At 67.3% G+C, this 57671-nt stretch carries 48 protein-coding genes and 1 pseudogene (1 of these 49 running past the window's edge); 19 read left to right on the top strand and 30 right to left on the bottom strand.

The annotated features are described in order from the left end of the window. The 3 genes from AADI75_RS03735 to AADI75_RS03725 all read right to left on the bottom strand — a co-directional run. Positions 1 to 198 carry the beginning of an SDR family oxidoreductase gene (locus tag AADI75_RS03735; protein ID WP_341207704.1) on the bottom strand. Its footprint begins 555 nt before the window's first position, so 198 of the gene's 753 nt are visible here — the first part of the coding sequence; it begins with the start codon at positions 196 to 198; its stop codon lies beyond the left edge, outside the window. Continuing rightward, positions 195 to 1328: a fumarylacetoacetate hydrolase family protein gene (locus tag AADI75_RS03730; RefSeq protein WP_341207703.1), complete on the bottom strand. Its 1134-nt coding sequence runs from the start codon at positions 1326 to 1328 to the stop codon at positions 195 to 197. The genes AADI75_RS03735 and AADI75_RS03730 overlap by 4 nt, the downstream gene beginning before the upstream one ends. Positions 1329 to 1510: 182 nt before the next feature. After that, positions 1511 to 3577, bottom strand: coding sequence for an EAL domain-containing protein (locus tag AADI75_RS03725; RefSeq protein ID WP_341207702.1), 2067 nt, complete (start codon positions 3575 to 3577; stop codon positions 1511 to 1513). A gap of 101 nt (positions 3578 to 3678) precedes the next feature. On the opposite strand from AADI75_RS03725, the gene AADI75_RS03720 reads away from it, so the two are divergent. Both AADI75_RS03720 and AADI75_RS03715 read left to right on the top strand, forming a co-directional pair. Then, positions 3679 to 4332: a GAF domain-containing protein gene (locus AADI75_RS03720; protein WP_341207701.1), complete on the top strand. Its 654-nt coding sequence runs from the start codon at positions 3679 to 3681 to the stop codon at positions 4330 to 4332. A 130-nt stretch (positions 4333 to 4462) separates the two neighbouring features. Then, positions 4463 to 4813: a response regulator gene (locus tag AADI75_RS03715; RefSeq protein ID WP_341207700.1), complete on the top strand. Its 351-nt coding sequence runs from the start codon at positions 4463 to 4465 to the stop codon at positions 4811 to 4813. Positions 4814 to 4867: 54 nt separating this feature from the next. Here the strand turns inward: AADI75_RS03715 and AADI75_RS03710 are convergent, their stop codons facing one another. Further along, positions 4868 to 5677: a D-alanyl-D-alanine carboxypeptidase family protein gene (locus tag AADI75_RS03710; protein WP_341207699.1), complete on the bottom strand. Its 810-nt coding sequence runs from the start codon at positions 5675 to 5677 to the stop codon at positions 4868 to 4870. A 95-nt stretch (positions 5678 to 5772) separates the two neighbouring features. On the opposite strand from AADI75_RS03710, the gene AADI75_RS03705 reads away from it, so the two are divergent. After that, complete coding sequence (locus AADI75_RS03705) at positions 5773 to 6354, top strand: DNA-3-methyladenine glycosylase (RefSeq protein ID WP_341207698.1); 582 nt, start codon at positions 5773 to 5775, stop codon at positions 6352 to 6354. Between the two features lie 54 nt (positions 6355 to 6408). Here AADI75_RS03705 and AADI75_RS03700 read toward each other — a convergent pair whose 3' ends face one another. The 5 genes from AADI75_RS03700 to AADI75_RS03680 all read right to left on the bottom strand — a co-directional run bounded on the left by AADI75_RS03700 (position 6409) and on the right by AADI75_RS03680 (position 13949). Continuing rightward, positions 6409 to 7185 carry a DUF1080 domain-containing protein gene (locus AADI75_RS03700; RefSeq protein ID WP_341207697.1) on the bottom strand — a complete coding sequence of 259 codons (777 nt, stop codon included), beginning with the start codon at positions 7183 to 7185 and terminating at the stop codon, positions 6409 to 6411. Continuing rightward, on the bottom strand, positions 7182 to 8552 hold the full coding sequence (locus AADI75_RS03695; protein ID WP_341207696.1) for a Gfo/Idh/MocA family oxidoreductase: 1371 nt from the start codon (positions 8550 to 8552) through the stop codon (positions 7182 to 7184). The genes AADI75_RS03700 and AADI75_RS03695 overlap by 4 nt, the downstream gene beginning before the upstream one ends. A gap of 245 nt (positions 8553 to 8797) precedes the next feature. Next, complete coding sequence (locus AADI75_RS03690; protein WP_341207695.1) at positions 8798 to 10564, bottom strand: DUF885 family protein; 1767 nt, start codon at positions 10562 to 10564, stop codon at positions 8798 to 8800. Beyond that, complete coding sequence (locus tag AADI75_RS03685) at positions 10561 to 11586, bottom strand: Ldh family oxidoreductase (RefSeq protein ID WP_341207694.1); 1026 nt, start codon at positions 11584 to 11586, stop codon at positions 10561 to 10563. The genes AADI75_RS03690 and AADI75_RS03685 overlap by 4 nt, the downstream gene beginning before the upstream one ends. Next, positions 11583 to 13949 (bottom strand): beta-L-arabinofuranosidase domain-containing protein, encoded by a 2367-nt coding sequence (locus tag AADI75_RS03680; protein ID WP_341207693.1) that lies wholly within the window; start codon positions 13947 to 13949, stop codon positions 11583 to 11585. Before AADI75_RS03680 ends, AADI75_RS03685 begins: the two co-directional genes overlap by 4 nt. Positions 13950 to 14030: 81 nt before the next feature. Here AADI75_RS03680 and AADI75_RS03675 point away from each other — a divergent pair, with 81 nt between their 5' ends. Further along, on the top strand, positions 14031 to 16697 hold the full coding sequence (locus AADI75_RS03675) for a DUF5695 domain-containing protein (protein WP_341207692.1): 2667 nt from the start codon (positions 14031 to 14033) through the stop codon (positions 16695 to 16697). Between the two features lie 241 nt (positions 16698 to 16938). Here the strand turns inward: AADI75_RS03675 and AADI75_RS03670 are convergent, their stop codons facing one another. The 15 genes from AADI75_RS03670 to fabD all read right to left on the bottom strand — a co-directional run bounded on the left by AADI75_RS03670 (position 16939) and on the right by fabD (position 37467). Continuing rightward, on the bottom strand, positions 16939 to 19188 hold the full coding sequence (locus AADI75_RS03670) for a DPP IV N-terminal domain-containing protein (RefSeq protein WP_341207691.1): 2250 nt from the start codon (positions 19186 to 19188) through the stop codon (positions 16939 to 16941). Beyond that, positions 19185 to 22277, bottom strand: a complete 3093-nt coding sequence (locus AADI75_RS03665; protein WP_341207690.1) for a glycoside hydrolase family 2 TIM barrel-domain containing protein — start codon at positions 22275 to 22277, stop codon at positions 19185 to 19187. The genes AADI75_RS03670 and AADI75_RS03665 overlap by 4 nt, the downstream gene beginning before the upstream one ends. Positions 22278 to 22338: 61 nt before the next feature. Further along, positions 22339 to 25257: a TonB-dependent receptor gene (locus AADI75_RS03660; protein WP_341207689.1), complete on the bottom strand. Its 2919-nt coding sequence runs from the start codon at positions 25255 to 25257 to the stop codon at positions 22339 to 22341. Positions 25258 to 25438: 181 nt separating this feature from the next. Then, the gene (locus tag AADI75_RS03655; protein ID WP_341207688.1) at positions 25439 to 26104 is read right to left on the bottom strand and encodes a GntR family transcriptional regulator; all 666 of its coding nucleotides are present in this window, start codon (positions 26102 to 26104) and stop codon (positions 25439 to 25441) included. A gap of 196 nt (positions 26105 to 26300) precedes the next feature. Beyond that, entirely contained in the window at positions 26301 to 27533 is a 1233-nt protein-coding gene (locus tag AADI75_RS03650; protein WP_341207687.1) for an FAD-dependent oxidoreductase, read from the bottom strand. Then, complete coding sequence (locus AADI75_RS03645; protein ID WP_341207686.1) at positions 27530 to 28945, bottom strand: amino acid permease; 1416 nt, start codon at positions 28943 to 28945, stop codon at positions 27530 to 27532. The genes AADI75_RS03650 and AADI75_RS03645 overlap by 4 nt, the downstream gene beginning before the upstream one ends. 148 nt (positions 28946 to 29093) lie before the next feature. After that, positions 29094 to 30089 (bottom strand): 4-hydroxyproline epimerase, encoded by a 996-nt coding sequence (locus AADI75_RS03640; protein ID WP_341207685.1) that lies wholly within the window; start codon positions 30087 to 30089, stop codon positions 29094 to 29096. Beyond that, entirely contained in the window at positions 30089 to 31006 is a 918-nt protein-coding gene (locus AADI75_RS03635) for a dihydrodipicolinate synthase family protein (protein WP_341207722.1), read from the bottom strand. Before AADI75_RS03635 ends, AADI75_RS03640 begins: the two co-directional genes overlap by 1 nt. A 72-nt stretch (positions 31007 to 31078) precedes the next feature. Next, positions 31079 to 32350 (bottom strand): chloride channel protein, encoded by a 1272-nt coding sequence (locus AADI75_RS03630; protein ID WP_341207721.1) that lies wholly within the window; start codon positions 32348 to 32350, stop codon positions 31079 to 31081. A gap of 207 nt (positions 32351 to 32557) precedes the next feature. Continuing rightward, the gene (gene mltG, locus AADI75_RS03625; RefSeq protein ID WP_341207684.1) at positions 32558 to 33526 is read right to left on the bottom strand and encodes an endolytic transglycosylase MltG; all 969 of its coding nucleotides are present in this window, start codon (positions 33524 to 33526) and stop codon (positions 32558 to 32560) included. Positions 33527 to 33533: 7 nt separating this feature from the next. Next, on the bottom strand, positions 33534 to 34790 hold the full coding sequence (gene fabF, locus AADI75_RS03620) for a beta-ketoacyl-ACP synthase II (RefSeq protein WP_341207683.1): 1257 nt from the start codon (positions 34788 to 34790) through the stop codon (positions 33534 to 33536). A 164-nt stretch (positions 34791 to 34954) separates the two neighbouring features. Then, the gene (locus AADI75_RS03615; protein ID WP_028056834.1) at positions 34955 to 35191 is read right to left on the bottom strand and encodes an acyl carrier protein; all 237 of its coding nucleotides are present in this window, start codon (positions 35189 to 35191) and stop codon (positions 34955 to 34957) included. 109 nt (positions 35192 to 35300) lie between these two features. Further along, on the bottom strand, positions 35301 to 36044 hold the full coding sequence (gene fabG, locus AADI75_RS03610; protein ID WP_341207682.1) for a 3-oxoacyl-[acyl-carrier-protein] reductase: 744 nt from the start codon (positions 36042 to 36044) through the stop codon (positions 35301 to 35303). A gap of 3 nt (positions 36045 to 36047) precedes the next feature. Beyond that, positions 36048 to 36473 carry a GxxExxY protein gene (locus AADI75_RS03605; RefSeq protein WP_341207681.1) on the bottom strand — a complete coding sequence of 142 codons (426 nt, stop codon included), beginning with the start codon at positions 36471 to 36473 and terminating at the stop codon, positions 36048 to 36050. Between the two features lie 34 nt (positions 36474 to 36507). Further along, positions 36508 to 37467, bottom strand: coding sequence for an ACP S-malonyltransferase (gene fabD, locus AADI75_RS03600; RefSeq protein ID WP_341207680.1), 960 nt, complete (start codon positions 37465 to 37467; stop codon positions 36508 to 36510). Between the two features lie 311 nt (positions 37468 to 37778). On the opposite strand from fabD, the gene rpsF reads away from it, so the two are divergent. The 5 genes from rpsF (at position 37779) to AADI75_RS03575 (ending at position 39623) form a co-directional block, all read left to right on the top strand. Then, a complete protein-coding gene (gene rpsF / locus AADI75_RS03595) occupies positions 37779 to 38216 on the top strand; it encodes a 30S ribosomal protein S6 (RefSeq protein ID WP_341207679.1) in 438 nt (145 codons plus the stop codon). After that, positions 38216 to 38440 carry a 30S ribosomal protein S18 gene (gene rpsR / locus AADI75_RS03590; protein WP_007403456.1) on the top strand — a complete coding sequence of 75 codons (225 nt, stop codon included), beginning with the start codon at positions 38216 to 38218 and terminating at the stop codon, positions 38438 to 38440. Before rpsF ends, rpsR begins: the two co-directional genes overlap by 1 nt. Positions 38441 to 38452: 12 nt before the next feature. Beyond that, positions 38453 to 39046, top strand: a complete 594-nt coding sequence (rplI, locus tag AADI75_RS03585) for a 50S ribosomal protein L9 (protein ID WP_341207678.1) — start codon at positions 38453 to 38455, stop codon at positions 39044 to 39046. A gap of 188 nt (positions 39047 to 39234) precedes the next feature. Further along, entirely contained in the window at positions 39235 to 39441 is a 207-nt protein-coding gene (locus AADI75_RS03580; protein WP_341207677.1) for a hypothetical protein, read from the top strand. After that, entirely contained in the window at positions 39441 to 39623 is a 183-nt protein-coding gene (locus AADI75_RS03575) for a hypothetical protein (protein ID WP_341207676.1), read from the top strand. The genes AADI75_RS03580 and AADI75_RS03575 overlap by 1 nt, the downstream gene beginning before the upstream one ends. Positions 39624 to 39626: 3 nt before the next feature. Here AADI75_RS03575 and AADI75_RS03570 read toward each other — a convergent pair whose 3' ends face one another. After that, positions 39627 to 40700, bottom strand: coding sequence for an FAD-dependent oxidoreductase (locus AADI75_RS03570; RefSeq protein ID WP_341207675.1), 1074 nt, complete (start codon positions 40698 to 40700; stop codon positions 39627 to 39629). Continuing rightward, positions 40697 to 41635 (bottom strand): alpha/beta hydrolase, encoded by a 939-nt coding sequence (locus AADI75_RS03565; protein WP_341207674.1) that lies wholly within the window; start codon positions 41633 to 41635, stop codon positions 40697 to 40699. The genes AADI75_RS03570 and AADI75_RS03565 overlap by 4 nt, the downstream gene beginning before the upstream one ends. Positions 41636 to 41684: 49 nt before the next feature. On the opposite strand from AADI75_RS03565, the gene AADI75_RS03560 reads away from it, so the two are divergent. The 8 genes from AADI75_RS03560 to AADI75_RS03525 are packed head-to-tail and all read left to right on the top strand — an operon-like array spanning position 41685 to position 49161. Further along, complete coding sequence (locus tag AADI75_RS03560) at positions 41685 to 42161, top strand: prepilin peptidase (protein WP_341207673.1); 477 nt, start codon at positions 41685 to 41687, stop codon at positions 42159 to 42161. A gap of 48 nt (positions 42162 to 42209) precedes the next feature. Continuing rightward, the gene (cpaB, locus tag AADI75_RS03555; protein ID WP_341207672.1) at positions 42210 to 43220 is read left to right on the top strand and encodes a Flp pilus assembly protein CpaB; all 1011 of its coding nucleotides are present in this window, start codon (positions 42210 to 42212) and stop codon (positions 43218 to 43220) included. A gap of 1 nt (position 43221) precedes the next feature. Next, positions 43222 to 44757 carry a type II and III secretion system protein family protein gene (locus AADI75_RS03550; RefSeq protein ID WP_341207671.1) on the top strand — a complete coding sequence of 512 codons (1536 nt, stop codon included), beginning with the start codon at positions 43222 to 43224 and terminating at the stop codon, positions 44755 to 44757. Positions 44758 to 44768: 11 nt separating this feature from the next. Further along, a complete protein-coding gene (locus tag AADI75_RS03545) occupies positions 44769 to 45401 on the top strand; it encodes a CpaD family pilus assembly lipoprotein (RefSeq protein ID WP_341207670.1) in 633 nt (210 codons plus the stop codon). 1 nt (position 45402) lies between these two features. After that, positions 45403 to 46674 carry a P-loop NTPase gene (locus AADI75_RS03540; protein WP_341207669.1) on the top strand — a complete coding sequence of 424 codons (1272 nt, stop codon included), beginning with the start codon at positions 45403 to 45405 and terminating at the stop codon, positions 46672 to 46674. Between the two features lie 31 nt (positions 46675 to 46705). Continuing rightward, complete coding sequence (locus AADI75_RS03535) at positions 46706 to 47674, top strand: type II secretion system F family protein (protein WP_341207668.1); 969 nt, start codon at positions 46706 to 46708, stop codon at positions 47672 to 47674. A gap of 1 nt (position 47675) precedes the next feature. Next, on the top strand, positions 47676 to 48659 hold the full coding sequence (locus tag AADI75_RS03530; RefSeq protein WP_341207667.1) for a type II secretion system F family protein: 984 nt from the start codon (positions 47676 to 47678) through the stop codon (positions 48657 to 48659). A 52-nt stretch (positions 48660 to 48711) separates the two neighbouring features. Beyond that, positions 48712 to 49161: a hypothetical protein gene (locus AADI75_RS03525; RefSeq protein ID WP_341207666.1), complete on the top strand. Its 450-nt coding sequence runs from the start codon at positions 48712 to 48714 to the stop codon at positions 49159 to 49161. Between the two features lie 240 nt (positions 49162 to 49401). On the opposite strand, the gene AADI75_RS03520 is transcribed toward AADI75_RS03525, so the two are convergent. The 4 genes from AADI75_RS03520 to AADI75_RS03505 form a co-directional block, all read right to left on the bottom strand. After that, positions 49402 to 50142 (bottom strand): PEPxxWA-CTERM sorting domain-containing protein, encoded by a 741-nt coding sequence (locus AADI75_RS03520; protein WP_341207665.1) that lies wholly within the window; start codon positions 50140 to 50142, stop codon positions 49402 to 49404. Further along, a complete protein-coding gene (gene ppdK, locus AADI75_RS03515; protein WP_341207664.1) occupies positions 50139 to 52808 on the bottom strand; it encodes a pyruvate, phosphate dikinase in 2670 nt (889 codons plus the stop codon). Before ppdK ends, AADI75_RS03520 begins: the two co-directional genes overlap by 4 nt. A 73-nt stretch (positions 52809 to 52881) precedes the next feature. Beyond that, the gene (gene glyS / locus AADI75_RS03510; protein WP_341207663.1) at positions 52882 to 55185 is read right to left on the bottom strand and encodes a glycine--tRNA ligase subunit beta; all 2304 of its coding nucleotides are present in this window, start codon (positions 55183 to 55185) and stop codon (positions 52882 to 52884) included. A gap of 244 nt (positions 55186 to 55429) precedes the next feature. After that, a complete protein-coding gene (locus AADI75_RS03505; RefSeq protein WP_341207720.1) occupies positions 55430 to 56269 on the bottom strand; it encodes a glycine--tRNA ligase subunit alpha in 840 nt (279 codons plus the stop codon). Positions 56270 to 56399: 130 nt separating this feature from the next. Between AADI75_RS03505 and AADI75_RS03500 the strand changes: the two genes are divergently transcribed. Together AADI75_RS03500 and AADI75_RS03495 are read left to right on the top strand one after the other, a co-directional pair. Then, the gene (locus tag AADI75_RS03500) at positions 56400 to 57269 is read left to right on the top strand and encodes a TraB/GumN family protein (protein ID WP_341207662.1); all 870 of its coding nucleotides are present in this window, start codon (positions 56400 to 56402) and stop codon (positions 57267 to 57269) included. A gap of 244 nt (positions 57270 to 57513) precedes the next feature. Then, positions 57514 to 57671 (top strand): annotated as a pseudogene (locus tag AADI75_RS03495) (50S ribosomal protein L25); the annotation flags it as partial.

Raw genomic sequence — 57671 nt, 5'->3', positions numbered from 1 at the left:
GTCGCAGCGCTGGAAATGCGTCTGTGCGCCCAGCCGCTCGGCAAGCGCCTGCCCCGCTTCCTCCGCCACATCGACGAACGCGACGTGCGATCCTTGCGCGGCGAATGCCTCCACCAGCCCGGCACCGATCCCGGTCGCGCCGCCGGTGATGAGGACGCGCTTGCCCGCCAGCGACGGATAGGTCGCGCGCGCGCTCACTTGGCGTTCTCCAGCAGCCCGCGTGCGGCGAGGTTGCGGAACAACGCACCGATCCCGTCGGTCCACGGCGCGGCGTCCTTCGACGTCACGACGCGGTTGGTGAGGCGCCCCAGCTTCGCGCTCTCGATCGTCACGACGTCGCCGACCTTGTGCGTGAAACCGCGGCCCGGCTCGTCGCGATCCTGCACGGGTGCGAACAATGTGCCCAGGAACAGCACGAAGCCGTCCGGATACTGGTGTTCCGACAACGTCTGGCGCACCAGGTCGAGCGGATCGCGGCTAATTTCGGCCATGTTGCTGACCCCGTCGAGGTCATAACCGTCCTCGCCGTGGATATTCAGCCGCACCTCGGCGTGCCGCACGTCGTCGATCGTGAACCCGTCGTCAAACAACCGCACCAGCGGCCCCAGCGAGCAGGACGCATTATTGTCCTTGGCCTTGCCGAGCAGCAGCGCCGAGCGACCCTCGAAATCACGCAGATTCACGTCGTTACCTAGCGTGGCGCCGATCGCCTCGCCGCGGCTGTCCACCAGCAACGCCACCTCGGGCTCCGGATTGTTCCAATGCGAGTCGGACCGGATGCCAATCTCCGCCCCCGCCCCGACCGTCGCCAAAACGGGTGCCTTGGTGAAGACTTCGGCGTCAGGACCGACCGCAACCTCCAGATATTGCGACCAAAGTCCGTCCTCGATCAGTGCGCGCTTCAACTCGGCCGCCTCGGGCGTGCCGGGCACCACCGAGCGGATCGACCCGCCCATGCGCGCCTCGAGCCGCCCGCGGATCTCCGCCGCCGCCGACCAATCGCCGCGCGCACGCTCCTCGATCACGCGTTCGATTGCCGAAACCGCAAATGTCACGCCGCACGCCTTGACGCACTGAAGGTCGACCGGACTCAGCAGTTCGAGCCCCGCCTCGTCGAGCGCGCCGAGCGAACGCCCGCCACCGCCGGACAAATCGCCGGCCTCGACCAGCATCGACACCGTCGGCGCTACGGCCGACATATCAAGGGCTTCGCCGTCGATCACCAACAGCGGGATCGGACCGGCCGGCGTGATCGCACGCCCCAGAAATCGCCCCGAACGCCAATCCTGCGGCAAGCCCGACGCGATCGCGTCGTGAAGCTGCGCCATCATCCCCTCCACCTTCTTAGCCTGATAGCGCTAACAACACCGCATCGCGGCGCGAGTCAAGCGGCCGCCGCAACAGCACGGCGCGCGGACGCTATGGGTAGCGCCGCCCCCCAGCGCGTCAACCGTGGTGACATGGTGCCGCATCGATTCGCCGCAGCGGCTTTTTCAGGTCGGCAATGACGCTAGGATCGCGCGACCCACTGCGGCGCGATCGTGCGCGCGGACAATTTGGCGGCAGGGTCGGCGCAATGGACCGCCTCGCGCGAGGGACGACCGATCAGGAAACCCTGCACCTGCGGAATGCCCCACTCCCGTAGCCGCGCCAGTTGCGCAGCCTCTTCGACACCCTCGGCGACGATCGGGATACCCAGGCTCGCACCCAGCGCCGCGATGCTGCGCACGATCGAACCGGACGGCGCATGATCCAGCATCGTCGCCACAAAACTGCGATCGACCTTCAGCTTGTCGAACCGGAAATCGCGCAAATTGCCGAGCGAGGAATAGCCGGTACCGAAATCGTCCATGACGATCGCCGCGCCGTGATGCTGAAGCGTGCGCAGGACGGTCAGCACCGGCTGACGACGCTTGTCGAGCAGCGTCGCGCTTTCGGTGACCTCGAACTCCAGCCGCGTCGGCGCGAGCCGGTGGCGTCGCGCCAGTGCGAGAAGCTCGTGCGCAAGGGCCGGCTGCCGGAACTGGATCGCCGACAGATTGAGCGCCAGCGTGATATGATCAGGCCAGCGGCTGGCAGCGGCCATCGCCTGATCGGCCATCCACAGTCCGATCGTGTCGATCCGTCCACTCGCTTCGGCCAGCGGGATGAACTGATCCGGCTTGATCTCGCCCAATTCGGGATGCGCCCAGCGCAGCAGCGCCTCTTGCCCGACCACCTGCAGGGTATCGGCATCGGCGATTGGCTGGAAGGCGAGGTAAAGTTCGCCGCGCTCCGCTGCGCCTTCCAGATCGCGCGACAGCCGCCAGCGCAGCCGCACTTCTTCCTTGAACTGATCGTCGAAGAAGCGCGCGGTATGCCGCCCCTCCGCCTTGGCGCGATACATCGCCATGTCGGCAAGGTTGTAAAGCTCCTCGCCCTCCTGCTCGACGCCGGACAGTGCGACGCCGATGCTCATCTGCACCGGCACCGTATCGCCCGCAGTCGCCTCGCATGCACGCAGGATCCGCTGGACCAGCAGTTCGGCATGAGTGGGCTGGTCGCTGCTGACCTGCACGATCGCGAATTCGTCCCCGCCGAGCCGCGCGACCATATCGCTGGCCCGGACGCAAGCGCTCAGCAATTGTGCCGCCGCGCGCAACGCCTCGTCGCCGCCGGCATGCCCGAAGCGATCGTTGATCGATTTGAAATCGTCGAGATCGATCGCGAACACCGCCACCCGCTCGCCGGTGCGCGGCGCGCGCAGCAGTTCCTGCGCCAGCCGTTCCTCGAACAGCACACGGTTGGGCAGCCCGGTCAGCATGTCGTGATGCGCGAGGAATTCGATATGCTGTTCGGCGCGGCGGCGTTCCTCCACCGCACTGCGATAGGCGGCGATCCCGCGCGCCAGATCGCCCAGTTCGTCGCCGCGCCCGGCGCCGGGCAGGTCGACTGCGGCATCCTCGCCGCGGCTCAGTCGGCGGACACCGTCAGCGATCGCGACGATCGGACGGATCACCCTTCGCCGCAACCAGGCCATGCACAACAGCACGACCACGAGCACCGCGATAGCCCCGATCAGCGCGCGATTGAGGTTTGAGGCCAATCCGCTGGCGCTGCGCGTCAATTCGGCATCGATCCGCTCGATCAGTATCCGTCGCACCGCCGAACGCGACGTCTCCAGCGTACGCAGGGCGGCAAGGAAGGCCGGCATCTGGCTCGGGATCGTCTCCGGGGCATTGCGCGCGCCCTGCAACAGACGCAGGCTGAGCGTCGCGAATTCGGCCTCCGCCGCCCGCTGCGCCGCTACCGGGCCCTGAAGGTCGGCGGGTACGGAAAGGCGGGGCGTGAGATGCGCATTGCCACGGTGAAATTTCATCAGCGCGATCCCGACCGATCGCCACTTCGACTCAGGTACAGCGCCGCCCTGCTCGGCCATCCGTGTCACTTCGCCGACACCCAGACGCAATTGGCGCTGTAAGCGGTCTTGCCGCTCCTCCAGTTGCAGCAATGCGGTTAGCTGCCCAAGCGTGACGTTCTCGGCATAGATCGCGCGTCCCAGCACCAGCCCGCCGCCGAGCAACGCCAACCCCAGCACCAAAACGGCGCCAAAGGCAGCAGCGACTCGAGTTGATAGGGATGTCGGTAGCACACAACCTCCGCGGTCGCCTGGCGTACCCGACGAAGTCTTACCGTTTAATGAGCGATATCAAAGGCAGTACAAGCAACTTGCATCAGGAATTTCGTACGTCGCTGTACCTAAATGTACGTGGCGTTAACGGGATTGTAACATTACCCTCGCTTCCTGACCCTATCTCGACTCGCAAGAAGGTCGTACAAACAAGGACTTGCCGAGGAATGTTCATGGGAGGCCAGATGATGATCGCCGACGAAGCCGCGCGCCAAGCCGCGGTGGACCGGCTCGATCTTCCGGCCAAGCGTTGGGATGAACGCTTGCAACAGATCGCCGAGCGGGCGGCCGACCTCGCCGAAACGCCGATCGGGGCCATCTCCGTGGTCGATCGCAATCGGCAGTGGATGATCGCGAAGCGCGGCGCGGTTGAGGACGAAGTGCCGCGTGCGCTGTCGTTTTGCGCACTGGCAATCCACCGCCCCGGTGAGGCGATGATCGTGCCGGACGCCGCGCATGATCCGCGCTTCGCCTCGAACCCGTTCGTCTCCGGCTCGCCGGCAATCCGCTTCTATGTCGGCATTCCGCTGGTCGATCGTGCCGGCTACCCGCTCGGCGCCTTGTGCGTGATCGATCACAAGCCGCGCGACCGAATGCCCGATCTCTACGAACTTGGCGCACTGGCCCGTCAGGCCGAGCGGATCTTCACCCACCCGAATTGATTCATCCACCGCGAAATTGGTCTTTTTCTCGCTTGCGGCGCGTTGGCGGGGCAGGCAGCTAGCGCGTAGCTCGGCGCGCAAGGCTTCACGGACGGGCATCGGAGGACGGGTGCCGCAACGAAAACGCATCATGCTGGTGGAAGACACGGCCAGTCATCGTAAATTGTATGCATCGTGGCTAAGGATCGGCGGCTACGATCCGCATGTGCTCGCCGATGAACGCACCGTCCAGCAAACGGTCGAGGACGTTCGCCCAGCTGCGATCATCGTTGATATCCGCCTGCCCAACGTCAGCGGGCTCGACGTGATCGAGAGCCTGAAAAGCGATGAGCGTACGCGGGCGATCCCGGTCATGGCGCTGACCGTGCTCGACAGCCAGACCGACCGTCAGGCGTGCCTGGATGCCGGTGCCGACGTGTTCGTGACGAAGCCCGACCGGATCGCCACCTTCCTCGACCGGATCGCGACGCTGCTCGCCTGAACCCTGCCTCTCCGGGTTCGATCGCCCTTCGCCGGTCTGACGAAGGGCCTCCGATCATCGCCTCGGTCGGCGCAGGCGCGGCTCGGTGAAGCCCGCCTCCATCAGATTGGCGACCAGCAGATCGCGCTCGGCACTGGTCGGCGCGCCCATCACCACCACGATCATCCGCTTGCTTCCGCGCCGCGCCGACGCCGCGAGATTGAAGCCGGCCTCCACGGTATAGCCGGTCTTCAGTCCGTCCATCCCCTCCACCTTGCCCAGCAACTTGTTGTGATTGGGACGCACTCGCCGCTCCCAGGTGATCGAGCGTGTCTTGAACAGCCCGTAATGCTTCGCCTCGGCGCGGATCAGGTGCCGTGCCAGCGTCGCCATGTCGCGCGCGGTGCTGCGCCCGGCGCTCGGCGCCAAGCCGGTCGCGTTGCCGAAGCGGGTGTGCGTCATCCCGATCTCCACCGCGCGCGCGTTCATCCGCGTGACGAACGCGCGCTCGCTTCCCGCCAGACGATCGCCAATCGCCACCGCGATGTCGTTGGCGGAGATCACCGCGACCGCACGCAGCGCCGCGTCGACCCGGATCGTCCGTCCGCGCCGCAGCCCCAGCTTCGACGGCTGCTGGCGCTCACCCGCTGCGGTCATCGTCAGCAGCATCCCCGGCTTCAGCGTTCCGGCATCGAGTGCCTCGAACGCCAGCAGCAGCGTCATCATCTTGGCGAGCGAGGCGGGCGGCCGCTCGCGATCCGCATTGTCCTCCTCCAGCACCTGCCCGGTGCCGGCGTCGACCACGATCTCGGATACCGGAGCACGGGGGGCGGCGGTCATCGGTGTGGCGGCGAACAGCGCCAGCCCCGACATCGCGATACGCAACACATTCGACATGCATGCAGGCCTAACCGCTCGCTTGGCACACGACAACGCCGCGCGGCGGTTCACACGCCGTCGCGAGCCACCATATCGATCAAATGAACCGTGCCTTCTTCGCCCGCGACGTCGTGACGGTGGCGCGCGCGCTGATCGGCGTGATGCTGACGATCGATGGCGTCGGCGGGACGATCGTCGAAACCGAAGCCTATGACGCCAACGACCCGGCCTCGCACAGCTTTGCCGGACCGGGCGTGCGCAACGCCGCGATGTTCGGTCCGGCGGGCGCGGCCTACGTCTATCGCGTCTACGGGCTGCACCACTGCCTCAACGTTACCTGTGGCGACGGCGCGGCGGTGCTGATCCGCGCGCTGGCCCCGACGCAGGGTATGGAGATAATGCGCGCGCGCCGCGCGACGACGCAGGCCGAGGCGTTGCTGTGCGCCGGCCCCGGCCGGCTGTGCAAGGCGCTGGGCGTCGATCTGTCGCTCGACGCCGCTCCGCTCGATGCGCCGCCGTTCGCGTGGCGCGATCGCACCGCCGAACCGCCGGTCGCCGTTGGGCCTCGGATCGGCATCACCCGTGCCGCCGAGGTCCCGTGGCGCTTCGTCCTCCAAGGCTCCGCATCGCTGAGCCGCCCGGCACCGAGGGAGCACCGCCCCGCCCTGTCCTTCCGGGCTTGATCCGGGACCCCGCTTCGTTGCCCAGTCGCCAGCAAGCGGAGCGGCGGCAACGCCTCAATCCTTCAGTTCACGCACCCAGATATTGCGATAGCTGATCGGCTGGCTCGGATCGCCGTGATCCTGCAACTTGATCGGCGCGCGTCCGTGCGCGACATATTTTGGCTGGCCGATATAGACCGTCCCGCCGCGCACCTCGGTATGGTTCTGCGTCAACACACCATTGATGTAGGCCGTGACAAAGGCCGGCCGCGTCACCGCCCCGTTGGCGCCGAACTGCGGCGCGGACCAGGTGACGTCGACCGTCTGCCATTCACCCGGCTTTCGCGCGGGATTGGCGAGCGGCGGGGTCTGCTTGTAGATCGCACCCAGCTGTCCGTTGACGTAGGTCTGGTTGTTGTAGCTGTCCATGATCTGCATCTCGTACCCGTCGTCGCCCTTGCCGGTTGACGCCAGGAACAGCCCGCTGTTGCCGCGCGCCTGCCCTTCCCCGGTGATGTTCGCCGGGATGCGATATTCGAGATGCAGCTGATAGCTGCCGAACGCCTGCTTGGTCTGGATATTGCCGGTGCCCTTCTTCACCGTCACCGCGCCGTCCGCCACCGTCCAGCCGGCCGCGCCGCCGGTGTTGACCGCCGACCATTTATCGAGGTTCTTGCCGTCGAACAGCACCACCGCGTCGGCTGGCGCGGCCCAGCCCGCGAACGCGCCCGGCGTCACCACCGGCACCGCGGGCGACCATTGCTCCGTCGCTTTCGGATCGCCCTGCGGCGTCTGCGCGACCCCGGCGGATGCGATGAGCAACAGCCCGCCGCCCAGCACGATACCCTTCATAGCTCCCATCCCTTTCGATACTCCCGATCCAGATAGCGGTTCGCATCCGCCACGTTGGTAACGCGGGATGTGCCGCCGTCATAGTCGATTGGCTGCCCGGCCTTCAGCGCAACGACCCCCAGCAACATCGTCTCGGTCAGCGGCACCGCGGTTGCGAACGGGCTGGAGATCGCCTCCTGGCCGCGGATCGCGCGGATCCAGTTCATCTCATGGCCGCCCATCCCGCCCTGGATGCGCGGCAACGTCTGCGCCACTGCCTGCGCGCGCTCGGCGACGCCGTCGCCGATCAGCGTCGGCTTCTCGCCATAGGTTTCGTGCATCAACATGCCCTGCTCGCCGATGTAGAGCACGCCCCCGCCCGGATCCATCCGCGCGCCCGCCGGCATCCCCGGCGGCGTCGGCGGCATCAGCCCGCCGTCATACCACGTCATGCGGATCGGCCCGCCCTTGGCGTGGCCGAAGTCGAAATAGGTCACGGTCGCCAGCGGGTAACTGCCGTCGCCGGGGTTCTTCGGGTTGCCCCAGACGCTGTGCCGCGTCTCGACACGCGTCGGCAGCCCCAGCTCGAGCGCCCAGACCGGAAAGTCCACCAGATGTGCGCCCATGTCGCCCAACGCGCCGGTCCCGAACGGCGCCCAGCCGCGCCAGTTGAAATGCGCGTACATCGGGTTGTACCCCCAATCGACCGGCGCCGGCCCGCGCCACGCATCCCAGTCGAGCGAGGCCGGTGCGGCAACGGCGTCAGGCCGCGCGACGCCCTGCGGCCAGATCGGACGGTTGGTCCACACCTGCACCTCGCGGACGCGCCCGATCGCGCCGCCGCGCAGAATCTCGACCGCGCGCCGCCCGTCGTCGCCAGAATGGCCCTGATTGCCCATCTGCGTGACGAGTTTGCCGTTATCCCGCGCAAGCTGCGCGAGCACCCGCCCTTCGCGCACGGTATAGGTCAGCGGCTTCTGCACATAGACGTGCAGCCCGCGCTGCATCGCCCATTTCGCCGCCACCGCATGATGATGGTCGGGCGCGGCGATCACCGCCGCGTCCAGATCCTTGCGGGTGTCGAGCATCCGCCGGTAATCGCCGTATTTCTCGGCCTTGTCGTACGCGGCCTTGAGCGCGGCGCGCTTTGGATCGCCCACCGACTTGGCGACATGCGCGAGATCGACGTCGCACATCGCGACGATGTTCTGCGAGGTCAGGTTCGCCATGTTGGACGCGCCCATCCCGCCCGCGCCGATCACCGCCACATTGACACGGTCGTTCGCGCCGCGCCGCCGTGTACGCGCGGCGGCAGAGACGGGAGACGCGCCCAGTCCCGCCGCCACCGCCGCCGCTCCGCCCAGCCAGCTTCGCCGGTCGATCGTCATTCATGCCTCTCCCGCTATGTCGGCGGCACGATGATCGGAAAGGACAGCAAGCACAACCCATTGCAAACTCTCCCCTCCCCTTCAGGGGAGGGGCCGGGGGTGGGGGGGTCTCGCCGCGACACCAACGGAGAAGTGGCACCAGTCAAATACGTCGTCATTGCGAGCGCAGCGAAGCAATCCAGAGCGTCACGCGCTTGGCACTGGATTGCGTCGCTGCGCTCGCAATGACGGATCAAGCCGATGCCTCACGGCAACGGATACGGCCCCTTGCCCCCCTCCGCGATGAAGCGATCGACACGCTGGTCGATCATCGGCAACGGCACCGAGCCGAGGCTGAGCATCGCATCGTGGAACGCGCGGATGTCGAACTTCTCGCCCAACGCCTTCTGCGCCTTCGCCTTGGCGTCGAGGAACGCCAGCTCGCCCATGTAATAGCTCAGCGCCTGCCCCGGCCACGCGATATAGCGATCGACCTCGGTGGTGATCTCATGGTTCGACAAGGCGGTATTCACGCGCAGGAAATCCTGCGCCTGCGCCCGCGTCCAGCCCTTGGCATGGATGCCGGTGTCGACCACCAGCCGCGCCGCGCGCCACATCTGGTACGACAGCATCCCGAACGTCTCATAGGGCGTTTCGTACATCCCCATGTCCTCGCCCAGCGCCTCGCAATACAGCGCCCAGCCTTCACCGAAGGCCGAGATATATTCATCGCGGCGATAGGCCGGCAGATCGGTCAGCTCCATCGCGAACGGCATCTGGAAGGCGTGCCCCGGCGCGCTCTCATGCAGCGTCAGCGCCGGCAGCGAATACAGTCCGCGCGAGGGAAGGTCGTAGGTATTGACCAGATAGATCCCCGGCCCGCCGCGCCCGCTGGTATAGAAAGGCGCGATGTCGGGTGCGACCGGCTTGATCGCGAACCGCATCCGCGGCAGCCGTCCGAAATAGGTGCCGGCCTTGCCGTCGAACGTCTTGGCGATCCACGCCGCGCGATTGAGCAGGTCCTGCGGCGTCTTGGCATAGAATTGCGGATCGGTGCGCAGATAGTCGAGGAACGCGGGCAAGTCCTTCTGCCACTTCACCTGCGCCATCACGTCCTGCATCCGCGCACGGATCTTGGCGACCTCCGCCAGCCCGATCGCGTGGATCTGCTCGGGCGTCAGGTCGCGCGTCACGAACTCGCGGATCTTGGACTGATAATAAGCGCGGCCGTCGGGCATGTCATAGGCCGCCAGCGAAACGCGCGCGTTCGGGATATAATCGTCGCGCAGGAACGCCAGCAGCTTCTGGTGCGCTGGCACCACCGCCGTGGCGATCACGCGCTTCGCCTCGGCACGAAGCGCCGCCTGCTTGTCGGCGGGGATCGTCGCGGGCAGCGTCCTGAACGGTGCGTAGAACGGCGAGCCCTCCCCCGCTCCCGCCGCAACGATCTCCGCCACGCCCTTGTCCCGTCCGTCCAACGTCACCTTCGGCGGGGTGAAGCCGCGCTTCAGCCCGGCGCGCATGTTGACGATCTGCTGGTCGTAATAGCGCGGCAGGCTGCCCAGCTGCGACAGGTAACGCCGCAGCGCCGCCTCGTCGCGATACGTCTCGCGCGCCATGCCGCCGATGCTCATCCAGAAACTGGTGTCGGCGTTCAGCGGCTTCTCGAACTCGCGATATTGCTGCTCGGCGAGCAAGGCGCTGATCTGCCCGCGATACACGGTATAGTCGTCGCGCGCCTGCGGCGAGAGCTTGGCCGGATCGATCCGGTCGAGCGCCGCCATCGTGTCGGTCCAGCGCTTCGTCATCGCCGCCTGCGCCGCCGGGCCGACGTCGGGCAATGTCGCATTCTGGCTGGCAGGCGCATCCTCGTCGGGACCGTTCAGCGTCCGCCGCCACGCATATTCCTCGTCGGACAGCTTACGGAACGCCGCGTCGCTCGCGGGCACCGCCGCCTCCGCCGCGGGAGGAGCGGCGGCCTGAACCGCGGCGGGCGCCGCCATCAACAGCGTCAGCGCAAGCGTGATCGTCATGCCTTCTCCTTCGTCACGTCGTCGATATCGTCCAGCAACTGGCGCGAGACGAGCACACCGTCGCGCGCGCTGATCGGGCGCAGCGCGTGCCGCCGTGCCCCCGAAACCCGCGCGCCCTGTCCCTCGATCGCGGCGAACACCGTCTCGGCGCGCGCCAGATGCTCCGCCGCCGCCGCGCCGAGGAACCCGGCTGGATCGAGCGCGAGGATTAACTCGCCGCCCAATGGCGAGCCCTTGCGCCCGGCATCCCAGGCGATCGATTCCGCACTGGTCAGGTCGCCGATCAGCGGCCCGGCGAGCAACTCGACCATCAGCGCCAGCGCCGACCCCTTGTGCCCGCCGAACGTCCGCATCGCCCCCGCCAGCACCGCGGCGGCGTCGGTCGTGTCGCTGCCGTCGGGCGCATGACCCCAATCGACCGGCACCGGCTTGCTTGCGCGGCGGTGCAACTCGATCTCGCCTCGCGCCACCGCGCTGGTCGCGAAGTCGAACACGAACGGCGCTTTGCCCGGTCGCGGCCAGCCGAACGCGATCGGATTGGTCCCGAACACCGGCTGCGTGCCCCCGGCCGGCGCGACCCAGGCGTGGTTGGGCGTCACCGCCAGCACGACCAGCCCTTCCTCCGCCAGCGCCTCGATCTCCGGCCACAATGCCGCGAAATGCACGACATTGTTGAGCGCCAGCGCTGCGATGCCGTTCGCGCGCGCCGCCGCGACCAGCGCGTCGCGCCCGGTTTCGAACGCCAGTTGCGCGAACCCGCCCTTGCCATCGACGCGCACCACCCCGGTCTCGCGCTGTTCCAGCACCGGCACGGCGTCGGGCACCACCACCCCGGTCGCCACCGAATGCGCCGCGACCAGAAGCCGGTACAGGCCATGCGCTCCGCACCCATCCCGCTCGCCTGCGACGATCGTCTCCGCCACCGCCTCCACATGCGCCGGTGCCAGCCCGACGCGCGTCAGCGTGGCGCGCGCATAGTCGCGCACCCCGTCCAGCGTCATCCGGACCTGCGCCTCGCTCATGCGCGCACCGCCGGCTTTCCGGTGAACAGCCGCACGCCGAACACCGGTCCGGCGCTGTTCTTGTCATGCGGCACGAAGCGCACCCTTACCTTCGTCTTGCCCTTGGTCAGCGCCTCGGGCACCGGATAATCGACGTCGAAGAACGCGCCCGGCTTGTCCGCGTCCAGCGTCTGCGTGGCGATGCGCTGGTTGTCGACCAGAATGTCGAAGGTCCGCTTGCGCTCGTCGCCCCAATAGGTCGCTTGCAGCACCAGCGGCCCGGGCTTCACCGCCATCGCGAATTCGAAGAACCCGCCGGTCCGCGCGTCGCGCCCGTTCCGCCCGCGATACGCGAGCGGGTACGAGATTTCCGAGGCCAGATTATGGTCGCGCTCCGGCTGCATCTCGCCCAGGTGCATGATGTCAACCGACCGCGCCGCCAGATCCTTCTGTCGCGCCTGTTCGGCGAGGAAGGCGGCTTCCTCCACCTTCCACTGCGCATCGGTGAACCGCTTGAAATACACCGCGCTGCGCCGGTCGTACTGGCGATAAAAGGGCACGAACGTCAGGTCGGCGGGCCGGATCAGCCCGGTGGTGGCATATTGCGCGCTCTCCTCGTCGACGGGGCGGAACGCGGCGAGCAGATCCTGCCCGACCATCGCCGGCTCGGGCTGGTCCCATTCGCCATCGGCGCGCCCCAGATCGGCGGCGAGCACCAGCGGCCCGCGCAGCACCGCGATCGTCTGTTCGTCGCCCGGCGTCGGCTCCAGCCGCAGGTCGAGCGGCAACCGGATCGTCACCGCATCCCCCGCCTTCCAGCGCCGCGTCACGATCGCATAGCCGCCCGCCCGCGTCGCGTCGGCCGGTTTGCCGTTGACCAGCACCTCATGCCCCTTCGCCCAGCCCGGCACGCGCAGCGCGACCGGGAAGCGCCCCGGCTTGCCGAGCCGCGTGAAGGTCAGCGTCGCATCGCCCTCGAACGGATAGACGGCATCCAGCCCCAGCGTCGCGTCGCGTTCCTTCCACGTCGCGTCGGCGGGGATGTAGAGGTTGACGAGCAGCGTGTCGTCGCCCGTCCAGAAAATGCTCTCGCCGTGCTTGGAGTGACTCTCCATCCCGGTGCCGACGCAGCACCAGAATTCCTCGCCGTCGCGCGCCGAATACTCGCGCTTCGTCCCCGACATCAACGGCATCATATAGGTGAAGCCGCCGTTAACCGGCTCCTGATGCGCCATGATGTGGTTCAGATGCGCGCGCTCGTAGAAGTCGAACAACGCACCGTCCGGCTGCCACGCGAACAGATGCCGCGTCAGCTTGAGCATGTTGTAGGTGTTGCAGCTCTCGCACGTCTGGTCGGTGATATGCTGCGCGATCGTGTCCGCACCGCTGAAATATTCGCGGTCGGCGTTGCCGCCGATGACATAGCTATGGTGCCGCGTCACCTGCTCCCAGAAGAAGCGCGCCGCGGTCGCCTGCTCGGGCTTACCGGTGATCTCGTGCAGCCGCGCCAGCCCGATCAGCTTGGGCACCTGCGTATTGGCATGGAAGTTCGCGAGCTGGTCGCGCTTCTGCGTCAGCGGATCGAGATTGCGCCTGTCGTAGATGCGCTCGGCCAGCCGCAGCCAGCGCGCATCGCCGGTACGTGCGTGCAGTTCGGCGAAACTCTCGTTCAGCCCGCCATATTCGCACGCCAGCATCACCTGCACCTGCTCGTCGTTCAGGCTGGCGAACACGCGCTCGATATAGCCGCCCAGCGCCACGGCGATCGCCATCGCCTGTTCGTTGGGGCCGATATGATCGATGACGTCGAACAACCCGGTGTAGAGCTTGTGCCAATTGTAATAAGGCACCCAGCAGCCGTTGAGATCGAACCCGGCCGAACGGATGTCGCCACGCATGATCTCCGGGAAGATCTCCTTGCCGTTGACGACCGTGCCGTCCTTGCGCTTGCGCGAGAAGCCCGCGACATAGCCGTCGCCGTGCGCCGCCTGACAGCGCGCCAGTTCACCGAGGATGTAGTTGGCGCGCTCGACGCATTCGGTGCAGCCGGTCTGCGCGTGCATCAATGCGAGCGCCGACAGATAATGGCCGAGCGTGTGGCCCGCGATCGTATCGCTCTCCCACCCGCCATAGACGGCGGCTTTCGGCGCAAGCCCGGCAAATTCATGATAATTGTGCAGCAGCCGATCCGGTGATAACCGCAGCAGATAGGCGCGGTTGACCTCGACCGCGCGCGCATAGTCCGATGGCCGCAACCGCACTGCGGAAAGCGGAAACGCCTTGGCCGTGGCGGGCAACCCCGCCCCCGCCTGCGCCGCCGCGGGTACGGCGAGCATCGGCAGCGTTGCCGAGGACATCAGGAACGCGCGACGGCCAACAATCATTTCCATCTCCCCGGAATATTGTATACGATACGTCTCGCTGGTACGAAGTCAATCGAACCGCGACAAAAAAGAGGGTGAGCGATGCGACGGCTGGCATTCTATCTCGCGGGCGCTACGCTGGCGAGCGGCGCGCTGCTCCACGCGGCACCGGCGCGGAAAACCGGCGACGCGAGCGGCGCCCTGACGCTGACGCTCGATCCGTCGAGCCAGACGTTGCGCACGCTGTCGCCACGCGCGCAGCCGGGGTTCGACTTCGTACCGAGCGGCCGCGCCGCGACCCGCAGCGGCGATGGCTTCAACCAGATCGGCGACCTCCACCTGCGCGTACGCGGCACGGATGGCACATGGCGCGACTTCTCCTCGGCGCAGCACCGCGTGCCCGTCCATGCGCTCGCTGCCATCGGCAATGTCATCGCACGCGCCGACATCACCGCGACCATGGGCGAAGGTTTCCCGCTGACCATCGAGCGCACGTGGCTGCGCGACAAGGGCGCGCCGGTGCTGCGCTTCACGCTCGCCAACCGCGGCACCACGCCGGTCGAGGTCGGCGCGCTCGGCATGCCGATGGTGTTCGACAACATCATCACCGACCGCTCGCTCGAACAGGCACATGTACAGGCGAGCTTCGTCGACCCCTATATCGGCAACGATGCCGGCTATCTTCAGGTCACGCGCCTCAACGGCAAGGGGCCGGCGCTGCTCGTCCTGCCCGATGGCCGCACCCCCCTCGAACAATATCGCATCCTCCACGACGCCAGGCGCGCCGCCGGCGACATCTTCACCGATCGCACCCCGCGCCAACAGACGTTCGAGGGCTTCTACGACTGGATGGTCGCGAGCAGCGCGATGGCCGACAAGGGGCAGCCGTGGAATCCCGCGACCGGCTTCACGCTCGCGCCGGGCGAACGGCGCACGTTCGGCGTGCGGTTTGTCGCCGCGCCGTCGATCCGCGCGATCGAGACGACCCTGCAGGCCGAACGCCGCCCGGTCGCGGTCGGCATCCCCGGCTATGTCGTCCCCACCGACAGCCCTGCCGACCTGTTCGTCCGCGCCGCGCAGGGCGTGCGCGACATCACCGTCACCCCCGCCGACGCGCTGACGCTGACGAAGGTGCCGGGGCCGCCGGGCTGGAGCCGCTGGCGCGTCACCGGCACCGGCTGGGGCCGCGCGCGCGTCGCGCTCACCTATGCCGATGGCAGCGTGCAGAGCGTCCATTACTACGTGACGAAGCCGCTCGCGCATGTCGCCGCCGATCTCGGCCGCTTCAGCACCACGAAGCAATGGTTCGACGACGCCGGCGACCCGTTCAGGCGCGCGCCCGCGATCCTCACCTACGACCGCGAGGCGAACCGCATCGTCACGCAGGACCAGCGCGTGTGGATCGCGGGGATGAGCGATGAGGGCGGCGGCGGCGCATGGGTCGCGGCGACGATGAAGCAACTCGACCACCCCGACGCCGACGAAGTCGCCAAGCTGGAGCGGATGGTCGACGAAACCGTGCTCCCCAAGCTGCAGTCCCCGGACGGCGGGGTGAAGAAGAGCCTGTTCTACCACGATCCCAAGGCGTTCGGTTCCTATTATGACAAGGGCATCGACTGGTCGACCTGGGCGTCGTGGGACAGGAAACAGGCCGACGATCTCGGCCGTTCGTACAATTATCCGCATGTCGCGATCGGCCATTGGGTGCTCTACCGGCTGGCACGCCACCACGCCGGGCTGGTCACGCGCCACGACTGGCGCTTCTACCTCGACCATGCCTACCGTACGACCGTCGCGATGATGCGCGACGCGCCGCATTATGCGCAATTCGGACAGATGGAGGGCGAGATCTTCCTCGAGATCCTCACCGACCTGAAGCGCGAGGGACTGACCACGCAGGCGCAGGAGGTCGAGGGATTGATGAAGGCGCGCGCCGACCACTGGCGCACGCTCGCCTTTCCGTTCGGCAGCGAGATGGCGTGGGATTCGACCGGACAGCCCGAAGTCTATGCGTGGATGCGCTATTTCAACCATCCGAAGGAAGCGGCGGTCACGCGCGAGGTGATCCTGGGTTATGACCCGACGATCCCGCACTGGGGCTATAACGGCAACGCGCGCCGTTATTGGGACTTCCTGTACGGCGGCAAGGTCAAGCGGATCGAGCGCCAGATCCACCATTATGGCTCGGCGCTCAACGCGGTCCCGCTGTTCGACGCCTATCGCCGCGATCCCGCCGACCTCCACCTGCTGCGCGTCGCCTACGGCGGGTTCATGGGCGGGATCACCAATGTCGACCGCGAGGGCTTCGCCTCGGCGGCGTTCCACTCCGAACCGGACATGATGCGCTGGGATGCGTACACCGGCGATTATGGCATGGGCTATTTCGGCCATGCCTATGCCGCCGCGACCTATCTGGTGAAGGACGCGACCTTCGGCTGGCTCGGCTTCGGCGGCACGGTACGCGAGGATGGCGCTGCGGTCGAAATCGTGCCCCACGACGGCGCGCGCACCCGGCTCTTCATCGCCCCCGCCGGACAATGGATCACGCTGGCGGCAGGCACGATCGCGAAGGCGCGCTGGCTCGCCGCGACGCGCCGCATCGAACTGACGCTCGACCCGGCAACCGCGACGACGCCGTTCGCGCATTTGTCCGTCGAGGCACCCGCAGGCGGCGCGCCTTACGTGATCGACAAAGGTAAGCCGGAAGGCGGCTTCACGACGATCGCGCTTTCCCCCGATGCTACCGCCGTAACCCTCACGCCACGCTAACCTCACCGTCGCCCCGGACTTGATCCGGGGCGACGCTTCTTCTCTCAGCCGTCCGCAAAAAAGCGGGACCCCGGATCAAGTCCGAGGCGACGATACCAAAAACCCGTCATCCCCGCGAAGGCGGGGATCCAGAACCTCTGCCGTCCGCGGCTCTACCGATGAACCCGCGCGTCTGGATCCCCGCCTTCGCGGGAATGACGAAGAAAGCCATTTTACCGGCGCTAGCCAGAGCGGCGTCCCCCTACCGCGCCCCACCCAGCGTGCGCAGGAAGAAATCATATTCCCGCCGCTGCCCGTAGGCGACCGGCCCCGTCGAGCGCCCGACGGCATGTTCGCCGTTCGGCACCACCAGCAGCTCGAAATCCTTGTCGGCGCGCACCAGCGCATCGACCACCTGCATCGTCGAGGCCGGATCGACGTTCGAATCCTGCTCCCCGACCACCATCAGCAGCTTGCCCTGCAACTTGCCGGCATGGACCACCCCCGACGCCGCCAGATAGCTCGCGTCGACCGGCCAGCCGAGCCATTGTTCGTTCCAGTCGATCTTGTCCATGCGGTTGTCGAAACAGCCCGCGAACGCCACCCCGGCCTTGTAGAACTCGGGATGGAACAGCAACGCGTTGAGCGTGCTCTGCCCGCCCGCCGACCCGCCATAGATGCCGACGCGTGACAGATCGACCGACGCATCCTTCGCCGCCAGCGCCTTCATCCACGCGATGCGATCGGGAAAGCCGCTGTCGGCGAGGTTCTTCCACGCGACGTCGTGGAACGCCTTCGATCGGTTCGCCGTCCCCATCCCGTCGATCATCACGACGATGAAGCCGAGATCGGCGATCTGCTGCATCCCCATCGCCTTGTCGCCGCCCGAAAAGGCGCCGAACGGCCAATACCCCTTGGGCACGAAGCTGTCGTGCGGCCCGGCATAGATGTTCTCGATCACCGCATAACGCTTCGCCGGATCGTAATCGCGCGGGCGCACCACCAGCCCATAGATGTCGGTCGTGCCGTCGCGCCCCTTCGCCACGAACGGCGCAGGCGGACGATAGCCCGCGGCGGTCAGCGCACGCACGTCGCCGCGCTCCAGCGTCGCCAGCACCGTGCCGCTCGCCGCATCGCGCACGTCGGCGACCTCGGGCACGTCGGTGCGCGAGTGGACGTCGACGAAGGTCCGACCGTCGGGCGCGAAGCTCGCCTCATGCGTCTCGTCGCCGTCGGTCAGCCGCGTCAGGTTACGCCCGTCGAAATCGACGCGAAACCAGTGTTTGTGGTACGGATCCTCGCCCGGCGTCATGCCGCTGGCCGAAAACCAGATGCGGCGCTGTCCGTCATCGACGCGCGCGATATCGCGCACCACCCACGAACCGCGCGTGATCTGCCGCTTGACCCGCCCGGTCGCGGCATCGATCAAATAGAGGTGCCGCCACCCGTCGCGCTCCGACGCCCAGATCAGCTCGCGCCCCTCGTCCCCGACGTCGTGCGAAAAGCGCCGCTCGTCGAAGATGAAGGTCGTGGCGTCCTCGCGCACCGCCTCATGCGCCGCGCCGGTCGCCGCATCGACCGCGATCACCGCGGCGTGCTGGAAGCCGCGCCGCATATAATCGAACGCGAAGCTGCGCGCGTCCTTGCGCCAGTGGATCGCGCCGAGCTGCCACGGAGTGGGGAACAGCGCGTCCGACACGTCGATCCGCCGCCCGGTCGCCGCCTCGAAGATCACCGGCCGTTCCTGATCGATCGCATCGCCGGGCTTGGGATAGAGTTGCTCGGCCAGCGCCGGCTGCACCTGCCCCTTGGGCGAGGAGACCACGCGCGTCACGATCCGCCGATAGCCCGGCCGCACGCGGTACAGCGCCACCCATTTGCCGTCCGGCGACCAGGCGATCGTCTCGGGATCGTAAAAGTCGCCGGGGCTGCCGTCCTGGCTGCGCCACGCCTCCTTGCCGCCGCCGGCCGCGCGCAGCACCAGATTGTCGTCGATCACCAGCGCCTCGCGCGCGCCATCGGGCGAACGCTGCGGCACGTTCAGCGCCGGCACCTTCAGGTCGCGCACCACGCCAAAGCCGCGCGGCCGCTGCCCGCCCCCCTCGACCGGCGCGCAGACATAATCGCTCAGCGTGCAGCGCCATGGCGCATAATCGATCGCGAACCGGATCGCGCGCCGCTCACCCTCGAAGTCGAAATGCTCGAACGGCAGCCGCCGCGCGTCGACCGTTTGCCCAAGGGCCGTGCCGAGCCCCTTCGCCACCGCCGCCGCATCGAACGCCGCCGCCTTGGCGCGCGTCGCGGCATCGACGTCGACGAACGCGAACCCGCCCTCCACGGTCTTGCGATAATGGAAATGCCGCCCGTCCGCGTCCCATTCCGCCGGAAAGGCGATATCGCGGGTCAGCCATTGCCATTGATCGCGCAACGCGATCGAACGCGCCACGCGCGGATCGGTCTGCGCCAGCGCCGGGGTGGCGAGCAGAGCGACCGCCAGCAGCACGCGCCTCACTGCGCCGCTCCCAGCGTGTAGGTCCATTCGAACGGTGCGAGCGGCACGCGATATTTCACATGCGGCCGCCCATCCAGGCTCCACCCGGTATCGCCGCCCACGCCGCTCTGCGCCGCGTCGATCAGCAACGTGCCATCGCCATGCGGACGAATGTCGCTGCTATGCGCCTTGGCCGGCGGCTTCTCCATCAGATCGGCATAAGGGAATGGCAGCGCGTTGATCGCCAGCGGCCGGTCGCCGCTCACCCGCACCCCTGCGCCGTTCGCCCCGGTCACGTCGAACCAGCGCACGTCCTGCTTGGTGCCCGATTCCTGCGGCCGCGCATAATTGTAATATTGTTCGGCCAGCGTCGCGCGCCATTCACCGACCAGCGCCGCGGTCTTGCGATCGGCATAATTCTCCCACGGCCCGCGCCCATACCAGTGCAGGCGGTCGAGCGTCGGCGTCATGTGGAACTGCACCCCGACCCGCGGCGGATCGGGCAGATCGTCGCGGATCGGCACGAAGCGCACCGCCGCGCGCGCCTGCCCCGTGCTATCCATCGTCCAGCGCGTCGTGACCTTCACCGATCCCACGCCCATGTCATGGGTCACGACGATCGCATCGCCATCGACCGCCAGCGCATCGAGCCGGCGGCTGTTGCTGAACTGCTCCCACATCTTGTGCGTCTTGATCACGCCCGTCCCGACGTCATTGTCGGTCGGCGCGCGCCAGAAATCTGGCGCCCCGCCGGTCAGCAAGGTCGCACCACCGCGCGCATAGCGCTTCACCAGCCCGGTCGCCTTGTCGATCTCCAGCACCGCATCGCCCGCGGCCAGCCGCCACGCGTCACCGCCATCGACCGGCGCGACACTCCCGACCGGCGCGGCCAGCGCGCGCGGCGGGGTCAGCGCGAATTGCTCATAGCCGACGACATGCCCCGCCGCGACCAGCGGGATCGCGCCTTTGGTCGCGCGCGCGCGCAGCACCAGCATCCGCTCGGCCTGCGCATCGCGCGCCGCCGGCACATCCAGCGACAATGGCGCGCGCGCGCCCGGCGCGACCTGCGGCATCGGCATCGAACCGCGCGCCACCTCGCGCCCGTCCTCCAGCACCGCATAGTCGAGCGTAAAGCGCGACAGGTCGATATGATCGTGACGGTTCACCACCGCATAACCCGCGCCCTCGCGCGCGAACTGGATCGGTGCATAGACCTTGGCCAGCTCGTAATATTCCGGGTCGGGGGTCCGGTCGGACTGGATCACCCCGTCGCCGACGGGGCTGTCGTCGCCATCCGGTACGAAGTCGCGCCCCTGCGCCCAGTATTCGCGCCCCTTCGCGTCCTTCTGGATGATCGTCTGATCCACCCAGTCCCACACGAACCCACCCTGCAGCTTCTTATGAGCGTGGATGACGTCCCAATAATCCTGGAAATTGCCCAGGCTGTTGCCCATCGCATGCGCATATTCGCACAGGATCAGCGGCTGGGTGAACTCGGGCCGCTCGGCATAATCGACCAGCTTCTCGACATCGTCGTACATCGGCGCGAAGATATCGACATAGGCATTGGTCGGGTGCCGCCACCCGCTCATGCTATAGCCGAGGAAATTGATCAGCCGCGTATTGTCGCGCGCCCTCACCCATTTCGCCGCCGCCTCGAAGTTGCTGCCGACGCCGGTCTCATTTCCCAGGGACCAGAAGATGATCGACGGATGGTTCTTGTCGCGCTCGACCATCCGCTCGACGCGGTCGAGGTGCGCCGCCTTCCATTCGGGCTTGTAGCCGAGCAGCGTATGTTCGGGGTCGCCGTTCTGCTGCGCCTCCGCCAGATAGCCGTGGCTCTCGATATTGGCCTCGTCCATCACATACAGCCCGATCTCGTCGGCCAGATCGTAGATGCGCGGATCGTTGGGATAGTGCGACAGCCGCAGCGCGTTGATGTTCGCGGCCTTCATCAGCTCCAGATCGCGGCGGAGCGTCGCGTCGGAGACGATGCGGAAGGTGTGCGGATCATGCTCGTGGCGGTTGACGCCGCGGATCATGATCCGCCGCCCGTTAACGCGCACCTCCCCGCCGGCGATCGCGACGGTGCGGAAGCCGATCTTCCGCGCGGTCGCCTCGACCACCTTGCCCCTGGCGTCGAGCAACTCGACCAGCAGCGTATAGAGTTCGGGCGTCTCCGCGCTCCACGCGCGCACCGCCGGAATATTGCCGTCCAGCCGCACATTGCGGGTCGCATCCGGCGTGCCCTCGCGCTTGAGCAGCACGCGCCCGCGATCCATGACGGTCGCGCGCACCCGCACCGGCGCCGCCCCGCCGCCCACCGCGACGGTCAACGCCAGCGTCCCGTCGCGATAGTCGTTGTCCAGCCCCGCGCGCACCTCCACGTCGCGCAGGTGCGTCGCCGGCGCGGCATAGAGCGTCACGCTGCGCTCGATCCCGTTGACCCGCCAGAAATCCTGATCTTCCAGATAGCTGCCGTCGGCGTAGCGATACAGCTCGATCGCCACAATATTGCGTCCCGGTCGCATCGCCTTCGTTACGTCGAACTCGGCGGGCAGCTTCGAGTCCTCGGAATAGCCGATGCGCTCGCCGTTCACGAACAGATAATACGCCGAGCCCGCCGCACCCACGGTCAGCAGCAACCGCCGCCCCGCGAAATGCGCCGGCACCACCACCTCGCGGCGATACGATCCGACCTCGTTCATCTTGTGGTCGATCCACGGCTGGTTGCGCGGGAACGGATAGCCCGCGCCGACGAACACCGGCGTGCCCTGCCCCTCGGCCTGCAGGATGCCGGGCACCGCCACCTTGCCCCATTGGCTCACGTCGTAACCGGGCTTCTCGAACCCGACCGGCCGCTCCTCCGGCGTCGGCGAATGCCGGAACGACCATTGCCCGTCCAGCGACAGGTGATAGCGCGAGCGTGCCGCATCGTCGCGCAACGCCGCGGCGCTATTCTCAAACCCGGCGAAGGTCGCGTGCATCGGCTCGGCGCCGACGCGGATCACCTCCGGCTGTTCCCATTCGGCCGGGTTCGCGCTCTGGGCCGTCGCCTGCGCGATCGCCAGCGTTGACACCAGCACGGCAAATGCGACCCGACCCGTCATCTCATCCTCCCGCTACGACGGCCGACGCGGATCGCGCCGGCCGTCTGTTCCTTCACCGTCCTCAGAATTCGGCGGTCAGGCCGACGAAGAACGAGCGCCCGGCGACGTCGTACACGCCGGGATAGGTATTGCCATTACCGAAGTCGGCCAGAATGCCCTGGGCGATCGCAGGTGGGTCACGATCCAGCAGGTTGTTCACACCGATCCGGAACGTAAGCTCCTTCATCACCGCCGCGCTCGCCGCGAGGTCGAAATAATTGGCGACCGGCAGGCGCGAGTTGACGTCGTAGCCGCTGACGAACAGCTTGGTCGCGCCGACATAGCGCCAGTTGAGCGACACCGATCCCTTGGCGTCCGTCGACGACCAGGTGAAACGCGCCTGGTGCCGCCACTTCGGGCTGGGCTGGCGACACGTCGCTCCGAAATAGCCGGCGCAGTCATATTCTTCCTGGCCGGGCAGGGGCAACGTCTTCAGGTCATGCAGCCACGTCCCGTCCATGCTGACGTCGAACCCGCCGATCGCGGTGCTGAGCGCGTAGCTGGCACGGATATCGATGCCGCTGGTCGACAGCGAGCCGGTATTTTGCGTGTTCGACGCGACATAGCCGCCGGTGTTTGCATCGCCCCCGAACAGCACGCCGTTGCGCGGGTTGCGGTTGAACAGCGAGCAGAAGAACGGATTGCCGGTCTGGATGCACTGATCGATCGTCAGCTGCATCGGGATCGAGTTAATATAGTCCTTCACCTTGATGTTGTAGTAATCGACCGACAGCGTCAGCCCGCGAACGAAGCGCGGGGTCAGCACCACACCGGCGGTATACGTGTCCGCCTCTTCGGGCTTCAGCGCCAGATTGCCGCCGAAGAAGCCGGTGCACTGCTCGCTTGGGCATTCGATGATCTTGCCATATTGCGCCGCGGTCACGCCGGTCAGCGCGCACTGCGCCAGCGTCGCCTTCGGGCTGGTCCCGGCGCACGGGTCCTGCGTCGTGACGTTGCCTGGAAATTGCGGCTGGAACAGCTCGGTAATGTTGGGTGCGCGGATCGCACGGTTGTAACCGCCACGCAGCCGCAGGTCGCGCGACGGCGCCCAGGCGATCTCGCCCTTATAGGTCGAAATGCCCTTGTCGTTGTTGCTGTACTTGGAGAAGCGATAGCCGCCGGTCAGCGACAGTTCCTCGAAAAACGGCCGGTTCTCGATCAACGGCACGCGCACCTCGGTGAAGCCTTCGGTGACGTTGAAGCTGCCGGCGTTCTCCTTGGTGCCCTTCGCCAGCGCCAACGCATCGGCCTTGAACTCCAGGCTCTCGCGGCGATGCTCGACGCCCACGACCAAACCGATGCCCGTATCGGCCCACGGTAGCTTCACGCCATATTCGCCACCGTCGAAGGTGACCGTGCCCGACAGCACCGTCTCTTTGTCCAGCCCCTCGGTGCTGGTCGGCGCGTAGATGTAATTCAGCGCCGCTGCCGTAGGTCCGCCGAACTGGAAGACATTGAGCGGGACGCAGCTCGGGTCGGAACCGTCGATCACCGAGCGGCAGGTCGGCACACCATTTACCAGATCGACCTTCAGCGCGCGGTTGGCCCGCGCCGGATCGATATCGTTCATGTAGGTCTCGTTGTAGATGACCGTCGAATACAAGGCGTTGGCGTCGTAGCGGATGCCCTTGGCGATCTCGCCGCGCACCCCGCCGGTCACGCGGTAATCGGTGTGCCGCAGGTCGTCACGACGCGGCTGCGCCGGCGCCGCGACGGGACGATATCCGATATAGACGTCCTGCGTCGCGCTGGTGCCGGCCGCCGCCGCACCGCACAGCAATTCCGCCTGCTGCGCGCTCATCAGCGGGTTGTTGCAGTTGATCGAGTAATTATAGCCTTGGAACAATGCGGACGGAGCAACCTGCGAATTGGTTCGGTCGTCCATGAACATGAAGCTGCCGTAGATTTCGACGGCCGGCGTCACCTCGTATTTCGCGAACGCGCCGGCGGTAAAGCGGGTGTCATTGCGCTGAAAATAGTTCAGTGGCGCATAATTGTACCGGAAGCTGGGGTCGTACTGCACCCACGTCTTGTTGCCGTCGGTCGTGTTGTTGTACCCACCAGCCGCGATCCCGTCGCGCAGCGGCACGAAGCGGCCATATTGGTTGTTCGAAGAGCCGCCGCAGGTCAGCGATGTCGCGACGTCGCCGGTGAACACCGGATCGAGCGCGCAGGCCGACACGTCGCGATTGTACTGCAGGATCGGCTTGACGTCGCGATAGCCGAAATAAGCAGTGACGTTACCGCGCCCCTCATCGAAATTTGCCCCCATCGCCAAGTTGGCCGTGAAGCGCTGCCCGTCCACGGGTGACGTCGGCGCGGTGCTGAAGCCGGCCGCCGCCACGCGCGCACGATTCGCGGCATTGTCGTTGTGGTGCGCGGAGAAGCCATATTGCACATCGCCCAGCACGCCGTTCAGGTCGTCGCGCAGCACGAAGTTGATGACGCCCGATACCGCGTCCGAACCGTACACCGCGGACGCGCCGCCGGTCACGACGTCGATCCGCTTGACCATGAACGACGGGATGAAGTTGAGATCGGTCGCCTGGATCGGCAACAGGCGCTGCCCGTTGACCAGCGTCAGGTTCCGGTTGTTGCCGAGGTTGCGCAGGTTGACCTTCGCGGTGCCGTCCGAGCCGTTCGAAACGTTCTCGTTCGCGTCCGGCGTGATCTGCGGCAGGCGGTTGAGCACGCTCTCGATATTGGTCGCGCCCTGCAGGCGGATTTCGCCGGCGTCGACCGTCGTGATCGGGCTGTTGCTCATGACGCCCGGCTGCGCGAGGCGCGTGCCGGTCACGACGACACCCTCACCTTCGGCCTCCGAAGACGCACCGGCAGCCGCTTGATCGCCCGTCGTCACCTGCGCCGCTGCCGGCAGCGCGCCGCCGAGCACCAGCGCACCGATCGCGGCCGATGCCAGCCACCTTTTCGCTCCAACCATGTCTACCCCCATCTATCTGCTTGTTTGCAAGGAGGTTCATACATCAGTGCTGGATCATAACAAATATGTTATACGATAGTAGCAAAGAAAAATTGCTCAGTGCGCCCTTTCGAAGACACAAACATGCCCGCGGTACGGGCAGAACTGCCGCCTACCAACGAATATGCCTAAATAACGGGCATCAGCTGTCGACGTTGCCAACGCCCCGGAATTCGCGTCGCAGGTCGAGGACCGTCTGCTCGATATGTGCGAACATCCGCGCCCGCACGCCCTCCACATCGCGCGCCAGCCAGCTTTCCAGCAATTGCGCATGTTCGTCGTTGGCGCGCTGGTCACGTCCCAGCGGCTCGAGGTGTTTGCGGACATAGCGCTCGCCCAGCACGTGCAGCCGCTCCAGCATTGTCGTCGTGATCGGCTGTTGCGACGGGCGCAGCAGCGCGAGGTGAAACGCGCGATTGAACGCTCCTACCCCGTCGCCATGCGCGTTGGTCGCCTCGTCGAGCTGCGCCAGTGTCTGCTTCGCTGCATTCCGTTCCTGGTCGGTCGCGCGCGCCGACGCCTGCGCCGCCACCTCCGGCTCCAGCTTCAGCCGCAGTGCATAGACTTCCTCGGCCTCGGCGATCGTCAGTTCGCGTACGAAATAGCCGCGGTTGGCGCGCGACCGGACCAGACCTTCCTGCTCCAGCCGGGTCAGCGCCTCGCGCAGCGGGATCTTGCTGACGCCCAGTTCCGCGGCAAGCGCGTCCTGCCGGATCGCCCGATCCACATCGACCTGGCCCGCAAGGATACGGTCGCGCACCAGATCCACCAGCTGTTCGGAAAGATTGCGGACGATGATACCGGTCATAAACTGCCCCAACCGGCAGAGATATACCGGTAAACCACTTAAACCGCGAGCGACGGCCGACGCAATGCCCCGCTAAAAGCGTTCTCTTATTAATAGTACAAGTAACGTCTTCGGGCTCGCCGATCCGACCGTCACTCCCGTCGCATGGCTTGCCGCATGCTCAAAGCCCACGCGCCGACGCGCCCGACCGACGCATTTATCGAAACCGCGATAGATCGAACGGTTTCAGATCATAGGCCGGCGTCTCGTCGTGCAGCAAAGCCGCAAGCGCTTCGCCGCTCGTCGCCGACAGCGTCAATCCCAGATGCTGATGCCCGAACGCATAGGCCACCGCGCCGCGTCGCCCGATCGCGGGCAGATAGTCGGGCAACGTCGGCCGTGCGCCCATCCACGGCGCGATCGGTTCGCGCAGCGGCAGCCCCAGCGCGGCGACATGCGCGCGCAACCGCGCCCATTTGCGCGGATCGGCCGGCGTGTCGACGCGTGCGAACTCAACGATGCTCGCCGCACGCAGCCGCCCGGCAAACCGGGTCACGATCATGGAGCGATCCTCGAACACCACCGGGGGCTGGTCGGCGGGCCAGTCGCCGGGATCGCCCTCGATATGATAGCCGCGCTCGGCGACAAGCGGCGCGCGCAGCCCCGACGGCGCGACCAGCGGCGCAGAGGCGGCACCCGCCGCCACCACGGCCACGTCCGCATCGAGCGGCGCCCCCTCGTCCAGCGCGACATGCGCCCGCCCATCCCGTTCGACGATCGAGCGGGCGCGGCCGTGCACCATCGCGCCCCCCGCCGCGACGAAGCGGGTCGCCAGAAGGTCGCCCAGCGCCGCGGTATCGGTGATCTGCCCGCTGCCCTCGAAGCGCACCGCTCCTGCGATCGGCGCGCTGCTCAGCGCCGCCAGTCGCGCCAGTTCGTCGGGCGTCGCCGCGCGCACCGTCGCGATGCCGGTATCCGCCGCCAGCCACGCGGCACGCCCGCGGGCCGCGCTCTCCGGCGTCTCCCACACCACGTAATGCCCGTCGACGCGCAACAGGTGCGCCGCGCCCGCATCAGCCAGCACACGCCGCCACGCCGGGATCGCGTCCGCCAGCATCGCCGACAGCGCCGCCTTCCCGCGCGCGAACCGTGCTGGCGCGCTCGCGCGCAGCAGCCGCAGCGTGAACGGCAACCACGCACCGCTCGCGCGCGGCGGCAGCGCCAGCGCGCCGCCGCGCCAGAACAGCCGCCTCGGCACGCTCTTCACCGTCGCCAGCGACGCCAGCGGCTCGACCTGCTCGACCGCGATATGCCCGGCATTGCCCCATGACGCGCCACGCCACGGCGCATCGGGGGCGACAATCGTCACCTGCGTGCCGCGCCGTTGCAACGCCAGCGCGACGTTGAGCGCGACCACGCCATTGCCGACGACGATCGCCGAGCGGATCATGCCTGCGCCCGCACCAGGCTGCGCGCGCGGCCATAGGCGAGATAGAAGACCACGCCGAGCACGTTCCACATCGCGAACCGCACCAGCGTGTGCGTCGGCAGGCTGACCAGCAGATAGATGCAACCGAGGATCGCCAGCGTCCCGACCAGCATCGGCGCCGGGCAGCGGAACACGCGCTTCAGCTCGGGCGCGCGCTTGCGCAGCACCATCATGCACGCCGCCACCGCGATGAACGCCAGCAACGTGCCCGCATTCGCCAGTTCGGCGATCTCGTCGAGCCGGAAGAAGCCTGCCACCGCCGCGACAAATACCCCGGTCACCATCGTCACCAGCGCCGGCGACCCGGTGCGCGCCGACACGCGGCTCAACGATCGCGGCAGCAACCCGTCACGCGACATCACGAAGAAGATCCGGCTCTGCCCGTACATCATGACGAGGATCACCGACGGCAGCGCGATCAACGCGGCCAGCCCGATCGCCCAGGCGGCGAACGGATGCTGGAGCGTGCGCAGCACATAAGCGAGCGGCTCGGCCGACTTGCCGAGGTCGACATAGCTCACCGCCCCGATCGCCGCGACCGCGACGCCCATATAGATCGCGGTGCACGCCGCCATCGACCCGACGATCCCGATCGTCAGGTCACGCCCCGGATTGCGCGCCTCCTCCGCCGAGGTCGCGACCGCGTCGAAGCCGTAGAAGGCGAAAAACACGATCGCCGCCGCCGCCATCACGCCGCGCGTCGCGCCGTTTTCGACATGGCTGCCGAAACCGTACGGCATGAACGGCTCGAAATTGCCGCCATTGAACGCCGGCAGCGCGACGAACACGAACACCGCCAGCGCGACCATCTTGATCGCGACCAGCACGATGTTGAACGTCGCACTCTCCTTTGTGCCCGCGACCAGCATTCCGGCGATCCCGAGCGCGACCAGCACCGCCGGAAGGTTCACGATTCCGCCCCCGTGCGGCCCCGACAGCAGCATCGCAGGCAGATGCACGCCCGCGCTCTGCAACCAGCCGACCAGATACGCCGACCAGCCGACCGCCACCGTCGAGCAGGCCAAAGAATATTCGAGGATCAAACTCCACCCGACGATCCAGGCGACACTCTCGCCGATCACCGAATAGGTATAGGTATAGGCGCTGCCCGCGGTCGGGATCAGCGTCGCCATCTCCGCATAGGCGAGTGCGGCACAGGCACACACCGCGCCGGCGATCGCGAACGACAGGATCACCGCCGGCCCCGCCCGCTCCGCGCCGACCCCGGTCAGCGTGTAGATCCCGGTCCCGACGATCGCGCCGATCCCCAGCGCGATCAGATGCGGCCAGCTCAGCGTCTTGCGCAGCTTGCGGTCCGGATCGGCTTCGCGTGCGTCGAGCGGCTTCAGCGGCCCCAACAATCCCCGTGCCAAATGCCTCTCCCTGCTTGTTATTTGCTGTTCGCCAAGCCCTCAACCGTCATCCCCGCGACGGCGGGGATCCAGACACGCAACGTCTCGAAAGAAGCGAGACGCCCGAGGCTCTGGATGCCCGCCTCCGCGGGAATGACGGAAAAGTCCTTCACACCACCGTGAACCCGCCCCAGAACGAATCCTCGCGGTCGATCCAGATCGTGTTGAACCCGGTCGCGATCGCCGAACCCTCGATCGACGGCACGATCGCCGGCTGCTCGCCGATCATCGTCTCCGCCTCGACGCGCCCGATGAAGCGGCTGCCAATGTAGCTCTCATGCACGAAGCGGTCGCCCACCGTCAGCCGCCCGGTCGCCGCCAGGTGCGCCAGCCGCGCCGAGGTGCCGGTGCCGCACGGGCTGCGATCGATCGCACGCTCGCCATAGAAGACCGCATTGCGCCCGTCCGCGCCCTCGCCCTGCGGCGTGTCGGCCCACAGCACATGGCTGACCCCGCGGATCGTCGGCTCGAGCGGATGGACCGGCTCATAGACCGCGCGCACCAGCTCGCGGATCGTGCGGCTCAGCTCGACGATCCGCGCCGCACCCAGATCGTCCAACCCGGTGTACGCGCCCTGCGGCTCGATGATCGCGTAGTAATTGCCGCCGTATGCGACGTCGATCGACAACGGCCCGAACCCGGGCACGTCGATCTTCAACCCCTGCGTCGCGAGGTAAGCGGGCACGTTGCGGATCTTCACCGATCGGACGCGGTGGCCCTCCGCGACATAGTCGATGTCGATCACCCCCGCCGGCACCTCGACGCGCAGCCGTCCCGGCTCGCGCGGGGTAATCAGACCGTTCTCCAGCCCGAAGGTGATCATCCCGATCGTCCCGTGCCCGCACATCGGCAGGCACCCGGACGTCTCGATGAACAGGATCGCCGCATCCGCATCGCCGCACGGCGGGTACAGGAACCCGCCCGACATCATGTCGTGCCCGCGCGGCTCGAAGCACAGCCCGGTACGGATCCAATCGAAGCGCGCCAGGAAATCCTGCCGCCGCTCCGCCATGCTGGCACCCCGCAGCAGCGGGGCGCCCCCGGCCACCAGACGGACGGGATTGCCCGCCGTGTGACCGTCGATGCAGAAGAAGGTGTGGCGCATCAGGCCGCTGCAGTGGAAAGGGCCGCTTCCTTCAGCGTAGGACGCGTCGCCGCACATTTCTCGACCATCGCGATCACTTCGGCGCGGCGTGCGCCTTCCAGCGGCAGACGCGGCAGACGCACGCGCTCGGACCCGCGGCCCATGATCTCTTCAGCCAGCTTGATCGACTGCACCAGATCATGCTCGGCATCCAAGTGGAGCAGCGGCATGAACCAGCGGTAGATGCGCCGCGCCTCTTCCCAGTCGCCACGATACACCGCCGCGATCAGCGCGACCGATTCCTGCGGGAAGGCGCTGGTCAGCCCCGAAACCCAGCCGCTCGCGCCCAGCAACATGCCCTCCAGCGCGACGTCGTCCAGCCCCGCCATCACGATATAACGGTCGCCGAAGCGATTGATGACATCGGTGAAGCGGCGCGGATCGGGCGCGCTTTCCTTGACCGCGACGATGTTCCTGACCGGCTCCAGCAGCGCCAGCGTGTCGAAGTCGACTGACACCCGGTACGCGGGCGGGTTGTTGTAGAGCATGATCGGCAGCCCGGTCGCCTCGGCGACGGTGCGGAAATGCGTCGCCAGCTCGTTCGGCGTCGGGACATAGACCATCGCGGGCAGCAGCATCAGCGCGTCGATGCCGATCTCCTCGACTTCCTTCGCGAAGGTCGCCGCGCGGTGCGTCGTGAACTCGGACACGCCGCACACCAGCGGCACACGCCCGCCGACCGCCTCGACGCCCGCGCGCAGCACCGCATGCTTTTCCTCGACGTCCAGCGAGTTGTTCTCGCCGCAGGTGCCCAGCAGGATCAGCCCGTCCACGCCGTCCTCGACCAGCGCTACCAGACCACGCTGCGTCGCATCGATATCGACCGAGCCATCAGCCGCGAACTGCGTCGTCGCGGCGGGATAGACGCCCGTCCACATGCTCGAACCTGAAACCACATCATCCTCCTGACCAATCGTGTTCGTATACGATATAAAATCAGGGTCACCAAGCTATTTGTGCAGCGGCAGCGCGAAGGTGCGCGCAAGGCCGTGGTACAATTTCTCACGGCAGATGAATTGGCTGGCGCCGTCGGCAACGAAGGCGGTGGCGAACATCGGCAGCATCAACCCGCGGCTGCCCGTAGTCTCGGCCAGGATGATGACCGCCGTCAAGGGCGCACGGACCACCCCGGCGAAATAGCCGACCATGCCAAGGATCACGACCGCGGAGGCCGGCGAGTCGGAGAAGATCGGACGCAGCAGATTGCCGATCCCCGCCCCCACCGCCAGCGACGGCGCGAAGATGCCGCCCGGCAACCCGGCGATAGCGGTGGCAAGCGTCGCCAGCAGCTTGGCTGGCCCGAACCACAACGGCGCATCCACCCCGCCGATCATCGCGCGCGCCGCGCTATATCCCGTGCCCCACGTCAGCCCCGTCCCGCAGCCCAGCACCGCGACCACCATGCCGCACCCGACCGCGAACCACACCGGACGGCGCTTGCTCCATGCCGCCAGCGGATGCGCACCATTGGCGAGCATCAGCATGACGCGCGCGAACGCGCCGCCAGACAGGCCACCGACCAGCCCGGCCACACCCGCGACGACCAGCGCCGATCCGATCGGCATGTGCGCGCCGACCAGCCCGAAATAGAGATAGTCGCCCTGTACCGACTGCGCGACCATGCCCGCGATCACGATCGCGCCGACCACCAGCAGCGTCACCTTCTGCTCATAGGCGGAGGCGAGTTCCTCGATCGCGAACAGCAGCCCGGCCAGCGGCGTGTTGAACGCCGCCGCGACCCCGGCCGCACCGCCGGCGATCAACACCCCGGCGCGCAGCGGCACCCGCAGGATGCGGTGCGTCAAGCCCATCACCGCGGCGGCGATCTGCACGGTCGGCCCTTCGCGCCCCACCGACGCGCCGGACAGGACCGCTGCCAGCGTCAGCGCCGCCTTGCCGATCACCGTCGGCAACGACACCAACGACCGCGTCGCCGCTTCGGGATCGGCCTGCGCCGCCATCACCTGCGGGATGCCCGAGCCCCGCGCCAGCGGCACGTAACGCCGCGTCAGCCACACCAACGCCCCGAAAGACAGCGGCGTCGTCACCAGCGGCAGCCAGCGATAGTGCCGCGCCCCTTCCGCAAAAAGCTCGCCGCACGCATCCGCCGCCAGCGCGAACACCGTCGCCGCCAGCCCGATCGCCACCGCTCCGGCGAAGATCGCGAGCCGCGCGCGCAGCCGACGCGCGCGCAGCCGTTGCGAGCGGAGCAACGCGCGCATCCGCGCGGGCGTCCATCCGAATGGCCCGCCGCGCGATGAAGATTGCTCCGTCATCCCGACGCCTTACACGCCAGCCACGCGGAAACGCCAGCCTGAAGCCGGACGGCAATTCTCCATCAAGGCGCAGGCGCCACGCCCACCCCGTCGCCCCGGGCTTGACCCTGGGGCCCCGCTTCTTCTCTCCGTCATTCCGACGGAAGCGGCCGCCTACATCTCCCCGCGCGCGTGGCGGATCGCGTACCATTTCTTCACATTGGCGTTATGCTCGGCCAGCGTGTCCGCGAAGACATGGCCGCCGCTGCCGTCCGCGACGAAATACAGCGCCTTCGTCTGCGCCGGGTCCAGCACCGCGTCGATCGACAGCCGTCCCGGATTGGCGATCGGCCCGACCGGCAGCCCCGCCGACGCATAGGTGTTATAGCCGTTCTTGGCGCGCAGTTCCGACTGGCGGATACGCCGCCCCAGCGGCCGCCCCTTGGTGATCGGGTAGATGACGGTCGGATCGGCCTGCAACGGCATGCCGAGCCGCAGGCGATTGCCATAAACCGCCGCAACCGTCCGCCGCTCCGCGGGCTTGGCGGTCTCCTTCTCGACGATCGAGGCCAGGATGATCGCCTGCGCGGGTGTCGTGACCACCGCCGCCGGCTTGCGCGTCTTCCACGCCGCGGCGAGGTACGTCTTCATCGCCGCCTGCATCCGCGCGAGCACCGCGCTGCGCGGCTCGCCGCGCTCGAACGCATAACCGTCCGGCAGCACCGAGCCTTCGGCGGGTACCTTGACGTCGCCGGTCAGCGTTTCGGCCTTCATCAACGCGTCGCGCACCATCACCGACGGCAGTCCCTCGGGCACCACCACCAGCCGCTGCACCGCCTTGCCGCCCTGCAGGATCGCGAGCACCTGCGCCGCGCTGGCGTGCGCGGGGAAGGCATATTCACCCGCCTTGATCGACGTGCCCGATCCGAAGATCCGCGCCTGCACGCGGAAGCGGCGGGCCGAGCCGATCACCCCGGCCTTCTCCAGCGTCCGCGCCGCGGCGGCCAGGCTCGATCCTTCAGCGATCTCGACATTGGCGGCGCGCGGCAACGGCCCCGCGCCCTTCCAGCCGTATCCGACCCAGAAGCCGGCCGCGATCAGCAGCAGGCCGGCGACAAGAGCGAAGCAGCCGAGCCTGCGCATGGGGATATCAGACCGCCTTCATCACCAGTGAAGCGTTGGTGCCGCCGAAGCCGAACGAATTGTTCAGCACCGCGCGCACGGTACGCTTCTTGGCATGATGCGGGACGAGATCGACACCCTCGGTCCCTTCGTCGGGATTGTCGAGGTTCAGCGTCGGCGGCACGATCTGGTCGCGCAGCGCCAGGATGCAGAAGATGCTCTCCACCGCCCCCGCGCCGCCGAGCAGATGCCCGATCGCCGACTTGGTGCTCGACATCGATGCGCCCGACAGATCGTCGCCGAACACGCGCTTCGCCGCGGCCAGCTCGATCGTATCGGCCATCGTCGAGGTGCCGTGCGCGTTGATATAGTCGATATCGGCGGGGGTCATCCCCGCCTTGCGCAGCGCCATGCGCATCGCAAGTTCCGCGCCCTTGCCCTCGGGGTGCGGCGCGGTGACGTGATAGGCGTCGCCCGACAGACCGTAACCGACCACCTCGGCATAGATTTTCGCGCCGCGCGCCTTGGCGTGCTCATATTCCTCCAGCACGAGGACGCCCGCGCCCTCGCCCATCACGAAGCCGTCGCGGTCCTTGTCATAGGGGCGGCTGGCCTGTTCGGGCCGGTCGTTCATGCTGCAGTTGAGCGCGCGCGCCTGCGCGAAGCCGGCGACGCCGAGCGGGTTGACCGTGCTTTCCGCACCGCCCGCCAGCATGATGTCCGCGTCGTCGTCGCGGATCATCCGCGCCGCGTCGCCGATCGAATGCGCGCCGGTCGAACAGGCGGTGACCACTGCGTGGTTCGGCCCCATCAAGCCGTATTTGATCGAAACCTGCCCCGAAATCAGGTTGATGAGGCGACCGTGGACGAAATGCGGGCTCACGCGGCCCGGACCGCGCTCGTGCAGATTGACCGATTCGATCTCGATCCCCGGAAGCCCACCGATCCCCGAGCCGATCGATACGCCCGCGCGCATCCGCATCTCCTCGTCCATCTCGGTCAGCCCGGCGTCTTCCAGCGCCTGCCCCGCGGCGTCGATGCCATAGACGATGAACGGATCGACCTGCCGCTGGACCTTATGGTCGACGCGCTTGTCGGGATCGAAGCCATATTCATGGTCCTTCGGCTTCACCTCGCACGCGATCAGGCACTTCTGTCCCGTAGTATCGAAGCGGGTGATCGGGCCGGCACCCGACTTACCCGCGATCAGGTTCGCCCAGGCGGTTTCCACGTCCGCCCCCAAAGGGGTGACGAGGCCAAGTCCGGTGACGACGACGCGACGCATAGGCTTCCCTTCTTCCCGCCCCTTGCGCCTCTCCCACGCATCCGGCGGTCTTCATAAACGAAACGGCTCCCCATCCTCTAGCGAAGGACGGGAAGCCGCTCAAATCTGTTCGACGGCCGGGGGTCGGCGCGGACGCTGAGCCCGCCCCCCGGCGCATCAGGGCGTCAGCCCTTGTGCTCGTCGATGTAAGTGATCGCGTCCTTGACGGTCGAGATCTTCTCGGCGGCGTCGTCCGGGATTTCCACCCCGAACTCCTCCTCGAACGCCATGACCAGCTCGACGATGTCGAGGCTGTCCGCGCCCAGATCGTCGATGAAGCTGGCGTCCTCGGTCACCTTGTCGGCTTCGACGCCGAGATGCTCGACGACGATCTTCTTCACGCGGTCGGCGGTCTCGCTCATAACTTTCCCTCTTTCGATTTGGGGGGGTGATTTAAATTTCCTGAACGCAGGTAGAGCCCGTCGACCCGCCTGACAAGTCCGTGTGTGCGGTGCCTGCCGGGCGGATGGGTCAAACCATCGCCATCCCGCCGTTGACGTGGATGGTCTGCCCGGTGACGTATCCCGCCTCCTTCGACGCCAGATACACGACCGCCGCCGCGATGTCCTCGCCCGTCCCCAGATCGCCCGCCGGGATGCGCGCCGTCAACTGCGTTTTCTGCGCCTCGGGCAGGCCGTCGGTCATCGCCGAGCGGATGAAGCCGGGCGCGACGCAATTGACGGTGATGTTGCGGCTGGCCAGCTCCTGCGCCAGCGCCTTGGACATGCCGACCAGCCCGGCCTTCGACGCGGCATAATTGGCCTGCCCGGGATTGCCGGTCTGCCCAACGACCGAGGTGATCGAGATCACGCGGCCGAACCGCTGCTTCATCATCGGCTTGGCGGCGGCGCGGATCAGGCGGAAGGCGGCCTCCAGGTTGACGCGGATCACCTGATCCCATTCGTCGTCCTTCATCCGCATCGCCAGATTGTCGCGCGTCACGCCCGCGTTGTTGACCAGCACGTCGATCCGCCCGCCCAGCGCCGCCACCGCCTGCGGCACCAGCGCGTCGACCGCGGCGGCATCCGACAGGTCGCACGGCACCGCGACATGCCCCTCACCAGGCAACGTCGCCAGAAACGCCTCCAGCTTGGCGACGTTCGACCCCGACACCGCCAGCCGCGCCCCCTGCGCCGCCAGCCCCTTGGCGATTGCCGACCCGATTCCCCCCGAAGCGCCGGTCACCAGCGCGGTCATGCCTGTAAGGTCGAACATTGGTTACTCCGTTGGTTGGTTCACGCGGAGGCGCGGAGACGCGGAGGGACGATGGTTATTGACGACCCGACGCACCCCCTCCTTTAGCGTCTCGCCTCCGAAATTGATGAGCAGCCCGACGGGCTGCTCGACAAGCCTCAAATACGTCAGCAATTGCTTGCCGTGCACCGCCAACAATTTCTCGACTGACTTCACCTCCACGACGAGCCGCTTGTCGACAAGCAAGTCGATACGGAACGCTGCCGGAAATATCTGACCGTCAAAGCGGATGTCGACCGGATGCTGTCGGGAGACCGAATAACCCATTGCCGACAGCCGACCTGCCAAGACCGTCTCATACACGCTCTCCAGCAAGCCCGGCCCCAGCCCACGATGGAGGCGCAACGCAAGATCGAGAACGTCACCGCTGATGGCGTCGATGTCTCTCACTTCTTCTCCGCGTCTCCGCGCCTCCGCGTGAACATCAAAACTTCTTCAGCACCGCCTCGACATCGTCCATCGACACCACGCTCACCGCCTCGACATCCGGCGCGATGCGCTTGACCATCGGGGACAGGACCTTGCCGCCGAACTCGACGAACTCGGTCACTCCGACGTCGACCATCGCCAGCACCGACTCGCGCCACCGCACACGGCCCGTCACCTGCTCGACCAGCAGCCGTCGGATCGCCCCCGGATCAGCGACCGCCGCGGCGTCGACATTGGCGAACACCGGCACCAGCGGCGCGCGCAGGTCGGCCTCTGCCAGCGCGCCCTCCATCACCCGCGCCGCATCCTCCATCAGCGCGCAATGGAACGGCGCCGACACCGGCAACAGCACCGCGCGCTTCGCGCCCATCTCCTTGGCCAGCGCCACCGCGCGCTCCACCGCGACACGATGCCCGGAGATCACCACCTGCGACGGATCATTGTCGTTGGCGACCGTGCACACCAATGTCTCGCCGGTCTCGGTCAGGATCAGGTCCACCGCCGCGCCCGCGATCGCCTGCGCCTTCTCGACATCGGCGCCCAGCAACGCCGCCATCGCGCCCTCGCCGACCGGCACCGCCGCCTGCATCGCGCGCCCGCGCGTCCTGAGCAGCCGCGCGGTCGTCCCGAGATCGAGCGCCTCCGCTGCGCACAAGGCGCTATATTCCCCCAGCGAGTGGCCCGCGACGTAATCGGCTTTTTCGGCCAGCCGCACATTGCCCTCGCGCGTCAGGACACGCAGCGTCGCGATCGCGTTCGCCATGATCGCGGGCTGCGCATTCTCGGTCAGCGTCAGCTCGTCCTGCGGCCCCTCCGCCATCAACCGGCGCAGATTCTGCCCCAGCGCCTCGTCGACCTCGCCGAACACCTCGCGCGCCACCGCCGAGGCGTCGGCCAGCGCCGCCCCCATGCCGACCGCCTGGCTGCCCTGACCGGGAAAGATGAACGCGCGCATGAAGGCCTCCGTGAAAATCGCCCGCGCTGCTAGGCCGCGCGCCGCCGTCGGGTCAACCGCTGGCGATTCGGCGCACTTTCCGGTATGAGAATGTCAGAAGGCCGAAAGGTCCGTTCCAACGCGCGATCGTCTCAACATTCGCAACATTCGCGCTGCAACATTCGGTTGCGCCGGACGCGATTTGTCGTCATAGCGCGTCGGCGTCGGGCGGAAGGGACTCACCCTTGCCGCCCTTTGCCATTGGAACGACAGCCGGAGGGGCGTTGCACATGGGGTGCACGTCAGCGATCGGCCAACATGAAGGTACATGCATGGCTCTGTACGAGCATGTGTTCCTTGCGCGCCAGGATCTGGCACAGGCGCAGGTGGACACGCTGGCGGAAACCGCCACCAAGATCGTCGAGGAACGCGGCGGCAAGGTCGTCAAGACCGAGACCTGGGGCCTGCGTTCGCTCGCCTATCGCATCGCGAAGAACCGCAAGGCGCACTACGTGATGCTCGAGATCGACGCACCGGGCGACACCGTCGCCGAGCTGGAGCGTCAGACCAGCATCAACGAGGACGTGATCCGCTACATGACCGTCCGCGTCGACGGCCACGAAGAGGGCCCGACCGTGATGATGCGCAAGCAGGAGCGCGACCGTGAGCGCCGCAGCGACCGCGAAGGCGGCCGTGACGGTGGCCGCGGCGAGCGTGGTGACCGCGGCGATCGTGGCCCCCGTCGTGACCGTGAAGAGGAGGCCGCATAATGGCGCGTCCGTTTTTCCGCCGCCGCAAGTCGTGCCCGTTCAGCGCCAAGGATGCGCCCCGGATCGACTATAAGGACGTCCGTCTGCTCCAGGGCTTCGTGTCCGAGCGTGGCAAGATCGTTCCGTCGCGCATCACCTCGGTGAGCGCCAAGAAGCAGCGCGAGCTGGCGCAGGCGATCAAGCGCGCCCGCCACCTGGGCCTGCTGCCCTACGTCGTGAAGTAAGGAGAAGAGCAGATGGATATCATCCTGCTTGAGCGCGTCGAGAAGCTCGGCGGCATCGGCGACGTGGTGAAGGTCAAGGACGGGTTCGCCCGTAACTACCTGCTCCCGAACAAGAAGGCGCTGCGCGCCAACGAAGCCAACCGCAAGGTTTTCGAGGCGAACCGCGCCCGCATCGAGAGCGAGAACGCCAACCGCCGCGGCGAGGCCGAGAAGGAAGCCGGTTCGTTCAAGGACGCGCAGATCACGCTGATCCGCCAGTCGTCGAACACCGGTCAGCTCTACGGTTCGGTCGCGGTGCGCGATCTGGTCGAGGCGCTGGTGGCCGATGGTCACAAGGTGACCAAGAGCCAGGTGGTACTGGATCGTCCGATCAAGTCGATCGGCCTGTACGACGTGAAGGTGCAGCTGCACCCGGAAGTCGTCGTGAACGTCAAGGTCAACGTCGCGCGCTCGCCCGAAGAGGCCGAGATGCAGTCGGCGGGTGTCGACGTCATGCAGCAGGTCTTCGAGGAAGGCCGCGATCAGGGCGGCTTCACCGAGGATTACGATCCCAATGCCGAGCCGGGCGCGACCGCCGAGGCGCAGTCCGACAACGCGCAGGGCTGATCGCCTCACGCATCGCCTGCAAGAAGAAAGGCCCGCCCGGATCGCTCCGGGCGGGCCTTTCCTTTGTGGCACCGCCGCCAGGGGGGCGGCGGCGATGCCCTCGGGGGGCCGTAAAGCTAGGAAATCAGGGAACGTTCCACACCGCGCTCACCACGGCGACCAGCGGCAGGAGCGCAAGGGTCAGGGGCATGATCTGTTTCAGCATGGCGGCCTTCGCGATCGGTTATCGTCGTTGGCTGCACAATCGCCACCGGCAACAAAGGTTGCGCTACGCTGAACAAATTGATCCGGCGACCGGCACCTCCGGTGCGACGAACCGCTGCTCCGACGCGGGAACATGCGGGCCGGTCGGCAGGTTCTTCGTTCGAATGTCGCCTGCCGCGGCATCGTCGTAATGCGTAGGATCGAAATCGTGCAGCCGAAGGAGCGGGACAAGCAGGAGCAAGTAAGCGCGATGGGTCGGGCGCTGCGCTCCAGTCTGCGGGTTCCCACCGACACCTACATCACCGGCGACATTCCGACCTTGCTGACCCTGCTCGGGCAAGTGCCCGCCGTCCCCGAACGCAAGCGCAGCTAGGGATCAACGATTGAAGCGTGCCGGGGCGTAGCGCGCCGCGTCGATCCCGTCCGGCATCGCAGTGTCGAGCAGCAACGCCGCACCGATCCGGGCGGCGGCTGGTGCGGTCTGGATGCCGAACCCGCCCTGCCCCGCGAACCAGAAGAAGCCTGGTTCCGCGCTGCCATACACCGGCAGTCGGTCCGGCGCGAATGACCGCAATCCTGCCCAGCGCCGCTCGACCCGCACGACGCGCCAGTCGACCGCCTGCTCCAGGCGATCGATCGCGATCGCCACGTCCAACTCCTCCGCCGCGACGTCGTGTGCCAGCACCGGATGTTCGTCATGCGGGCTCAGCCACAGCCGCCCGCCCGCCTCCGGCTTAAAGTAGAAGCCGCCGTTCACATCGATCACGAACGGCAGCGTCGCGGGTGCCGCGGGATCGGTCTGCAATTGCACCATCGTCCGGCGGTACGGGGTGATCCCGATCGGTGCGACGCCGCTGCGCGTCGCCACCTCGTCCGCCCACGCCCCCGCCGCATCGACCAGCACCGTCGCCTTAAACGAGCGCCCATCCTCGGTTTCGATCCGCCACGTGCCCGCCTGTCTCGACGCCGCCGCGAGCCGCGCGCCGCTCTCCACCCTCGTGCCGCTGCGCCTCGCCTGTAGCAGATAGTCACCGTGCAGCCGTGCCACATCGATATAGGCGCAGGTCGGCTCTTCTACCCCCAACGTCCATTCGGCCCGCAGCCCGGGGATCAGCGGCCGTGGATCGACAGACGATAGCGCGACCGGCGTGGCGGCGAATTCATCGAGCAGCGCCTCGATCGCCCCCGCATCCTCGTTGCGCCCGATATGCACCGCGCCGAGCGGATCGAGATAGCCGCCTGCCTGCAGCATCGGTCCCGATGCGGTGGTGAGCGGCTGGATGTCCTGGCCGCCGTACGTTTCGGACCAGAAGGCCGCAGACCGCCCGGTCGCATGGTAGCCGGGCCGTTCTTCCGCTTCGAGCAGCAACACCCGCGCATGATCGCCGATCGCCGCGGCCAGGCTGGCGCCGGCAATCCCGGCGCCGACGATCGCGATGTCGTAGCTCATGCCGCATGCCGATCGAGGAAGTCGTCGATCGCCGTCATCGCCCGCCGGCGCACCGGATCGGCCTCGCGCAGCAGCTCGTGCGCCGCTTCCCGTCCGAACCGGATCAGCGTCGCATTGGGCAGCCGCGCCGCCACCTCCGCCGCGGCACGCGGGTCCACCAGCCGATCATTGTCCGCCACCAGCATCAGCACCGGCGTCCTCAGCGTCGCGAGCCCGGGATCGCGCCTTAACCGCGCGGTCGCGCTGAACGCCTCCGCCAGCCACGCCCAGCTCGGCGGGCCGAGCCGCAGGTCGGGCTGCGCCTCCAGCCACCATGCCTCGTCCGAATAGCGCGCATCGTCCGCCGTCAGCAATCGCTGCCGCGGCAACATGCCCGGCCGCTCATGGCTCTTCCACGCGGGACGCGCCGGATCGCCCAGCCGTCGCATCGCCTGCGCCACCCGCGTTCCCAGCCACGATCCGACCGGCGAGCGCAGCCCCAGCATCGGCGCGACCAGCACCACCGCATCGGCGCGGATCGCGCCGTCGAGCAGCGCACGCAGCACCATATAGCCGCCCATCGAGTGACCGATGACGACGTGCGGACCGTCCTGTTCGGTGGTCCAGTCCCGCCACACCCCCGCCAGATCGTTGATCAATGGCGCGAAATCGTCGCAATGGCCGACATGCGGGTTCGCGCACAATCGCCCCGACCCGCCCTGCCCGCGCCAGTCGAACGCCGTGACCGCCCAGCCGCGCTCATGCCAGTCGGAAAACGACTCCAGATACTTCTCGATTATGTCGCCGCGCCCACCTTGGAACATTAGCGCGCCGCGGCCACGCCCCGGCCGGGTAAAGCGTCGCAGCCGCCATCCATCCGCGGCACTATCGAAGGACAGGCGAGCGTCGGCCGGCAGGGCGCGGCGCACCGCGGCGGGATCAGTCGTCGTCGACATCGCGGCATGGTTACGGTTTCTCAAACCATTCCGTCTAGCGCCATGCGGCATGAGCTGGGGATTTCTTGCATGGCTACTGCCCATCCTGATGGGCGCGTTGCTGCTGTCGGCGGGAATTCAGGACGTGCGCTCGCGCGAGATCGCCAATTGGAAGAACGCCGCGATCGCGCTGCTCGCACCGCTCTGGTGGGTGGCGATCGGCCTCGATCCGTGGCCGGGGATGGCGCTGCAATGCGGCGTCGCCTTGCTCGTCTTCGCCGTGTTCGTCGGCGCGTTCGCGATCGGGCAGATGGGTGGTGGGGACGTCAAGCTGATCGGCGCGCTGTCGCTGTGGCTCGCGCCGCTGCACCTGCTCGACATGCTGCTGGTGATGTCAGTGATCGGGGGCGCGCTGACGTTCGCGATGCTGGTCGAACATCGCGTTCGACGCCGCATGACCGCGATCGAGGTGCCGTACGGCGTCGCGATCGCAATCGCCGGGCTGCTCGCGCTTCGCGAACCGCTCCTTAACCAATTTATCCAATAATCGCAGACAGACGGGCGCCGGTGGCGCCGCGTGGGGACAGGGTCATTCATGGACAGTCGCAAGCTCATTCTGCTGGTCGGAGCCTTGATGGTGGCCGCGATCACCGCGTTCGCCGCGCGTTCGATGCTGATCGGCTCGCCCGCGCCCGAGGCTGCTGCGCTGGCCGCCGCGCCGAAGATCGACGGGCCGGAGGTGCTGGTCGCCACCCGCGCGCTGCCGGTCGGCACGATCCTCGACGCCAGCGCGCTGAAGTTCCAGCCCTGGCCCAAGGAGCTGGTCGAGAACGCCTATTACATGCGCAGCGGCACCGATCTGGGCAAGCTGATCGGCACGGTCGTCCGCCTGCCGATCACCGCCGGCCAGCCGGTGACGCAGGGGCAGTTGGTGAAGCCCGGCGACCGCGGCTTCCTGGCCGCCGCGCTCGGGCCGGGGATGCGCGCGGTGACGGTGCCGGTGTCGGCGCAGACCAGCGTCGCCGGCTTCGTCTTCCCGGGCGATCATATCGACCTGATCCTGACGCAGTCGGTCGAGGGCGACGGCCCGCCGCTGCGCGCCAGCGAGACGGTGATGCGCAACCTGCGCGTCCTCGCCACCGATCAGCGCACGACGGATCAGAAGGACGAACAGGGCAATACCGTCGTCCAGACGTTCTCGACGATCACCGTCGAGGCGACCCCGAAGATCGCCGAGCAGATCGCGGTGGCGCAGACGATCGGCACGCTGTCGCTGTCGTTGCGCTCGATCGCCGACAACGCCTCCGAACTCGACCGCGCGATCGCGTCGGGCAGCGTCAGCGTCGGCGACACGCATGACGCGAAAAGCGAGGAAGCGGTGCTCGACCGGCTCGCGAACACGCCGCAGACCGGCAACACCACCTATGCGGTCGGTGCCGACGTCTCGCGCTTCCAGCGTCGCACGGCACCGCCGCGCACGAACACGCAGCCCGCCGGCCCCTCGATCCCCGGCACGCCCGTCGTCACCACCATCGCCGCCGGTCCCAAGGTCCGGATCGCCCGCGGCAATGCCGTGACCGAAGTCTCCGTCGCAGGAAAGAACTGAGATGCGCTCCCCCCTGTTTCATGGCGCGGCGCTGGCCGCGGCGCTGACGGCGGCGCTCGCCCCCGCCACCATTGCCGCCGCCCCGCGCGGCGCGCAGCGCGCCCTTGCGTCCCGGCCGGTCGTCCGCAGCGGCCTGCCGCCGGTCGGCGTCACCAAGCCGAGCATCGAGAAGTGGCTCTCGATCGGCGAGGGTGAACTCATCACCCTGCCCGCCGCGGTGACCGAGGTGTGGACCTCGAACGCCGCGACCGCCGACGTCTATGTCGCCAACCCGCGCCAGATCCATCTGTTCGGCAAGGCGGACGGCGAGGCGACGATCTTCGCCACCGATCGCGCCGGCGCGGTGATCTATTCCGCGTCCGTCCGCGTCGCGCAAAACGCCACCCAGATCGACCGGATGCTCCAGGCCGCGCTGCCGGGCAGCGACTTCCACGTCACGCTGGTCGGACAGATCGCGGTGCTGAACGGCAATGCCGCCGCCCCCGCGGACGCTGAGCAGGCGCAGCGGCTGGTGACCGGCCTGCTGAACCCCGGCGTCGATCCCAGCGCGGACGGTGCCACGTTCAAGATCGGCGTCATCAACCGCATCAAGGTGGCGACCCCGCTCCAGGTCAACCTGCAGGTGAAGTTCGCCGAGGTCAGCCGCTCGTTCCTGAAGAACATCGCCAACAACATCACCACCCGCACGCTGGGCCGCAAGAACCCGCTGCTCGGGCTCGGCTTCGGGCGTCAGGGCACGATCACCAACGTGCTGCCTGGCACCGATCCGAACCTGCAAGGTGGCGGCACCAGCTTCACGCTACCCGGGGTCAACAGCGGCGGCGGCACGTTCAGCCTGTTCGGCAGCCTGCTCGGCACCGACTTCATCAATGCGCTCGATCTCGGCGAGACGCTGGGTCAGGTCACGACGCTTGCCAGCCCGAACCTGACCGCGCTGTCGGGCGAAACCGGCACCTTCCTGGCTGGCGGCGAGATCCCGATCCCGATCGCGCAGGCGCTCGGCACCAACTCGATCGAATTCAAGCAGTTCGGCGTCAGCCTCGCCTATACGCCGACCGTCCTGTCGGACGGGCGCATCTCGCTGCGCGTGAAGCCCGAAGTGTCGCAGCTCGACTATGGCAACGCCGTGTCGGTCGGCAGCGCGCGCGTCCCGGCGCTCACCACGCGCCGGGCGGAGACGACCGTCGAGCTGGGCTCGGGCCAGAGCTTCATGATCGCCGGGCTGATGCAGAACACGCACAACAACAGCTACACCAAGACGCCCGGCATCGGCGACCTGCCGATCCTCGGCGCGCTGTTCCGCTCGAACGGTTTCCAGCGCAACGAGACCGAGCTGGTGATCGTCATCACCCCGTACCTCGTCCGCCCGGTCGACGCCGCCGACATCAAGCTGCCGACCGATGGCTACAAGGCGCCGACCGATCTCGAACGCGCGCTGCTGGGCAAGCTCGACAGCGGCGATCGTGCGGTCGACCGCCCCAAGCCCAAGCTCGCGACCCCGCCCGCGCCGGCCGCGCCCGGCTTCTCGATCAAGTGAGGATGCTCTTCATGACCCCGCGTCCGCTCCTCCTGTGCGCCCTCGTCGCCGTGCTGCCGCTTGCGGCATGCGGCGAATATCGCGGGCTGGAAACCGTGCACCAGCCGGTCGTCGCACAGACCGACTATGCGCTCGATCTGCTCGCCGGGCCCGACGGTCTGGGTGGCGGCGAAGCGCAACGACTGCGCGGCTGGCTCGACGTGCTCGCGCCCGCCGCCGGCGCGACGATCGCGATCGACGATCCCGCCGCCTCGCCGGCCGCCCGCGCCGAGATCGCGGCGCTGGCAAGCGCCCGCGGGCTGCGGCTCGCGCCCGCCGCCGCATCGCACGGCGACACCCCGCCGCCGGGCACGCTGCGCGTCGTCGTGACGCGCGCCACCGCCTCGGTGCCGAGCTGCCAGGCGCCCGGCGCGTCCGCCACGCTCGTCAATTTCGACGCGCATACCAGCGGCGCGTTCGGCTGCGCGATCAACGGCACGCTTGCGGCGATGATCGCCGATCCGAACGACCTGGTCCGTGGCAAGCGCGACGACGGCGCCGGCGCGGCGGCAAGTGGCGCGAAGGCAATCGGCGCGTGGCGCAAGGCCGCGCCGTCCGGCGGCGGCGGCACCGTCGTGAAGAGCGAGTCGACGGGGGGCCGCTGACATGAACGCACCGTGGAAAGTCGCGGGCGCAGCGTCACGCGCCCCGTTCCTCGCCTTCTGCTGCGACGACAACGCCAGCATGACGCTGCGCGCGGTTGTCGACGAACTCGGCTGGCCGCAGGAAAACGTCTACAAGGGGGGGCTGCGGCAGGCGGTGCAGACCCTCGCGGTTTCCTCCAGCCCGCAATTGCTGTTCGTCGATCTCAGCGAGACCAGCGATCCGCTCACTGACATCAACAGCCTCGCCGAAGTCTGCGAACCCGGCACGATCGTGATCGCCGCCGGACCGGTCAACGACGTTCGCCTCTATCGCGATCTGCTGGCCAGCGGCATCCACGACTATCTGCTGAAGCCGTTGGGCGTCGATGCGGTGCGCGATGCCTTCGCCTCGGCAAAGGCGATGCTCAACGCGCCGCGCTATGCCGATGGCGCGGCCGAGCGCGTTCACGCCGCATTGGCGGTGATCGGTTGCCGCGGCGGCGTCGGTGCCTCGACGATCGCCACATCGCTGGCGTGGCAGATGAGCGAGACCGGCAAGCGCTCGACCGTGCTGCTCGACCTCGACGTGCACTTCGGCACCAATGCGCTGGCGATGGATGTCGAGCCGGGACGCGGGCTGATCGACGCGATCGACAATCCCAGCCGCATCGATGGCCTGTTCCTCGAACGCGCGCTCGTCCGCGCGTCCGACACGCTGTCGGTGCTGTCGGCCGAGGCGCCGATCAGCAACCCGATCGTCACCGACGGGACGGCCTATTATCAGTTGCAGGAGGAATTGCGCAGCGCGTTCGACCTGAGCGTGATGGACCTGCCGCGCGCGATGCTGATCCAGCATCCGCATTTGATGACCGAGGTGCAGGCGGTGGTGCTCGTCACGGAGCTGACGCTCGCCGCGGCGCGCGACACGATCCGGTTGCTGTCATGGCTACGCACCAACGCGCCGCAAGCGCAGGTGTGCGTCCTCGCCAATCGCGTCCATCCCGGCGCGCAGCAGGAAGTGCTGCGCAAGGATTTTGAGGGGTCGATCGAGCACAAGATCGACGTCGCGATCCCCTATGACCACAAGCTCGCGACGCAGGCCGCGAAAACGGGCAAGCCGATGGCGGCGGTCGGCAAGAACTCGAAGACCGTCGCTCCGCTGGCCGATCTGGCGGGCCGCTTGCTGGCCGCGACCGGCAACGATCCGGTGCCGCTGAACGGCAGCGCGGGGCGCGGCGGCTCGCTGCTTGCGCAGATCACCGAAATGCTCGCGAAGAAGCCGGCGCGGAAGTGATCCGCGTCCTTCCCCTCGACGTGGAGCCGCTATGTCCCCGCTGATCCTGTTGCTGCTGGCGGGTGCGCTGACGCTGGGGCTGCTGGTGTTTGCGCTGGCCGGGCCGTCGACGCAAAAGGCCGGCGCGCGCCGTCTGGCGGTGCTGCGTGAGCGTCACGTGCCCGCGCCGACCAACACGATCGAGGCGCAGATGCGCCGCATCACCGGGCGCAGCGCGACCCGCGCCGATCTGGCGGTCACCCGCATCCTGCCGAACGCCGCGGAGCTGCGCAAACGGCTGTCGATGACCGGCAAGCCTTGGACGGTCGGCCAATATGGCATCGCCGCGGTCACGATCGGAATCGTCACGCTGCTGCTGTTGCTGCTGAAGGGCGTGCCGGTGCTGATCGCTTTGTTCGTCGCGATGATGCTGGGCGCCCTGATCCCGCATCTCGCGGTGGCGTTCCTCATCAAGCGCCGCATCGGCGCGTTCATCGCCAAATTCCCCGATGCGATCGAGCTGCTGGTGCGCGGCCTGCGGTCGGGCCTGCCGATCTCGGAGACGATGCAGGTCGTCGCCGCCGAGGTGCCGGGCCCGGTCGGTGAGGAGTTCCGCTCCGTCTCGGACAAGATGCGCATCGGTCGCTCGATGGACGTCGCGTTGCAGGAAACCGCCGACCGGCTGATGACCGCCGAGTTCCAGTTCTTCGTCATCACGATCGCGATCCAGCGCGAAACCGGCGGCAATCTGGCCGAAACGCTCCAGAATCTCGCCACCGTGCTGCGCCAGCGCGGGCAGATGAAGCTGAAGATCAAGGCGATGTCGTCGGAATCGAAGGCGTCCGCCTACATCATCGGCTCGCTGCCGTTCATCGTCTTCGGGCTGATCTACGCGATCAATCCGCCCTACATGCAGACGTTCTTCAGCGACATGCGGCTGACCGTCACCGCCGTCGGCGGCCTGATCTGGATGGCGATCGGCGCCTTCATCATGGCCCGTATGGTGAGCTTCGAGATCTGACATGCCAATGATCTTCGGCCTTGATCTGTTGATGCTTCTCACGCTGCTGCCCGCGGTCGGCGCGGCGCTGCTGGTGGCCGGTTATGCGACGCGCAGTCTGCGCGACCCGATGACGCGCCGCGTGCGCGCCCTCAACGACCGGCGCGAGCAGTTGAAGGCGGGCATCACCGCCTCGACCGCGAAGCGCCGTACCAAGCTGGTCCACCAGAGCAACGCCGCCGACCGCGTCCGTGCCTTGCTGTCGTCGCTGCGCATGTTGCAGGACGAACAGATCAAGGAAGCGCAGCGCAAGCTGATCCAGGCCGGCATCCGCAACAAGGAATGGGCGGTCGCGGTGATCTTCGGCCGGCTGGTGCTGCCGATCGTGTTCGGCGGGATGATGGTGATCTGGGTGTATCTGCTCGACGCTTTCCCCGACTGGGGCGCGCTCAAGCGGTACGGGCTGGTCGCGGGCACGTTCGTGCTCGCCTACAAGGCGCCCGATATCTTTCTCAAGAACAAGATCACCAAGCGCACCGATGGCATCCGCAAGGGGCTGCCCGACGCGCTCGACCTGCTGGTGATCTGCGCCGAGGCCGGGCTGACGGTCGACGCCGCCTTCCACCGCGTCTCGCGCGAACTGGGCAAGGCGTATCCGGAACTCGGCGAGGAATTCGCGCTCACCGCGATCGAACTCGGCTTTCTGACCGACCGTCGGCAGGCGTTCGAGAACCTCGCCAATCGCGTCGACTTGGATGCGGTGCGCGGCGTGGTGACGACGATGATCCAGACCGAAAAATACGGCACCCCGCTGGCCAGCGCGCTTCGCGTCCTGTCGGCGGAATTCCGTCACGAACGGATGATGCGCGCCGAGGAAAAGGCCGCCCGGTTGCCGGCGATCATGACGGTGCCGCTCATCATGTTCATCCTGCCGGTGCTGTTCATCGTCATTCTCGGCCCGGCGGCCTGCTCGCTCAACGACTCGTTCATCAACGCCAAGCCGTAGGAACAGCCGCCCGCCTCCGTCGTTCAGCGACAATCACGAATGGAGGACCGTCATGCTGTTCACCACGACGACGCAATATATCGCGCTGGCGGTCGCGCTGATTGCCGGATGGCTGTTTGGCCTGGCCAGCCATCCGGGCGGCCGCAAGTGGAAGGCGCGCTACGTCGCCGAGCGCGACGCGCATGCGGTGACCAGCAAGCGCGTCAGCGAATTGGAGCGCGACCACGACACTGCCACCAAACGCGCCGCCGAGCTGGAGCGCGATCACGGCAGCGTCGGCACCCGCGTGACCGAGCTGGAGCGCGAGCGCGATCTCGCCAACGAGCGTGTCGCCGAGCTGAAGCGCGAGAATGACGAACTCGAGCGCGAGAACAGCCGCCTCTCCGCTGCCCGGCCGATCGCCGATGAGCGCTATGTCCGCGACGACCGTCCGTTCGACGGCGACCGGTACGAAGGCGATCGTCTGGCCCCCGGCCACTCGCGCGATCGTGGCTTCATCTGATCCCGCGGATCATTGTCGGATCATGTGGAACATCTGCGTCATTGCGAGCGTAGCGAAGCAATCCAGGACGTACTGATCCAGCTCTCGCCTGCTCCGCTACGATCGCCGTTACGGTTCAACGATCCCAACCGATTTCATCTGGCGCGTCGCCCAGCCATCACGCCGAAAATATCGCCGTCGCCCCGGACTTGATCCGGGGCCCCGCTTTTTCTGGCACCGCTCAATGATAGCGACACCAGATCACGTCCGACGCACCGAAAAGGCAGAGCCCTTCCGCGCCCGCCGCGCCGCCATCCCGACCGCACCGAAGCCGACCAGCATCAGCGCCCATGTCGCTGGCTCCGGCACCGCGCGGATCGCGAAGCTATACTGGCTCGACAGGCCACTGCTCTGTCCGGCCGACGCTTGCGGCGCGAATGCGTCCTCAATGCGGAATTCATAGCTCCCGGGCGCGAGCAAAAGCTGCGTGTCACCGCTCGCTCCGTTCCCCAAGGGTCCTATTTTCAGCAACGCAGCGGCACCGCCACGCATCGCAAGTGATACCGATTGCCCCGGCAGTTGCCCGTCCGCGCCCTCGCCGAACGCCGAAACGCCCCAATCGACCTCGAACACCGCTTCCGTGTCGGTCGCGAAAAAATATCGGTAATTCGCGCTACTAGCCGTCACCGCGTTCCCGCTGTCCACTCCACCGGGCGTCAACGTGCGCTGAAACGTCACCCGCCCCCGCTCGGCGCTGCTCAGTTCCGCCACCACCGACGATCGTCCGCGCACCGCAGGAAACCCGCCACTTTCAACCAGTTGCGCCGCCGCGCTGATCGTGCCGGCGCGCGTCGCCGCGTCGCTGCCCGACGGGTCGAGCGGTGCCGCGGCGATCGTCCCGGTGAGACGCGTGTCGACGATCTGCGTGCCGATCATCACCGCCGCGCTCGACGGTAGCGGCGTGATCGCGACGATTGCCGCTGCCGCGGCGAGCCGGATCATGCGCGCGCCTGAAGCGCTGCCTGCGCCGCCGCCAGCCGCGCGATCGGCACCCGGTACGGCGAGGCGGAGACGTAATCGAGCCCGACCCGTTCGCAGAACGCGATCGACGCCGGGTCCCCGCCATGCTCGCCGCAGATGCCCAGCTTGATGCCGGGGCGCGTCTTGCGCCCGCGCTCGGCGGCGATCTCGACCAGCTCGCCGACACCCTCGACATCGAGGCTGACGAACGGATCGCGCGCGTAAATGCCCTTTTCGACATAGGCACCCAGAAAACGGCTGGCGTCGTCGCGGCTGACCCCCAGCGTCGTCTGCGTCAAGTCGTTGGTGCCGAACGAGAAGAACTCGCCCGCCTCCGCGATCTCGCCCGCGCGCAGCGCTGCGCGCGGCAGCTCGATCATCGTGCCGACCAGATACTCGATGGTCCGCCCGCGCTCCGCGAACACCGCCGCCGCCGCGGCATCGACAACCGCCTTCATCAACTCCAGCTCGCGCTTCGTACCCACCAGCGGGATCATCACTTCCGGGATCGGTGCCTCACCGGATTTCTCCGCGACATCGATTGCCGCCTCGAAGATCGCGCGCGCCTGCGTCTCGTAGATTTCGGAATAGGTCACCCCGAGCCGGCAACCGCGATGCCCGAGCATCGGATTGAATTCATGCAGTTCCGCCGCACGACGCTTGAGTTGCTCGATCGCGATCCCGGTCGCGTTCGCCACCTCCGCAAACTCGTTTTCCTCGTGCGGCAGAAATTCGTGGAGCGGCGGATCGAGCAACCGCACCGTCACCGGCAGCCCCGCCATCACCTCGAAGATCGCGGTGAAATCGGCGCGCTGTTCCGGCAGCAACTTCTCCAGCGCGGCGCGACGACCGCCCTCGTCCTCGGCAAGGATCATCTGGCGCACCGCGGTGATCCGCGCCGCGTCGAAGAACATATGCTCGGTGCGGCACAGCCCGACGCCCTCGGCGCCGAAATCGCGCGCGGTGCGGCAATCGAGCGGGGTTTCGGCATTGGCGCGCACCTTCAGGCGGCGCACCTTGTCCGCCCATTCCATCAGCGTGCCGAAATCGCCGGCCAGTTCGGGCTGAATCGTCGCGACCTCACCGACCATCACTTCGCCGGTCGCGCCGTCGATCGTCAGCGTGTCCCCCTCGCGCACCTCGCGCGACCCGACACGCAGCACCTTGTCCTTCGCGGAAATCGCGAGCGACCCCGCGCCCGAGACACACGGCCGCCCCATCCCGCGCGCCACCACCGCGGCGTGGCTGGTCATCCCGCCGCGCGCGGTGAGGATGCCCTTTGCCGCGTGCATGCCGTGGATATCCTCGGGGCTGGTTTCGGTGCGGACGAGGATCACCGCCTTGCCGTCGGCCGCCATCCGCTCGGCGGTGTCGGCGTCGAACACGACCACCCCGGACGCGGCGCCCGGGGAGGCGGGCAGCCCCTTGGTCAGCACGTCGCGCGGCGCATCGGGGTCGAGCGTCGGGTGGAGCAATTGGTCGAGCGCCTGCGGATCGACGCGCGCGATCGCCTCTTCATGCGTGATCAGGCCCTCGTTCGCCATCTCGACCGCGATCTTGAGCGCCGCCTTGGCGGTGCGCTTGCCCGAACGCGTCTGGAGCATCCACAATTTGCCACGCTCAACCGTGAACTCGATGTCCTGCATGTCGCGATAGTGCGTCTCCAGCGTGTCGAAGACCTCCGCCAGCTCGGTGTAAACCTCCGGCAGCGCCTCTTCCATCGACAGCGGTTTCGCGCCGGCTTCCTCGCGCGCCGCCTTCGTCAGATATTGCGGGGTGCGGATGCCCGCGACGACGTCCTCGCCCTGCGCATTGATGAGGAATTCGCCGTAATAGGCGCGGTCGCCCTTGGCGGGATCGCGGGTGAAGGCGACGCCGGTCGCGCTGGTGTCGCCCATGTTGCCGAACACCATCGCCTGCACGTTGACCGCGGTACCCCAGTCGCCCGGGATGTGGTTGAGGCGGCGGTAGACCTTGGCGCGTTCCGACTGCCACGATCCGAACACCGCGCCGACCGCGCCCCACAATTGGTCATGCACGTCCTGCGGGAACGGCTTGCCCCATTCCTTTTCGACCACGCCCTTGTATTCGGCGACCAGTTCCCGCCAGTCGGCGGCGGAGAGTTCGGTATCGAGCGTGAAGCCGCGGTCTTCCTTGGCGATTTCCAGCGCTTCCTCGAACGCGCCGTGATCGAGTTCGAGCACCACGTCCGAATACATCTGGATGAAGCGGCGATAGCTGTCCCACGCGAACCGCTCGTCGCCGCTCGCCGCGGCCAGCCCCTCGACGGTCGCGTCGTTGAGCCCGAGGTTGAGGACGGTGTCCATCATCCCCGGCATCGACACCCGCGCGCCCGAGCGGACCGACACCAGCAGCGGATCGGCAGCATCGCCGAACGTCTTGCCGGTGATCCGCTCGATATGCGCGATTCCCTGGGCGACTTCTTCCTTCAGCGAGTCGGGGAAGCGCTCACCCTCCTCATAATAACGCGTGCACATCGCGGTCGAGATCGTGAAGCCGGGCGGCACCGGCAGGTCGATCGACGCCATCTCGGCAAGGTTCGCGCCCTTGCCGCCCAGCAGGTTCTTGTCGCCCTTGCCCCCGTCGGAGACGCCGCCACCGAAGCGATAGACGTAACGCTGGGTCATCGTGCCAAGTCCTTGATCTCGCGTCGGTTGTCTACGCGAATGTTGCGAAAGTTGAGACGCTGGCGGGTATTCGTCAGCCCTCGATTCTCGAGAAATCGGCGACCTTGTGCACTGCGGCGCGCACGCGCGCCAGCAGGATTAAACGTGTTGAACGCTTTTGCGGATCAGCATCGTTGACGGTAACGCTATCAAAGAACGCGTCGATCGGCGCGCGGAGCGTCGCGAGCGCGGCCATCGCGCCCTCGAAGTCCTCGCGTTCGATCGCCTGCGCGGCGGCGGGTTCGGCGGCGTCGAGCGCCGCGATCAGCGCAGCTTCGTCCTTTTCGGGCGTGTAGGACAGCGCTTGTTGCGGTTCGGCCTGCGTCTCGGCAGCGGCGACGCCTTCCTTCTTCAGGATATTGGCGGCGCGCTTGTAGCCGGCGAGCAGGTTCGCGCCGTCATCGGTACCGATGAACGACTGGAGGGCGCGGACGCGGGCGAGAAGGCGGACGAGATCGTCCTCGCCGCCGAGTGCGAACACCGCGTCGATCAGATCGTGGCGGACGCCGGCCTCGCGTTGCTGGACCTTGAGGCGGTCGGCGAAGAATGATTGCAGTTGCTCAACCACAAACCAGACAGCTTGATAGGATACCTGAGCAGAGCGTGCCGCATAAACCTCGGCAAGATTGCGCGCCTGAGCAAGCGTGAGCCGGAATTCGGCGTCCGCTCGCTCCATCTCCAGCCACAGCCCTGAGATGTGAGAAAAGGCCGGATCGTTGGCAGCGCGCAACTCGGCAACTTTGGAAATCGCATTATCGCGCTGAGTCATAAATAGCAACGACAACTGGTTGATTTCGCGCTCGCGCTCCTGCTCGATGTAAAAGTGCCTTGCCTCTGTAAGCACATCAACCAGTGAACAGCGGACTTCAGCCTTGAGCAACGTAGCTACGATGCCCAAAGCGGATCGCCGAAGCGCAAATGGATCCTTAGATCCACTAGGAGCCATGCCTTCGAAGAAGAAGCTAACTATGCTATCCAGCTTGTCCGCTAACGAGACCGCGACCGTCACCGGATCGGTCGGCACGTCATCGCCCTGTCCGACCGGCTTGTAATGGTCGCGGATCGCGTTCGCGACCGCTTCGTCCTCGCCCTGCGCGGCGGCATAATAGCCGCCCATCAGGCCCTGCAATTCGGGGAACTCGCCGACCATGCCGGTGACGAGATCGGCCTTTGCGAGCCGCGCGGCGCGTTCGGCCTTGTCGGCGAGGTCCGGCGTGCCGACCACACCCTCTTCCACCAGCCAGCGCGCCAGCTTGGCGACGCGCTCGACCTTGTCGGCAACGGTGCCGAGCTTTTCGTGGAAGACAATTCGGTCGAGCTTCTTGGCCTGTTCCTCCAGCGGCACCTTCAGATCGGTGTCGTAGAAGAAGCGCGCATCGCTCAGCCGTGCGGCGAGCACCTTGCGGTTGCCCTCGACGATCTTCGCGCCGCCGTCGTGCGCGTCGATGTTAGCGGTACAGACAAACGCGTTGGCGAGCTTGCCGTCGCGGTCGCGGCACACGAAGTATTTCTGATTTACCCGCGCGGTCAGCCGGATGACCTCGGGCGGGACCGACAGGAACTCGGCGTCGAAGCGCCCGAGCAGCGGCACCGGCCATTCGGTCAGCCCGGCATTCTCGGCGACCAGCCCCTCGTCCTCGACCAGCACCAGCCCGGCCTCGGCGGCGAGCGCAGTCGCGCGGTCGCGGATCAGCGCGGCGCGCTCGTCCTGATCGACGATGACGTGGCAGGCGCGCAGCTTCTCGACATAATCCGCCGCCGAACCGATCGTGATCGCGCCGGGATGGTGGAAGCGATGCCCGAGCGTCGCCGCGCCGCTGTCGATCCCGGCGATCGACACGGGCACGACCTGCTCGCCGAACAACGCGACGATGCCCTGCAACGGGCGGACCCAGCGCAGGCTCTCGGTCGACAGCGAGGCCGCGCCCCAGCGCATCGACTTCGGCCACGGAAAGGCGCGGACGACGGCGGGAATCGCCTCGGCGAGCACCTCAGCGGTGGCGCGGCCGGGCTTTTCCGTGATCGCGTAGAGCACGCCGTCACGCTCGGTGAGCTGCTCGCGCGTCAGCCCGGTCTTGCGGAGAAAGCCTTCCAGCGCCTGTGGCGGGGCGGCGGCACGCGGGCCCTTCACTTCCTCGCTGACCGCCTGCGTCGCGTCGGGCAGGTCACGCAGGATCAGCGTCAGGCGACGTGGGGTCGCGTAAGTGACGGTCGCGGCGGCGGTGAGCCCGGCTTTGGCCAACTCGGCCGCGAACAGCCGCGCAAAATCCTCGCGCGCCTTAGCCTGCATCCGCGCGGGGATTTCCTCGGAGCGGAGTTCGAGAAGGAAGTCGGTCATGCTGGGCTTGCCGTCTGGTTGGGGTCACGCGAAGGCGCGAGGACGCGAAGAGGAAGAAGAAGGTTGGTTCGCGCGGAGGCGCGGAGGCGCAGAGAGGGCGCGTCAGCGGCTAGTATATCGCTGGAGCCGCGGACGCCTGACGATCTTGCTACCGCGCGCACGAGCCGCGCGCGCGACATCTCTGCGCCCCTGCGCCTCTGCGCGAACCATCTCTTCGCGGCGTCGCGGCTTGGCGCGACCATCATCACGCCGCCCACCCATTCTTCTCCATATACGCCGCGCACGCCGCCTTCGCGAGATCGCGGACGCGGCCGATATACGCCTGCCGCTCGGCGACCGAGATCACGCCGCGCGCCTGCAACAGGTTGAAGGTGTGGCTGGCCTTGATCGCCTGCTCATAGGCCGGGATCGGCAGCTTCGCGGCGAGGCTCCGCTCGCATTCCGCCGCCGCCTTCCTGAAGAGGTCGAACAGCGCGTCGGTGTCGGCAACCTCGAAGTTCCACGTCGACATCTGGCGCTCGTTCTCGAGGAACACGTCGCCGTACGACACCCCGGCATCGTTGAACGCCAGATCGTAGACGTTGTCGACGTTCTGGATATACATCGCCAGCCGTTCGAGCCCATAGGTCAGCTCGCCCGCGACCGGCTTCATGTCGAAGCCGCCCATCTGCTGGAAATAGGTGAATTGCGTCACCTCCATCCCGTCGCACCACACTTCCCAGCCCAGCCCCCAGGCGCCGAGCGTCGGGCTTTCCCAATCGTCCTCGACGAAGCGGATGTCGTGCAGCCCTGTGTCGACGCCGATCGCGGCGAGGCTGCCGAGGTATAGTTCCTGAAGGTCGGGCGGGCTCGGCTTCAGGATCACCTGATATTGGTAATAATGCTGAAGCCGGTTGGGATTCTCGCCATAGCGGCCGTCGGTCGGGCGGCGGCACGGCTGGACGTAGGCGGCGTTCCACGTGTCCGGCCCCAATGCGCGCAGCGTCGTGGCGGGATGGAAGGTGCCGGCCCCCATTTCCATGTCATAGGGCTGGAGGATCGCACAGCCGCGCTCCGACCAATAATGGTGGAGCCGCAGGATCATCGCCTGGAAGCTGAGCGGGCGGGGAGCGCTGATGTCGGTCACAGGGTCGAGCCTGTGGCGCAAGGTCGGCGCGGAATCAACAAAACCGTCGCCCTTCCCTTTCGCGCGCGGGCTCGCCATGACGGCGCGCATGAAGATCGCCGCCACCGCGCTCGCGCTGCTGCTCGCCGTTCCGTTGCCCGCCTGTGCGCAGGATGCCGATCCCGCCTTGTGGGTGGTGAAGGACAAGGACACGACCATCTATCTGTTCGGGACGATCCACGTCCTGAAGCCGGGGCTGTCGTGGTTCGACGAGGCGGTGAAGACGGCCTTCGACCGCTCGCAGACGTTGGTGCTGGAGATGGTCGAGCCCGATGCCGCCACGCAGCAACGTGTGGTGAGCGCCGCCGCCTTCGACCCGAACGGCACGCCGCTGACGCAGCAGCTCTCGCCCAATTACCGCGCCGCCTTCGCCAAGGCGATGAGCGACGGGCAGGTCCAGCCGGCGCTCTACGAGAAGATGCGGCCGTGGTTCGCGGCGGTGACGCTGTCGCTGCTGCCGGTGCGCCAGCTCGGCTATGATCCCGCCAATGGCCCCGAGAAGGTGCTGACCGACGCGGCGAAGGCGGCGGGCAAGCCGGTGATCGGGCTGGAGACGTTCGAAGGGCAATTGGAGGTGTTCGGCAGGCTGTCGAAACCCGCGCAGGTGCAGTTGCTGGAGAGCACGCTCGACGAGCTGCCCAAGGTCGACGCGACGTTCACGACATTGGTCGACGCTTGGGCGAGCGGCAAGCCCGAGGGCGTGGCGAAGGAGATGAACGAGTCGCTCAAGGACTCGCCCGAAGTCGCCAGGGTGCTGCTGACCGACCGCAACAAGCAGTGGGCGGCGTGGATCGCGACGCGGATGAAGCGGCCGGGGACGGTGTTCGTCGCGGTCGGCGCGGGGCATCTGGCCGGCACGGGCAGCGTGCAGGATCAGCTGGGCGCGTACCGGCTGAAGGCGGTGCGGGTCAGATACTAACCGTCGCCCCTGCGCAGGCAGGGGCCTATCTCTCTGTCGTCGCGCATCAGGGTCTGACACAGAGCGCGCGGTGCATGTGTCCGACTTGCGCGAGCACGACACAGACATGGCCCCTGCCTGCGCAGGGGCGACGGCGTTCTCCTTGCATTTCGCGCGTCCACCCGCTAAGCGCGCCGGCTTCCGGTCATGGTCATCCCTGGAGGCGTGAGCGGAAGGCATATCACCGTATTTCGGAGCATTTGAGATGAGCGACACCATTACGCTCGCAGCCGAGACGCGTGACCGGGTTGGCAAGGGAGCCTCCCGTGCACTGCGTCGCGACGGCCGCGTCCCCGCCGTGATCTATGGCCAGAACAAGGAGCCGACCTCGATCCATCTCGAGGAGAAGGCACTCGTCAAGGC

Source organism: uncultured Sphingomonas sp. (assembly GCF_964021865.1).
Classification (GTDB): Bacteria; Pseudomonadota; Alphaproteobacteria; order Sphingomonadales; family Sphingomonadaceae; genus Sphingomonas.
This window is presented reverse-complemented; position numbering and strand designations above follow the sequence as displayed.

Coding starts and splice junctions, on each gene's coding strand:
- rpsF (WP_341207679.1), top strand. CDS start 37,779: ATGGCTCTGTACGAGCATGTGTTCCTTGCGCGCCAGGATCTGGCACAG.
- fabD (WP_341207680.1), bottom strand. CDS start 37,467: ATGCGCGCGTTCATCTTTCCCGGTCAGGGCAGCCAGGCGGTCGGCATG.
- AADI75_RS03700 (WP_341207697.1), bottom strand. CDS start 7,185: ATGAAGGGTATCGTGCTGGGCGGCGGGCTGTTGCTCATCGCATCCGCC.
- AADI75_RS03580 (WP_341207677.1), top strand. CDS start 39,235: ATGATCTGTTTCAGCATGGCGGCCTTCGCGATCGGTTATCGTCGTTGG.
- mltG (WP_341207684.1), bottom strand. CDS start 33,526: ATGCGCAGGCTCGGCTGCTTCGCTCTTGTCGCCGGCCTGCTGCTGATC.
- AADI75_RS03650 (WP_341207687.1), bottom strand. CDS start 27,533: ATGATCCGCTCGGCGATCGTCGTCGGCAATGGCGTGGTCGCGCTCAAC.
- AADI75_RS03655 (WP_341207688.1), bottom strand. CDS start 26,104: ATGACCGGTATCATCGTCCGCAATCTTTCCGAACAGCTGGTGGATCTG.
- AADI75_RS03550 (WP_341207671.1), top strand. CDS start 43,222: ATGCGCTCCCCCCTGTTTCATGGCGCGGCGCTGGCCGCGGCGCTGACG.
- AADI75_RS03675 (WP_341207692.1), top strand. CDS start 14,031: ATGCGACGGCTGGCATTCTATCTCGCGGGCGCTACGCTGGCGAGCGGC.
- AADI75_RS03695 (WP_341207696.1), bottom strand. CDS start 8,552: ATGACGATCGACCGGCGAAGCTGGCTGGGCGGAGCGGCGGCGGTGGCG.
- AADI75_RS03615 (WP_028056834.1), bottom strand. CDS start 35,191: ATGAGCGAGACCGCCGACCGCGTGAAGAAGATCGTCGTCGAGCATCTC.
- fabF (WP_341207683.1), bottom strand. CDS start 34,790: ATGCGTCGCGTCGTCGTCACCGGACTTGGCCTCGTCACCCCTTTGGGG.
- AADI75_RS03525 (WP_341207666.1), top strand. CDS start 48,712: ATGCTGTTCACCACGACGACGCAATATATCGCGCTGGCGGTCGCGCTG.
- AADI75_RS03635 (WP_341207722.1), bottom strand. CDS start 31,006: ATGTGGACGGGCGTCTATCCCGCCGCGACGACGCAGTTCGCGGCTGAT.
- AADI75_RS03520 (WP_341207665.1), bottom strand. CDS start 50,142: ATGATCCGGCTCGCCGCGGCAGCGGCAATCGTCGCGATCACGCCGCTA.
- AADI75_RS03640 (WP_341207685.1), bottom strand. CDS start 30,089: ATGCGCCACACCTTCTTCTGCATCGACGGTCACACGGCGGGCAATCCC.
- AADI75_RS03685 (WP_341207694.1), bottom strand. CDS start 11,586: ATGAGCGAGGCGCAGGTCCGGATGACGCTGGACGGGGTGCGCGACTAT.
- cpaB (WP_341207672.1), top strand. CDS start 42,210: ATGGACAGTCGCAAGCTCATTCTGCTGGTCGGAGCCTTGATGGTGGCC.
- AADI75_RS03720 (WP_341207701.1), top strand. CDS start 3,679: ATGAGCGATATCAAAGGCAGTACAAGCAACTTGCATCAGGAATTTCGT.
- AADI75_RS03570 (WP_341207675.1), bottom strand. CDS start 40,700: ATGAGCTACGACATCGCGATCGTCGGCGCCGGGATTGCCGGCGCCAGC.
- AADI75_RS03565 (WP_341207674.1), bottom strand. CDS start 41,635: ATGTCGACGACGACTGATCCCGCCGCGGTGCGCCGCGCCCTGCCGGCC.
- AADI75_RS03500 (WP_341207662.1), top strand. CDS start 56,400: ATGAAGATCGCCGCCACCGCGCTCGCGCTGCTGCTCGCCGTTCCGTTG.
- AADI75_RS03690 (WP_341207695.1), bottom strand. CDS start 10,564: ATGACGATCACGCTTGCGCTGACGCTGTTGATGGCGGCGCCCGCCGCG.
- ppdK (WP_341207664.1), bottom strand. CDS start 52,808: ATGACCCAGCGTTACGTCTATCGCTTCGGTGGCGGCGTCTCCGACGGG.
- AADI75_RS03540 (WP_341207669.1), top strand. CDS start 45,403: ATGAACGCACCGTGGAAAGTCGCGGGCGCAGCGTCACGCGCCCCGTTC.
- AADI75_RS03560 (WP_341207673.1), top strand. CDS start 41,685: ATGAGCTGGGGATTTCTTGCATGGCTACTGCCCATCCTGATGGGCGCG.
- AADI75_RS03535 (WP_341207668.1), top strand. CDS start 46,706: ATGTCCCCGCTGATCCTGTTGCTGCTGGCGGGTGCGCTGACGCTGGGG.
- rpsR (WP_007403456.1), top strand. CDS start 38,216: ATGGCGCGTCCGTTTTTCCGCCGCCGCAAGTCGTGCCCGTTCAGCGCC.
- rplI (WP_341207678.1), top strand. CDS start 38,453: ATGGATATCATCCTGCTTGAGCGCGTCGAGAAGCTCGGCGGCATCGGC.
- AADI75_RS03715 (WP_341207700.1), top strand. CDS start 4,463: ATGCTGGTGGAAGACACGGCCAGTCATCGTAAATTGTATGCATCGTGG.
- AADI75_RS03660 (WP_341207689.1), bottom strand. CDS start 25,257: ATGGTTGGAGCGAAAAGGTGGCTGGCATCGGCCGCGATCGGTGCGCTG.
- AADI75_RS03545 (WP_341207670.1), top strand. CDS start 44,769: ATGACCCCGCGTCCGCTCCTCCTGTGCGCCCTCGTCGCCGTGCTGCCG.
- fabG (WP_341207682.1), bottom strand. CDS start 36,044: ATGTTCGACCTTACAGGCATGACCGCGCTGGTGACCGGCGCTTCGGGG.
- AADI75_RS03730 (WP_341207703.1), bottom strand. CDS start 1,328: ATGGCGCAGCTTCACGACGCGATCGCGTCGGGCTTGCCGCAGGATTGG.
- AADI75_RS03530 (WP_341207667.1), top strand. CDS start 47,676: ATGCCAATGATCTTCGGCCTTGATCTGTTGATGCTTCTCACGCTGCTG.
- glyS (WP_341207663.1), bottom strand. CDS start 55,185: ATGACCGACTTCCTTCTCGAACTCCGCTCCGAGGAAATCCCCGCGCGG.
- AADI75_RS03705 (WP_341207698.1), top strand. CDS start 5,773: ATGAACCGTGCCTTCTTCGCCCGCGACGTCGTGACGGTGGCGCGCGCG.
- AADI75_RS03575 (WP_341207676.1), top strand. CDS start 39,441: ATGCGTAGGATCGAAATCGTGCAGCCGAAGGAGCGGGACAAGCAGGAG.
- AADI75_RS03630 (WP_341207721.1), bottom strand. CDS start 32,350: ATGCGCGCGTTGCTCCGCTCGCAACGGCTGCGCGCGCGTCGGCTGCGC.
- AADI75_RS03505 (WP_341207720.1), bottom strand. CDS start 56,269: ATGATCCTGCGGCTCCACCATTATTGGTCGGAGCGCGGCTGTGCGATC.
- AADI75_RS03680 (WP_341207693.1), bottom strand. CDS start 13,949: ATGATTGTTGGCCGTCGCGCGTTCCTGATGTCCTCGGCAACGCTGCCG.
- AADI75_RS03665 (WP_341207690.1), bottom strand. CDS start 22,277: ATGACGGGTCGGGTCGCATTTGCCGTGCTGGTGTCAACGCTGGCGATC.